This window comes from Pseudoalteromonas sp. AS84 (assembly GCF_038900255.1).
GTDB lineage: Bacteria > Pseudomonadota > Gammaproteobacteria > Enterobacterales > Alteromonadaceae > Pseudoalteromonas.
Genome location: NZ_JBBMQY010000005.1, coordinates 57,672 through 115,342, shown reverse-complemented (window position 1 = coordinate 115,342; position 57,671 = coordinate 57,672). Strand labels below are relative to the sequence as shown.

56 protein-coding genes (1 of these 56 only partly in view) are annotated in these 57,671 nt (G+C 38.5%); 30 read left to right on the top strand and 26 right to left on the bottom strand.

What is annotated here, in order from left to right:
* On the top strand, window positions 1-708 hold the final stretch of the coding sequence (locus WNY79_RS07575; RefSeq protein ID WP_342875542.1) for an alpha-glucosidase family protein. It extends 915 nt beyond the left edge of the window; 708 of the gene's 1,623 nt are visible here — the last part of the coding sequence; its start codon lies off the left edge, out of view; the stop codon is at window positions 706-708.
* 92 nt (window positions 709-800) lie between these two features.
* On the opposite strand, the gene WNY79_RS07570 is transcribed toward WNY79_RS07575, so the two are convergent.
* On the bottom strand, window positions 801-1,346 hold the full coding sequence (locus WNY79_RS07570) for a TIGR00645 family protein (RefSeq protein WP_007582598.1): 546 nt from the start codon (window positions 1,344-1,346) through the stop codon (window positions 801-803).
* 239 nt (window positions 1,347-1,585) lie between these two features.
* Here WNY79_RS07570 and WNY79_RS07565 point away from each other — a divergent pair, with 239 nt between their 5' ends.
* The gene (locus tag WNY79_RS07565) at window positions 1,586-1,828 is read left to right on the top strand and encodes a hypothetical protein (RefSeq protein ID WP_007582596.1); all 243 of its coding nucleotides are present in this window, start codon (window positions 1,586-1,588) and stop codon (window positions 1,826-1,828) included.
* Between the two features lie 317 nt (window positions 1,829-2,145).
* Here the strand turns inward: WNY79_RS07565 and topA are convergent, their stop codons facing one another.
* Both topA and WNY79_RS07555 read right to left on the bottom strand, forming a co-directional pair.
* On the bottom strand, window positions 2,146-4,854 hold the full coding sequence (topA, locus tag WNY79_RS07560; protein ID WP_342875541.1) for a type I DNA topoisomerase: 2,709 nt from the start codon (window positions 4,852-4,854) through the stop codon (window positions 2,146-2,148).
* A gap of 248 nt (window positions 4,855-5,102) precedes the next feature.
* Complete coding sequence (locus tag WNY79_RS07555; RefSeq protein WP_342875540.1) at window positions 5,103-8,426, bottom strand: hypothetical protein; 3,324 nt, start codon at window positions 8,424-8,426, stop codon at window positions 5,103-5,105.
* Window positions 8,427-8,620: 194 nt separating this feature from the next.
* On the opposite strand from WNY79_RS07555, the gene WNY79_RS07550 reads away from it, so the two are divergent.
* Window positions 8,621-9,955, top strand: a complete 1,335-nt coding sequence (locus WNY79_RS07550; RefSeq protein ID WP_342875539.1) for a dicarboxylate/amino acid:cation symporter — start codon at window positions 8,621-8,623, stop codon at window positions 9,953-9,955.
* A 96-nt stretch (window positions 9,956-10,051) separates the two neighbouring features.
* Here the strand turns inward: WNY79_RS07550 and sohB are convergent, their stop codons facing one another.
* Window positions 10,052-11,068 carry a protease SohB gene (sohB, locus tag WNY79_RS07545; RefSeq protein ID WP_342875538.1) on the bottom strand — a complete coding sequence of 339 codons (1,017 nt, stop codon included), beginning with the start codon at window positions 11,066-11,068 and terminating at the stop codon, window positions 10,052-10,054.
* Window positions 11,069-11,168: 100 nt separating this feature from the next.
* Window positions 11,169-13,598 (bottom strand): VolA/Pla-1 family phospholipase, encoded by a 2,430-nt coding sequence (locus WNY79_RS07540; RefSeq protein ID WP_342875537.1) that lies wholly within the window; start codon window positions 13,596-13,598, stop codon window positions 11,169-11,171.
* 206 nt (window positions 13,599-13,804) lie between these two features.
* On the opposite strand from WNY79_RS07540, the gene WNY79_RS07535 reads away from it, so the two are divergent.
* Complete coding sequence (locus tag WNY79_RS07535) at window positions 13,805-14,551, top strand: YciK family oxidoreductase (RefSeq protein WP_170071023.1); 747 nt, start codon at window positions 13,805-13,807, stop codon at window positions 14,549-14,551.
* Window positions 14,552-14,634: 83 nt separating this feature from the next.
* On the opposite strand, the gene rluB is transcribed toward WNY79_RS07535, so the two are convergent.
* The 4 genes from rluB to WNY79_RS07515 all read right to left on the bottom strand — a co-directional run bounded on the left by rluB (window position 14,635) and on the right by WNY79_RS07515 (window position 17,425).
* Window positions 14,635-15,507 (bottom strand): 23S rRNA pseudouridine(2605) synthase RluB, encoded by an 873-nt coding sequence (gene rluB / locus WNY79_RS07530; protein ID WP_007582584.1) that lies wholly within the window; start codon window positions 15,505-15,507, stop codon window positions 14,635-14,637.
* On the bottom strand, window positions 15,504-16,094 hold the full coding sequence (scpB, locus tag WNY79_RS07525) for an SMC-Scp complex subunit ScpB (protein ID WP_024590449.1): 591 nt from the start codon (window positions 16,092-16,094) through the stop codon (window positions 15,504-15,506). Before scpB ends, rluB begins: the two co-directional genes overlap by 4 nt.
* Window positions 16,095-16,245: 151 nt before the next feature.
* Window positions 16,246-16,767 (bottom strand): major outer membrane lipoprotein, encoded by a 522-nt coding sequence (locus WNY79_RS07520; protein WP_076923917.1) that lies wholly within the window; start codon window positions 16,765-16,767, stop codon window positions 16,246-16,248.
* 226 nt (window positions 16,768-16,993) lie between these two features.
* Window positions 16,994-17,425 carry an exonuclease III gene (locus WNY79_RS07515; protein ID WP_342875536.1) on the bottom strand — a complete coding sequence of 144 codons (432 nt, stop codon included), beginning with the start codon at window positions 17,423-17,425 and terminating at the stop codon, window positions 16,994-16,996.
* 240 nt (window positions 17,426-17,665) lie between these two features.
* Between WNY79_RS07515 and xthA the strand changes: the two genes are divergently transcribed.
* From xthA to WNY79_RS07500, 3 genes are read left to right on the top strand one after another with little or no spacing between them, the layout of a single operon-like run.
* The gene (gene xthA, locus WNY79_RS07510) at window positions 17,666-18,472 is read left to right on the top strand and encodes an exodeoxyribonuclease III (RefSeq protein ID WP_342875535.1); all 807 of its coding nucleotides are present in this window, start codon (window positions 17,666-17,668) and stop codon (window positions 18,470-18,472) included.
* 5 nt (window positions 18,473-18,477) lie between these two features.
* Window positions 18,478-19,125 carry an energy-coupling factor ABC transporter permease gene (locus tag WNY79_RS07505; protein WP_342875534.1) on the top strand — a complete coding sequence of 216 codons (648 nt, stop codon included), beginning with the start codon at window positions 18,478-18,480 and terminating at the stop codon, window positions 19,123-19,125.
* On the top strand, window positions 19,122-19,937 hold the full coding sequence (locus WNY79_RS07500) for a putative RNA methyltransferase (protein WP_342875533.1): 816 nt from the start codon (window positions 19,122-19,124) through the stop codon (window positions 19,935-19,937). Before WNY79_RS07505 ends, WNY79_RS07500 begins: the two co-directional genes overlap by 4 nt.
* Here WNY79_RS07500 and yfbV read toward each other — a convergent pair.
* Window positions 19,934-20,380, bottom strand: coding sequence for a terminus macrodomain insulation protein YfbV (gene yfbV / locus WNY79_RS07495; protein ID WP_342875532.1), 447 nt, complete (start codon window positions 20,378-20,380; stop codon window positions 19,934-19,936). The genes WNY79_RS07500 and yfbV overlap by 4 nt on opposite strands.
* A gap of 284 nt (window positions 20,381-20,664) precedes the next feature.
* Here yfbV and WNY79_RS07490 point away from each other — a divergent pair, with 284 nt between their 5' ends.
* The 7 genes from WNY79_RS07490 to WNY79_RS07460 all read left to right on the top strand — a co-directional run bounded on the left by WNY79_RS07490 (window position 20,665) and on the right by WNY79_RS07460 (window position 27,319).
* A complete protein-coding gene (locus WNY79_RS07490) occupies window positions 20,665-21,879 on the top strand; it encodes an acetate kinase (protein WP_342875605.1) in 1,215 nt (404 codons plus the stop codon).
* A 1-nt stretch (window position 21,880) separates the two neighbouring features.
* Window positions 21,881-24,040, top strand: a complete 2,160-nt coding sequence (pta, locus tag WNY79_RS07485; RefSeq protein ID WP_342875531.1) for a phosphate acetyltransferase — start codon at window positions 21,881-21,883, stop codon at window positions 24,038-24,040.
* A gap of 227 nt (window positions 24,041-24,267) precedes the next feature.
* Entirely contained in the window at window positions 24,268-24,654 is a 387-nt protein-coding gene (locus WNY79_RS07480) for an ACT domain-containing protein (protein WP_076923998.1), read from the top strand.
* A gap of 3 nt (window positions 24,655-24,657) precedes the next feature.
* The gene (locus WNY79_RS07475; protein WP_076923911.1) at window positions 24,658-25,155 is read left to right on the top strand and encodes a PTS glucose transporter subunit IIA; all 498 of its coding nucleotides are present in this window, start codon (window positions 24,658-24,660) and stop codon (window positions 25,153-25,155) included.
* Between the two features lie 4 nt (window positions 25,156-25,159).
* Window positions 25,160-25,510 carry an ArsC family reductase gene (locus tag WNY79_RS07470; protein WP_024604853.1) on the top strand — a complete coding sequence of 117 codons (351 nt, stop codon included), beginning with the start codon at window positions 25,160-25,162 and terminating at the stop codon, window positions 25,508-25,510.
* Window positions 25,503-26,633, top strand: a complete 1,131-nt coding sequence (gene dapE / locus WNY79_RS07465) for a succinyl-diaminopimelate desuccinylase (RefSeq protein ID WP_342875530.1) — start codon at window positions 25,503-25,505, stop codon at window positions 26,631-26,633. The genes WNY79_RS07470 and dapE overlap by 8 nt, the downstream gene beginning before the upstream one ends.
* Window positions 26,633-27,319, top strand: coding sequence for a M15 family metallopeptidase (locus tag WNY79_RS07460; RefSeq protein WP_342875529.1), 687 nt, complete (start codon window positions 26,633-26,635; stop codon window positions 27,317-27,319). The genes dapE and WNY79_RS07460 overlap by 1 nt, the downstream gene beginning before the upstream one ends.
* Window positions 27,320-27,341: 22 nt before the next feature.
* Here the strand turns inward: WNY79_RS07460 and WNY79_RS07455 are convergent, their stop codons facing one another.
* Window positions 27,342-28,211, bottom strand: coding sequence for a DMT family transporter (locus tag WNY79_RS07455; RefSeq protein ID WP_342875528.1), 870 nt, complete (start codon window positions 28,209-28,211; stop codon window positions 27,342-27,344).
* Window positions 28,212-28,554: 343 nt separating this feature from the next.
* Between WNY79_RS07455 and WNY79_RS07450 the strand changes: the two genes are divergently transcribed.
* The 4 genes from WNY79_RS07450 to WNY79_RS07435 all read left to right on the top strand — a co-directional run bounded on the left by WNY79_RS07450 (window position 28,555) and on the right by WNY79_RS07435 (window position 31,631).
* A complete protein-coding gene (locus WNY79_RS07450) occupies window positions 28,555-29,919 on the top strand; it encodes an adenine DNA methylase (RefSeq protein WP_342875527.1) in 1,365 nt (454 codons plus the stop codon).
* A gap of 8 nt (window positions 29,920-29,927) precedes the next feature.
* Complete coding sequence (locus WNY79_RS07445) at window positions 29,928-30,353, top strand: YcfL family protein (RefSeq protein WP_342875526.1); 426 nt, start codon at window positions 29,928-29,930, stop codon at window positions 30,351-30,353.
* 11 nt (window positions 30,354-30,364) lie between these two features.
* Complete coding sequence (lpoB, locus tag WNY79_RS07440; RefSeq protein WP_002959677.1) at window positions 30,365-30,985, top strand: penicillin-binding protein activator LpoB; 621 nt, start codon at window positions 30,365-30,367, stop codon at window positions 30,983-30,985.
* Between the two features lie 178 nt (window positions 30,986-31,163).
* Complete coding sequence (locus WNY79_RS07435) at window positions 31,164-31,631, top strand: glycine zipper 2TM domain-containing protein (protein ID WP_008134100.1); 468 nt, start codon at window positions 31,164-31,166, stop codon at window positions 31,629-31,631.
* A 333-nt stretch (window positions 31,632-31,964) separates the two neighbouring features.
* Here WNY79_RS07435 and WNY79_RS07430 read toward each other — a convergent pair whose 3' ends face one another.
* Both WNY79_RS07430 and WNY79_RS07425 read right to left on the bottom strand, forming a co-directional pair.
* Window positions 31,965-33,182, bottom strand: a complete 1,218-nt coding sequence (locus tag WNY79_RS07430; RefSeq protein WP_024590435.1) for a pyridoxal phosphate-dependent aminotransferase — start codon at window positions 33,180-33,182, stop codon at window positions 31,965-31,967.
* A gap of 366 nt (window positions 33,183-33,548) precedes the next feature.
* Window positions 33,549-33,893 (bottom strand): Hpt domain-containing protein, encoded by a 345-nt coding sequence (locus tag WNY79_RS07425; protein WP_197185038.1) that lies wholly within the window; start codon window positions 33,891-33,893, stop codon window positions 33,549-33,551.
* Window positions 33,894-34,030: 137 nt separating this feature from the next.
* Here WNY79_RS07425 and WNY79_RS07420 point away from each other — a divergent pair, with 137 nt between their 5' ends.
* Together WNY79_RS07420 and WNY79_RS07415 are read left to right on the top strand one after the other, a co-directional pair.
* Window positions 34,031-34,627, top strand: a complete 597-nt coding sequence (locus WNY79_RS07420; protein ID WP_294115963.1) for a tRNA-uridine aminocarboxypropyltransferase — start codon at window positions 34,031-34,033, stop codon at window positions 34,625-34,627.
* A 20-nt stretch (window positions 34,628-34,647) separates the two neighbouring features.
* On the top strand, window positions 34,648-35,427 hold the full coding sequence (locus tag WNY79_RS07415; protein ID WP_342875525.1) for a CLCA_X family protein: 780 nt from the start codon (window positions 34,648-34,650) through the stop codon (window positions 35,425-35,427).
* Window positions 35,428-37,513: 2,086 nt separating this feature from the next.
* Here the strand turns inward: WNY79_RS07415 and dcd are convergent.
* Window positions 37,514-38,098 carry a dCTP deaminase gene (gene dcd, locus WNY79_RS07410; RefSeq protein WP_076923901.1) on the bottom strand — a complete coding sequence of 195 codons (585 nt, stop codon included), beginning with the start codon at window positions 38,096-38,098 and terminating at the stop codon, window positions 37,514-37,516.
* A 6-nt stretch (window positions 38,099-38,104) separates the two neighbouring features.
* Window positions 38,105-39,181 (bottom strand): iron-sulfur cluster carrier protein ApbC, encoded by a 1,077-nt coding sequence (apbC, locus tag WNY79_RS07405; protein ID WP_342875524.1) that lies wholly within the window; start codon window positions 39,179-39,181, stop codon window positions 38,105-38,107.
* 187 nt (window positions 39,182-39,368) lie between these two features.
* Between apbC and metG the strand changes: the two genes are divergently transcribed.
* Window positions 39,369-41,390, top strand: coding sequence for a methionine--tRNA ligase (gene metG / locus WNY79_RS07400; RefSeq protein WP_342875523.1), 2,022 nt, complete (start codon window positions 39,369-39,371; stop codon window positions 41,388-41,390).
* Between the two features lie 116 nt (window positions 41,391-41,506).
* A complete protein-coding gene (locus WNY79_RS07395; protein ID WP_294115969.1) occupies window positions 41,507-42,154 on the top strand; it encodes a bifunctional 4-hydroxy-2-oxoglutarate aldolase/2-dehydro-3-deoxy-phosphogluconate aldolase in 648 nt (215 codons plus the stop codon).
* Between the two features lie 36 nt (window positions 42,155-42,190).
* Here the strand turns inward: WNY79_RS07395 and lepB are convergent, their stop codons facing one another.
* Complete coding sequence (gene lepB, locus WNY79_RS07390; RefSeq protein WP_342875522.1) at window positions 42,191-42,841, bottom strand: signal peptidase I; 651 nt, start codon at window positions 42,839-42,841, stop codon at window positions 42,191-42,193.
* 182 nt (window positions 42,842-43,023) lie between these two features.
* On the opposite strand from lepB, the gene WNY79_RS07385 reads away from it, so the two are divergent.
* Window positions 43,024-43,524 carry a fasciclin domain-containing protein gene (locus WNY79_RS07385; protein WP_182736521.1) on the top strand — a complete coding sequence of 167 codons (501 nt, stop codon included), beginning with the start codon at window positions 43,024-43,026 and terminating at the stop codon, window positions 43,522-43,524.
* A 79-nt stretch (window positions 43,525-43,603) separates the two neighbouring features.
* Here WNY79_RS07385 and WNY79_RS07380 read toward each other — a convergent pair whose 3' ends face one another.
* From WNY79_RS07380 to aceK, 3 genes are all read right to left on the bottom strand, one after another.
* On the bottom strand, window positions 43,604-43,855 hold the full coding sequence (locus WNY79_RS07380; RefSeq protein ID WP_007582532.1) for a DUF2999 family protein: 252 nt from the start codon (window positions 43,853-43,855) through the stop codon (window positions 43,604-43,606).
* A 62-nt stretch (window positions 43,856-43,917) separates the two neighbouring features.
* Window positions 43,918-44,880: a zinc-binding dehydrogenase gene (locus WNY79_RS07375; RefSeq protein WP_342875521.1), complete on the bottom strand. Its 963-nt coding sequence runs from the start codon at window positions 44,878-44,880 to the stop codon at window positions 43,918-43,920.
* A gap of 64 nt (window positions 44,881-44,944) precedes the next feature.
* A complete protein-coding gene (gene aceK, locus WNY79_RS07370) occupies window positions 44,945-46,717 on the bottom strand; it encodes a bifunctional isocitrate dehydrogenase kinase/phosphatase (RefSeq protein WP_342875520.1) in 1,773 nt (590 codons plus the stop codon).
* Between the two features lie 117 nt (window positions 46,718-46,834).
* On the opposite strand from aceK, the gene WNY79_RS07365 reads away from it, so the two are divergent.
* From WNY79_RS07365 to WNY79_RS07350, 4 genes are all read left to right on the top strand, one after another.
* Window positions 46,835-47,782: a LysR family transcriptional regulator gene (locus tag WNY79_RS07365; protein WP_342875519.1), complete on the top strand. Its 948-nt coding sequence runs from the start codon at window positions 46,835-46,837 to the stop codon at window positions 47,780-47,782.
* Window positions 47,783-48,092: 310 nt separating this feature from the next.
* Window positions 48,093-48,425 (top strand): hypothetical protein, encoded by a 333-nt coding sequence (locus tag WNY79_RS07360; RefSeq protein ID WP_143475901.1) that lies wholly within the window; start codon window positions 48,093-48,095, stop codon window positions 48,423-48,425.
* A gap of 136 nt (window positions 48,426-48,561) precedes the next feature.
* Window positions 48,562-48,768, top strand: coding sequence for a hypothetical protein (locus WNY79_RS07355; RefSeq protein WP_007582523.1), 207 nt, complete (start codon window positions 48,562-48,564; stop codon window positions 48,766-48,768).
* Between the two features lie 416 nt (window positions 48,769-49,184).
* The gene (locus WNY79_RS07350; protein ID WP_076923892.1) at window positions 49,185-49,616 is read left to right on the top strand and encodes a hypothetical protein; all 432 of its coding nucleotides are present in this window, start codon (window positions 49,185-49,187) and stop codon (window positions 49,614-49,616) included.
* Window positions 49,617-49,628: 12 nt separating this feature from the next.
* On the opposite strand, the gene icd is transcribed toward WNY79_RS07350, so the two are convergent.
* Window positions 49,629-50,897 (bottom strand): NADP-dependent isocitrate dehydrogenase, encoded by a 1,269-nt coding sequence (icd, locus tag WNY79_RS07345; protein WP_342875518.1) that lies wholly within the window; start codon window positions 50,895-50,897, stop codon window positions 49,629-49,631.
* Window positions 50,898-51,085: 188 nt separating this feature from the next.
* On the opposite strand from icd, the gene WNY79_RS07340 reads away from it, so the two are divergent.
* Window positions 51,086-51,889: a hypothetical protein gene (locus tag WNY79_RS07340; protein WP_342875517.1), complete on the top strand. Its 804-nt coding sequence runs from the start codon at window positions 51,086-51,088 to the stop codon at window positions 51,887-51,889.
* Here WNY79_RS07340 and WNY79_RS07335 read toward each other — a convergent pair.
* Entirely contained in the window at window positions 51,886-52,437 is a 552-nt protein-coding gene (locus WNY79_RS07335; protein ID WP_342875516.1) for a hypothetical protein, read from the bottom strand. The genes WNY79_RS07340 and WNY79_RS07335 overlap by 4 nt on opposite strands.
* Before the next feature lie 370 nt (window positions 52,438-52,807).
* On the opposite strand from WNY79_RS07335, the gene WNY79_RS07330 reads away from it, so the two are divergent.
* Complete coding sequence (locus tag WNY79_RS07330; protein WP_002961566.1) at window positions 52,808-52,975, top strand: hypothetical protein; 168 nt, start codon at window positions 52,808-52,810, stop codon at window positions 52,973-52,975.
* Between the two features lie 139 nt (window positions 52,976-53,114).
* A complete protein-coding gene (locus WNY79_RS07325) occupies window positions 53,115-53,957 on the top strand; it encodes a transporter substrate-binding domain-containing protein (RefSeq protein WP_342875515.1) in 843 nt (280 codons plus the stop codon).
* A gap of 85 nt (window positions 53,958-54,042) precedes the next feature.
* Here the strand turns inward: WNY79_RS07325 and WNY79_RS07320 are convergent, their stop codons facing one another.
* The 5 genes from WNY79_RS07320 to WNY79_RS07300 form a co-directional block, all read right to left on the bottom strand.
* Entirely contained in the window at window positions 54,043-54,624 is a 582-nt protein-coding gene (locus WNY79_RS07320) for a YceI family protein (RefSeq protein WP_294121092.1), read from the bottom strand.
* A gap of 1 nt (window position 54,625) precedes the next feature.
* Window positions 54,626-55,177 carry a cytochrome b gene (locus WNY79_RS07315; RefSeq protein ID WP_342875514.1) on the bottom strand — a complete coding sequence of 184 codons (552 nt, stop codon included), beginning with the start codon at window positions 55,175-55,177 and terminating at the stop codon, window positions 54,626-54,628.
* Window positions 55,178-55,322: 145 nt separating this feature from the next.
* Window positions 55,323-56,159 carry a ScpA family protein gene (locus WNY79_RS07310; protein WP_342875513.1) on the bottom strand — a complete coding sequence of 279 codons (837 nt, stop codon included), beginning with the start codon at window positions 56,157-56,159 and terminating at the stop codon, window positions 55,323-55,325.
* 6 nt (window positions 56,160-56,165) lie between these two features.
* Window positions 56,166-56,786 carry an L-threonylcarbamoyladenylate synthase gene (locus WNY79_RS07305; protein WP_024599353.1) on the bottom strand — a complete coding sequence of 207 codons (621 nt, stop codon included), beginning with the start codon at window positions 56,784-56,786 and terminating at the stop codon, window positions 56,166-56,168.
* The gene (locus WNY79_RS07300; protein WP_024599352.1) at window positions 56,783-57,637 is read right to left on the bottom strand and encodes a PHP domain-containing protein; all 855 of its coding nucleotides are present in this window, start codon (window positions 57,635-57,637) and stop codon (window positions 56,783-56,785) included. Before WNY79_RS07300 ends, WNY79_RS07305 begins: the two co-directional genes overlap by 4 nt.
* Window positions 57,638-57,671 lie beyond the last annotated feature (34 nt).

Genomic DNA, 57,671 nt, shown 5'->3' with positions numbered 1-57,671 from the left:
GAATATATTAGAACTACGGTTCAAACTCTTGAACAACGTATGACTGAGGGTTGGCCGTGTTGGGCATTTAGCAACCATGATGTAGAGCGCGTAGCGAGTCGCTGGAGCGAAAATGGCATAATAAACCCTCAGCAATGTAAAATGCTAACCGCCCTACTTGCTTCCCTTCGTGGCAGTGTATGTATGTACCAAGGTGAAGAACTTGGTTTAGGCGAAGCATCTGTTGCCTTTGAAGACTTACAAGACCCATATGGCATTACATTCTGGCCTAATTTTAAAGGGCGTGATGGCTGTCGAACGCCAATGCCTTGGGAGCAAATTGATTCATCTCATGCTGGTTTTAGTGATGTGAAACCTTGGCTACCCGTTGATGATGCACACAAACAACAATCAGTTGCGATGCAAACAAATGATAGTCACTCAATTTTAAACGCCTACCGTGAATTTATGGCGTGGCGAAAAAAGCAAACAGTTTTACTTGAGGGTGATATTGAGTTTATTGAAACGCCTGAGCCTGTGCTTGCTTTTTATAGAACGCTTGGAACGCAAAAGATGCTTTGCCTGTTTAATCTAAGCTCTCAACAAACAAATATTGATATGCCGACATCAATCGTTAAAGAATATAACGAACTTAGCCACCACAGCGCAAAATTAAGCCAAGACACATTAACGCTTGAGCCTTTCGCTTGCTTTTATGCAGAGTGTTAATGACATCAATAATTACACTTAATGTTACAGCTAAGCTCTAAACATAAAAAGCCCAAGTAAATTACTTGGGCTTTTTTGTGCATTTAATTTTTCTAATGGCTTTGGGTTTTACTGTTTAAGTAATCAGTTAAAGCAAATAAAACGCCTGACATTACAAACGTGACATGAATAGTCACTTTCCAAAGGAGCTCATCACTTGGATATGCACCTGAGTTAATAAAAACTTTTAATAACTCAACAGCAGAAATAGCCACTATCGCACTTATTAATTTCATCTTTAGACCTGAAAAACCAACTTTGCCCATCCAAGATGGTCTGTCTTCGTGATTATCAATATTAAGCTTAGAAACAAAGTTCTCGTAACCACTAAATGTAATGATCAGTAATAGCCCCGCTAATAATGCCGTATCAACTAAAGTTAGAATACCGACAAGTAACTCTTGATTGGTTGCTGTAAATGTCGCAATACCCATTAAATAAAGCTGTTTAAAAAACTTTATTAACAACAGTACAACTGCAAATAGTAGACCCACAAAAAATGGGGCTAGTAACCAACGCCCTTTAAAAATAAAAGATTCTAATGCATGCTCTACTTTATTAGCTTGGCGTGGTTTTTTATTAGGGGTGTGTGATGACATTGGTTTGACTTTTAATTAAAAAAGCGACCTTAGCTTATAAACCACTACAACACAATGTTGCGAAATCCTGACAAGTGAATTACTCATCCTCACGATAAAAATATTTCGTTATCTTTTATTTCGTTTTCGTTTAAAAATCAATATACCAACAGAGTTGTTCTGGATTGGGCACTACTGGTTTAAACCTAACCTTAAACTGGGTAAATCAGTCATCACACCATTTTTTTAGGAATAAACGAATGAAAAAAGCATTGCTAGCATTAATCGTAGCTCCATTATTTGCAGTATCTGCGACTTACGCGGTAGCAGACGATGCGCCAACAGCTTCAGCCGAAATGGTAAAAGAATACACAGAAATGTGTGTTAACTGGGCTAAAGATGATGACGTAAGCAATGAAGAGCTAAATGCCTACGTATTAAAATGCGTAAATGATGAGCTTGAATCTGAAGGCTATAAAAAAGTATCTTCTGTTAAGATTTAATAATACCAATTGCATTAAATTAGTGAGCTATTATAGCGCTAAAAAAATAGCTCAATAGCAAGTCGAAAAGCATGACATATAGTTGTTTTATATAAATGTTTTTTAACACAGTGAGTGGGTTCTTTAGTGCAACATAATGACCATGTTTTTAATAAAATTGGTATCTCCAATACGCTTAGTTGAATGTACTGCTAATAAAGCCGTTGCGAAAACATTTAACTAGGCACAAAAAAACCGGAATAGACACAAGCTGTGCGTTCCGGTTTTTTTATAGTTTTTTAAAACCTATAAAAAGTTATGAATAAGCGATAACGTGCTTATTCATCTTCTTTTTTAGCTTTAGCTTTAGGCTTTGCTTTAGCTGGTGCCTTTTTTGCAGCAGCTTTCTTTTTAGGTGCTGCCTTTTTCTTAGCTTCTTCTGTCCATTTACCTGCTTCATAATGAGCAGTCCAGCCAGTAGCTTTACCGTCAACTTCAGTCATAACATACTGAGCTTTATTTTTACGGCTGTAGCGTACAACAGCAAGATTACCATCAGGATCTTTAGCAGGTGCATCTGCTAAGTAATAAAACTTAGGCGAGATACGGTCTCTAAAGCGTTTTAACTCTTCTACCTTAGGTGCACGTGTTTCACGAGACTTAGGAAAAGTATTTGCAGCTAAGAATATACCAGCGGCGCCATCACGTAATACGAAATACGCATCTGACTTTTCACACTCTAACTCAGTAATGTGAACAGGATCTTCTTTTGGTGGAGCAGCTTCGCCACTTTTAAGTAGTTTACGTGTGTTTTTACACTCGTCATTATTACAGCCAAAGTACTTACCAAAACGACCCGATTTAAGTTCCATGTCAGAGCCACATTTATCACATTCGATAATTGGTCCGTCATAGCCTTTAATTTTAAAGGTACCTTCTTCAACTATATGCCCTTTACATGCGGGGTTATTACCACACACATGTAATTTACGGGTTTCGTCGATTAGGTATGAATCCATTGCAGTTTCACAAATAGGACAACGCTTCATTTGCATTAACTTTTCAGTTTCTACATCTTCTACATCAGCTGCAATAGCTTCATCACCCGACACTAAGTTCATTGTCGTAGTACAACGCTCTTTTGGCGGAAGGCTGTAACCAGTACACCCTAAGAAAACACCGGTTGATGCCGTGCGTATACCCATTTTTCGGCTACATGTAGGGCATTCAATATCTGTTTCAACCATCTCGTTAAGACGCATGCCACCATTCTCTGGCTCGTCTTTAGCGACAGTTAATTGCGTTGAAAAATCAGCATAAAACTTATCTAGAACTTGAGTCCATACTCGCTCGCCTTCAGCGATATCATCTAAACGGCCTTCCATTTTAGCTGTAAAATCAAAGTTCATTAAATCAGTGAAATTTTCAACCAAGCGATCGGTAACTATTTCACCCATTTTTTCAGCAAAGAAACGGCGATTTTCTACACGTACATAACCACGATCTTGAATCGTTGATATAATCGACGCATAAGTAGATGGACGACCAATACCGCGTTTTTCGAGCTCTTTTACTAAACTTGCTTCACTAAAGCGCGCTGGTGGTTTCGTAAAATGTTGCTTGGGATCAAGTTCGATTAAAGTAAGGATCTCACCTTCTTTAACAGCCGGTAGTGATTGATCTTCTTCGTTTTTCTTACGTATTGCAGGTTGTACTTTTGTCCAACCATCAAAGCGGAGCACGCGGCCTTTCGCTTTAAGCTGGAAGTCGTTAGCCGCAACAGTTAGTGTTGTTAAATCGTATTCAGCAGGTACCATTTGGCATGCTACAAACTGACGCCAAATTAGCTCGTACAGCTTTTTAGCATCGGCGTCTACACCTTCAACATGACCAGATAACACGGTGACGCTTGAAGGACGTATTGCCTCATGCGCTTCTTGTGCATTGCCTTTGGAGCTGTAGCTAATTGGATCTTTTGGTAAGTATTTAGCACCAAACTCGTTTGTTACATACTCACGACACATTTCAACGGCATCTTTTGAAAGATTAGTTGAATCGGTACGCATATACGTAATATAACCGCCTTCATACAAACGCTGAGCAAGCATCATGGTCTTTTTAACGCCATAACCTAAACGTGTACTTGCCGCTTGCTGCATGGTTGAAGTAATTAATGGCGCACTTGGGCGACTTTTACTTGGTTTTTCTTCAACACTAATTACTTTGTATTCTGCATTCTCAAGGCTTTTAACCGCTGCGCTAGCCTGAGCTTCATTTACAGGCTTAAAAGGCTTTCCTGCTTGTTTGGCTACTTCTAAACGTAACTCAGACTCAGCATTTTTAACGTCAGCGTGAATATCCCAAAATTCTTCAGGAATAAACGCCTTAATTTCACGCTCACGCTCTACTAATAAACGTACCGCAACAGACTGAACTCGTCCTGCAGAAAGTCCGCGGGCCACTTTTGCCCATAATAAAGGTGATACCATAAAGCCAACAACACGGTCTAAAAAGCGACGTGTTTGCTGAGCATAAACCATATCAGTATTAAGCTCGCCAGGTGTTTCAAACGCTTGCTGTATTGCGTTTTTAGTAATTTCGTTAAAAACTACGCGCTTATACTTAGCAGGATCACCACCAATGATTTCTTGAAGGTGCCAAGCAATTGCTTCCCCTTCTCTATCCAAATCCGTTGCGAGATATATTTGGTCTGCATTTTCAGCCAGCTTTTGTAATTCTTGAACAACTTTTTCTTTACCAGGCAGTATTTCGTAATGCGGATCCCAGCCTTGGTTTGGGTCAATACCCATACGCGCGACTAAGTTTGTATAATCTCGTTGCTTTTTATACGCTGCTTTCTCTTCAGGTTCCATTTTACGAACTTCTGCTGGCGTTTTAGTTGCCGGCACTTTAGCTTTGCTCGAACCTGAAGTAGGTAAATCTCGTACATGCCCAATACTGGACTTTACGATGAAGTCATTACCTAAATATTTATTAATTGTTTTAGCCTTAGCAGGAGACTCTACAATTACTAGCGATTTGCCCATAGTTGCCTATTTCTAACCAAATATTAAAAATGTGTTTTGCCGACATAAGCGGCGCGAATATTTATAGGTATATCTACAAACACTAGTTGTTACAAGCTTTTAATACAAACTTTTCAGTATTTACTGAATAAACGAACAATTTTTGTCGTTAAATTAAACAAACAGGTGTTTTTAGATTAATTGATGTGGAATATATAGAACAGAAACAAAAATGCCAACCTAAAGGTTGGCATTTTTAAAATAAAGCCTTATTTACTATCGTAAATTTCAATTCCCTTGGAGACCGTTTTAGTTCCACCAGCCTGAGTAGTAAACTCAAATGTTATTGAAAGTACACCGTCAAATTTATCATTACCATCTGCTTCTCGAGAAATACGAACATCTGAATACATTGGCTTATCCGTATTGGTACTTGGGATAATCGCGTTATTTTCGATAATAGATAAGTCACCATTTGTAGATGATATTGATACTGTTGTACCTGCAGGCAACGGATTACCAAACTCATCCGTGTAGTGAATACGAACAGTAATACCAGCTAAACCTACTTCTAATTGTTCAGGATCAGTTTCATCTGGGTCAGTTTCGTCATACGCAGGGTTATCTGCAAAAACATTTGACAAATCAACTGCTGAGATATCACAACGCTCAGATACATCGGATGGCTCAAGTACTGCAACAACTGAAACAGAGCAATCTGCTGGTACATAAACAGGATATGGTGCATCAAGAATATCCGTTGTTTTCAACACAGAAAAACGAACATATGGGTTATCTCCAGACATAACCAATTCAATTTGTTTACGCACTTCAATTAGCTCTCGAGAACACTCACCTGCAGTTTCAGCAGCTTCACCACATAATAAGCCATTATATTTACCATCAGCAAAGTCATAAATACCATCGTTATCTAGGTCTCTCCATGTTTCATTATGACCACCACGTGAAATTAGCTCAGAACACTCATCTGTAGAGGGGTCATAACTTGAAGCGTCTGCATCACTACAGTTTGCTTTATCAAAGGTCGCATTTTCATTGTGATCTATAAACGCTTCAGGTAAATCGTAACTTGCGTAATACTCACCAATATCAAATAAACCATTGGTACGCTTAACATCATCAGTGGTTTGCTCATCTACAAAGTTTTCTTGCCCTTTAGTGACAGCTAGAATACTTACACGTCCACCCATAACAACGCCATCAGCATTATTTTTAGCGCGTGTAATACCATTTATACAAGGAGCTGCAATACCAAAATATGGGTCACAATTTATAATACCTGTTTTTGGATTTATTCCTTCCGTCGTGGTTGAATCACCATCGATGTCACCAATTCGGTTACCCCATTTATAATCATAAAATGGACGGTCTCCTTGAGAGCGCCAGGTTACAACACAAGTAGCATCGTCAGTTTTACAAGTAACTTCATTGCTAGATGAGCCAATGACCCCTGCTTCAGCTAAAATAGTTGCTTCTACACCGTCACCATTATAATTATTAAATTGGTCACCAAAATATACCGTAATATCATTTAAAACACCGTTATAGTTAAGTGAGTTCGTATTAAGCGTATTTGGGCTTGCATCAAAACTGTTTTGGTCAGTCACGCCCGAAGCTAAAGTTAACTGAGCTGATACAGAGCTTATTTGCTCACTCAACGGAACTAAAGTTAGTGTCCCATCTGGACAAATTTCATTGGTTGGGTCTGCAGAGCACAGCGCAACATCATCAACCCAACATGTTAAGTCATCACCTTCAGGTAAATTATTAACATCTTCTTTAGAAATAAAACACGCTTTTACCACTAATGGACCAGGTACTATGCCAGATTCAACCGTTGTCTGAACAAAGCCTTCATTATTTGTATCACTTGTTCTAAGTGAAAGTTTAGCTGCACCCACTGAATCTGTTAACTTGAAATCAATACGTTGCTGCGTGGAAGCAAGACCATCCGCATCTATTAGCTTAAATCTAACAATCGATTGAGTCGGAGCTCCGCCTTCACCTGGAGGTAATGCAATAAATGTTTCACTGACATCAACAAACTGTATTGATTGTACCGCTGATGTTTCTACAGGAATAATCGTAGTTGCAGTGAAGTTTTTACCACCTGTTTCAACCGTGATATTAATATCATCATCAATACTACAACCTGTAGCTCGGTATGTTGATGTTGCTATACCACTTGATGATTTTACTGATGCATCAATTACTGAGTCGCCGCTAATTACACACGTTGAGCTGAACTCAACATCTGTTGGAGTTAAGTATAAATTACCATCCTCATCTAAAAGTGTTACTTCAATAACTGTACTACCACCTGCTTTTAAAGGGATAACATTTCCTGAAATATCTGTATTAAGCCCGTTATCAACCTCTAGGGTTAAATCAGCAATACCTACAGCAAAATTAGTTGAATTACTTTCACCTACAGACGTTACAGTCACGGTACCAGCTCCACCAGTATTACCAGGTTGCAATTTTAGTAAAGCAATACCAAAGTTATCGGTAAGGGCTGTCCCAGATGAAGGGAGAACAGAACCTAAATTTGTTGAAATATTAACAAGCGAATTTTTACTACCATCACCACTTTGCTCATCAATAACTTCAACAAATAATTCACCTAGTTCTGATGAAGATATTGTGTTGGCTACCGTACAACCCGATGCTGTTTGAGTAGGGTCAAGTTTTACACTAGAACGATTATCATCCCAGCCTGCGTTACAGCCTGTTAAAAGCTTTACTGATATAGAAAATTGTGCCAAATCAACTGGTGCAGAATCACCTGAAGAATAAAATACAGCTGTATTACTCACTTCTGTTGAGTTAGTAGGATTATAAGTTGCGACAACTTGACCTGCACCTTTAAAACTACCACTAGAGAGAGTTACTTTTGCCTCACCCGCTGAGTTAGTAATTGCAGTACCTAAGTCAGGCGTTATTTTGCCTGTGAAGTTTGTAGTAAATGTAACAAGTTGCTCGCTAAGTGCAACTCCATCATTTTTTAAAGTCGCTGTAACCGTCCCTAAATTATCGGTTGTAACCGGATTTGTATCCGAATACTTAGCGCCACTCTCATCGACTATATTTACCGTTAAGGTTGTTGAACCACTAACCCCCGTATCATCACCTTGCCCACCACTTGATTGAAAAGCAAAAGTACTTGTATAAGATTCACCATCGACTGTATAAGTAGCAGTTACTTCACCCGCACCGGCTTCAGTACCGGCGGTAAGTTCAACCGTTGCAATACCATCGTTTTGAGTTAATGCACTTGATGGAGACAATTCACCAATTTCATCTTCTAGTGTAAAAGCAATACGCTTACCCGCGACAATTACCCCGTCTTGAGTAAGAGTTGCACGTAAATCTAAAGAGGAGGTAGCAGTAACAGAATTTGACTCTGTTGCGTCTGTTTGAGAATATCCCTTCAGTGAAACCAAATATGTACTAGTCTCTGTAGTGGAATCACCATCACTAATAGAACCGTCTTTCTCAAGTGACCCACCGCCACCACAGGCTGTGAGTAAAAAACTTAGCAATGAAATGCCGAGCAGTCGCATTAAAGGCATGAACCTCTCCCTAGCGTTGTTATTATAATCAAAATTAATTTACACTTAATATTAACCTATAACTTAGTCTAAAATCACAGTTTTTTATTACTTTTTTGTGCAAAATATTTTTAAATAAATACTAACTTTTTCTGTAGTAAATATTTCCTTGCTGGTAGTCTATGGCAAATTTATAAAAATGTAGATCAGGAAATATGTCAAAAATCCGTTCAATGAGTTTAACCACTCGCATCATGATTGGTATGGCGCTTGGGGTTGCAGTAGGTTTTATATTTCAGGCTATATTAGCTGGTGAAGACGATTATCTAATACCACTTGGGTTATTCTCTTTGCCAATTAAAGCTTTTTTTGTTGATGGTATTTTCCATGTTGGTGGTCAAATATTTATTGCCAGCTTGAAAATGTTAGTTGTGCCTCTTGTTTTTGTATCGCTTGTTTGTGGTACCTGTAGCTTAAGCGACCCTAAAAAACTAGGTCGATTAGGTGGTAAATCTATTGGTTTATATTTATTGACTACAGCTATTGCTATAACAGTAGCAATTACGCTTGCCTTATTATTTAGCCCTGGTGAAGGCATCAGCTTGCCATCTAATGCAACTTATGATGCTAAAGAAGCGCCTACTCTTGCCCGTGTAATTATAGATATGTTTCCTACAAATCCTTTTGAAGCCATGGCCAAAGGCAATATGCTTCAAGTTATTGTGTTTGCACTTTTATTTGGTGTAGCAATGGCATTGAGTGGTAAGGCGGGAAAACGTGTTGCTATCGTATTTGAAGATTTAAACACTGTGATTTTAAAACTAGTTACGCTTTTAATGAATATTGCCCCTTATGGCGTATTCTTTTTAATGGCAAAACTGTTCACAACAATTGAGCTTAACTTAATTGTGAGCTTAGCCAAATACTTTGGCGTTGTAGTGTTAGCACTTTTATTACATGCGCTTGTAAATTACACCGTATTACTAAAAGTACTTACAGGCTTAAACCCACTTATTTTCTTAGCAAAAATGAAGCACACATGCTTATTTGCATTTAGTACTTCAAGCTCAAGCGCAACTATGCCTATTACACTTGAAACAGCAACTAAAAAGCTAGGCGCTAACAACTCCGTTGCCTCATTCACTATCCCTCTAGGCGCGACCATTAACATGGATGGCACCGCTATCATGCAAGGTGTGGCTACCGTGTTTATTGCACAAGTGTTTAGTGTTGATTTAACAATATCTGATTACCTAATGGTTATATTAACAGCAACACTTGCCTCTGTAGGTACAGCAGGTGTACCTGGTGTTGGTTTAATAATGCTGGCAATGGTACTTAACCAAGTTGGCTTACCTGTAGAAGGGATTGCAATTATTATCGGTGTAGATAGATTACTTGATATGACACGTACAGCAGTTAACGTAACCGGTGATTGTATGGTTACCTGTGTTGTTGCCAAGTCTGAAGGGGAGCTAGATGAGAGCATCTTCAACGACCCTAATGCAGCTAAAGATTTAGAGGATTATCATAAATCTATTGATTCATAAGCTACATTTATACAGCTATAAAAAAACCTTGATGGAATCCATCAAGGTTTTTTTTCGAGTAAAAATAATTAAACTGAATCCTGAAAAGATTCTAATCTAAGGATTTAACGACTTAAACTTAGAAAGTAAGTTTATTCCCACTTTATTTACACCACTACTCAAACCAAGAGCTAGTTTATCGCTCAACCCTTTTTTAACTTTGTATTTAATCTTATAAATTTGGCGCTCATATTGCTGCTCTAGCAATGCATCATCACTTGTTTTTATCACGTCTACCAAGCCTTTATCAATCGCTTGAGTTGCAAACCAATGCTCACCTGTCGCAACTAAGTTTATATCTAAGCTTGGACGTTGAGTGCTTACAAACGTTTTAAATAAATCATGTGTTTGTTCAATTTCTTCACGAAATTTTTCACGGGCCTTATCTGTGTTTTCACCAAATAAAGTAAGTGTGCGTTTAAATTCACCTGCTGTTATTTGCTCAAATTCAACATCATTTTTCTTTAATATTTTATTAAAGTTAGGTATTTGAGCTATCACACCAATAGATCCAACTATTGCAAAAGGGGCTGCAAGTATCTCATCCGCGACACACGCCATCATGTAACCACCACTTGCTGCTACTTTATCAATTGCAACACTCAGGGGAATACCCGCACTTTTAATACGCTGTAACTGAGATGCAGCAAGTCCATAGCCATGTACAACTCCACCACCACTTTCTAAACGAATAAGTACTTTGTCTTTACTTGGATCGGCAATAGAGATAATCGCCGTTATTTCTTCTCGTAAACTTTCTACTTCGTGAGCATCCATACTACCCACAAAGTCAATTACATATAAACGAGGTTTGGGCTCATCTTTATCTGCTTTTTTACTTTTTGATTTAAGTTGTTTTTGATGCGCTTTAAGCTCTTTTTTGCCCAACGTATTTTGTAAAAAACTCTCTTTAAGTTCAACTAACTGCTCTGATATATCGTCAATTTGTATTTCACCTTTTTTGGCCTTTGGCTTAACCGCAGCGCCAACTATTAGCATTAAAATAACTGCTATAGCGATAACAAAAGTAACTGTTTTAGCAAAAAACAAACCGTATTCGTATAAAAATTCCAACTGGTTTCTCCATTTATAAATTTCAGCTAATTTAGCATGCTTTAAAGCAAAAAAAAGCCACTTTTCAGTGGCTTTTAAAGGTTAATTATTTTACTGGTTATTAATCAGTCACAACCTCTGGGTTGGAAACTAATAACATCCGTCCTCGTGCAGCTAAGTAAGTCGCTACTTGCAACTGCATTTCTGCATTAGCAGCAGCACTGCCTTCAACAGTTGCAGCCTGTGCAGCATCTTGAGCTGGTGTTAATATAGAACCATGATGCCCTTTGGTAAATTTAACTAAGTAGCTTGCTGGTGTTTCACTCAATGCTTGCGAAGTACTTACTGTTTCAAGACCCATCAAGTTAGCTAATGGAATTGTGCCAGAAATAGGATTATTAGCTGCCATTGGTGGTATCACTTGGTCAGGCTTGTTATCAACACCATCACCCACAACAACATTAGTATAAACAGGAGTACCTAATGCTTTCACAGTGGCTGCGTAGTTAGTTGGATCGCCACTATCTAGCGCTGTTTGCGCCGCAAAAGCAAACTGTGTAAATACACCTTGAATGTTAGTAAGTTTAGTCGTTTCACCCGCAGTGGTAAGTGATGCAATATATTCGTTGTAACCACACGTCAAGTAAGCTTCCATGTCTGGTATTAATGAGCCACAGTTAGACACTGCATCTCCTTGTAAGTATGCAGTAAATTCATCAGCTTCTGTTGTACCCGCTTGTGAAAGTACTGAACCTTGAATAAATGGACCAAACGCAGCAGATTCAAGTAAGAAGCTTGCTATACCGCCACCACCACTTGCAAGAGCTACCGTGTTTACATTAAATAGCGGATCAAGCGTTTCGGCTATTGGCGTATTAGCTTGAGCAATAAATGCTGGAGCAACAATAGAACCTAGCGAATGCCCAATGTAGGTAACGTCTTTACTATTAATAGTTGAATCGTTAATAAAGTTTAAACCTAAACGAAGGCCTAATAAATCAGCTGCTGATTGACGTAAGCTATCACGTGCAACCAGTAATGAACTTAAGTTCATGTAACTAAGCACAGAACCTGTAGTTGCATTGAAGTCGTCAGTTCCATCACCATCAACATCTATTCCACGCTCACCATGTCTTGGATGGTCAATAGCAACTGTTGCAAAGCCTTGAATAGAAAGTTGGGCAGTTAAAGCAAGCATACTTTCTTTTTGTGTTGTAATACCGTGCTGCATAATAACAACTGGCCATCCGCCTTCAGGCATCGCGATAGGATCTAATTGTAACTGTGCACGAACACCATTAATTATCGGTAAAATAGGTTTAGTAACTTGCACTGGCACATTTGCCATGCTTTGTACTTTTGGAATTGAGTTGTATTTTGTTAAATGACGTGTGCTGTCTAGTCCTAAGTCACGTAATTGTCCGTCACTTAATGCAGAACATAAACCATCATTTTCACTAATAGGATCTGTCGGAAATGCATCGCCTGCAACGGCCTTGTAACCAATTATTGCCACCGCGTTATCACACATACCTTGCCAATATGTATCACTTAAATCACTAATATCAGTACCCGTTGGTGTACCTAAATACATCGGTAACATAATGCTACCTTTTTGATATTGCACACCAGAGAATGCAGCAGAGACTTCTACACCCTGAGAAGCAAATACTTGTTGTACATTTACCATAGGTTGTTCAGGAACTTGAAGTGCAGGCGTTGGTAACGCTGGCTCTTGCAAGCTTGCAGCTAGTAACTTTTTAATTGTCCCAAGTACAGGACCTGCTGATTGAATAGTCATCGCACTAGAAAAAATAATATCTTCTTTTGTGATATCGCCTGAGCTAACTACTACATTTTCGTAACTGTTAACAGCCCCCTGCAAACCAAGTTGGGCTTCTGTAATTAATGGCGCTTCTTGTTTAACCAATCCATAAGTAGAAGAAGGCTCAATAGAACGCCCTAATGAATCTTTAAGCCCTGTAGTTAATACATTGATGTATGAGCTACCTGCCGTAAATGGTTTTAAAGGAATAATTGCAACGGCATCACCAGAAGCTTGAGTAACAAAGTCAACACCAAAAGTAAGCTCACCGACCAATTTACAAGCTGTACCGGCAGCTACAACTGAACATTCTGCGTCAGTTAAGCTTGCACCCATTACAACTTCAAAAATTCTTACTGTACCAGGTGTTCCAGCAGACGTTTCATCTAAGCTAACATTTGGTGGGAATGTTAAATCGATTTTATAAGGAACCTGCGAAGACCAACCATCAAGTGCACCTAGTGCAAGCTGAGGGTCTGCATAAGCTGCACGCGAAATAGACACATTATTGTCATCTAATTCACCAGGAATATTAAGTGTCCCGTCTTGAGTTCCACTCATTAATAAATCATTAGGTACCGATAATATACCTGCAGCTGGGTCAAATGTAACTGTTGCTGTTGGAATAACGGGTGCTGTGTCATTTTTGACATCTGTTAACGTTTCTCCACCGCCACAACCTGCTAAAGCAGCTGTAACCGAGAGTGAAAGTAGCATTTTTTTCATATTGTTGGCTCCGCACATATTTTATTTTTATAGTGTGTTTAATCAGTGTATTAAGTTAAAACAATGTAATCAGGTTATTAATGAGACATTAGACCAGTTAAACTTAACGTAAAGTTTCTATTTTCGCCACCTAATTTTACAATAAATTCGATTACTTCACGTTTCGCTATGTTAAAATCAAAAAAATTATATGAATTGGTACTTTTATGCACACATATCAAGCAGCTGAAAACGCACTTAAAGATAAAGTTATTTTAATAACAGGCGCCGGTGATGGTATTGGCCGAGTTGCAGCAATTACGTATGCAAAATACGGCGCTACAGTTATCTTATTAGGAAAAACAACTAATAAACTTGAATGTGTTTACGATGAAATTGTTAATGCTGGCTACCCTAAACCTGCAATAGTCCCTATGGATTTAAAAGGCGCAACGAAGCAAAACTACCGTGATCTTGCTGCAACAATCGAATATCAGTTTGGACGCCTTGATGGATTGCTTAATAATGCAGGTATTTTAGGGTCACTCGGTCCGCTTGAACATTTTTGCTCATCTACGTTCGAAAACATAATGAAAGTAAACGTGACTGCACAAGCAATGATCACTAAAGCACTTTTTCCTGTTCTTCGTAAGTCTGATAATGCATCGATAGTATTTACGTCATCAGGTGTAGGTCGAAAAGGTCGTGAATTTTGGGGCCCTTACGCCATCTCTAAATTTGCAGTAGAAGGTATGATGCAAACATGGGCATGTGAAGTAGGTAAAACGAATATTCGTGTAAACTGTATTAACCCAGGTGCAACGCGTACCTCTATGCGTGCAGCTGCATACCCTGGCGAAGATAGAGAAACGCTTGCTACACCAGAGGATTTAATGCCTACATATTTATATTTAATGAGTGACGATTCTAGTAATGTGAATGGCGAATCGTTAGATGCTCAAGTAAAAAAGTAATTTAGAGTTTAAATAGTTTGAACAACACACATTAAAAAAGCCGCAATTAGCGGCTTTTTTGTGTTCAATAAATAACTAATTAATTATTTACGTTTAGTCGGCTTAACACGCTGATTGTGTTTTTTAACTGCTTTACGGATTTGGTTGATTTTAGCGCGTTTATCTTTGCGTTTTTCAGGCATAACAGAAAGCTTAGTTTGTGTTTCGCGGCCTAATTTAACGGTTTTACGCAAGTAGTTTACTGTTTCTAAATCATACTCCATCCAACCACCTTGTGGCACGCGCTTATCAAGCTCTAGTTTACCGTAACGAATACGAATAAGACGAGATACTTCCGCATCTTGAGACTGCCATAAACGACGAACTTCACGGTTACGTCCTTCATTTAACGTTACGTTAAACCATCGGTTAACGCCTTCACCACCCATAGGGGTTACAGTCGTGAATTTGGCTGGACCATCTTCAAGCTCAACACCGCGTAGTAAGTTTTTAACCGTTTCATTGGTTACTTCACCAAATACACGCGCAGAGTATTCACGCTCTACTTCATAGCTTGGGTGCATTAAACGGTTTGCCAGTTCACCATCGTTTGTAAAGAGCATCAAACCTGATGTATTAACGTCTAGTCGACCAACCGCAATCCAGCGATCGCCATCAATACGCGGAAGTCGGTCAAATACAGTACGACGTCCTTCAGGATCTTTACGTGTGCTTAACTCACCTTCTGGTTTGTTATACATAATCACACGACAGATTCGGTCTGCTTTTTCTTCAATTTTTACACTGTGTCCGTCAACACGAATCAAATCGGTTTCTTCAACACGGTCACCTAACTTTGCCACTTTACCGTTTACACTAACGCGGTTTGCGTCAATGTATTTTTCCATTTCACGGCGTGAGCCTACGCCTGCACGGGCTAAGACTTTTTGTAACTTTTCACCTTGTATAATACTCATTCGGATGGTTCTCTCACAGAAGGATCGCTCAATAACTGGTTAATTTTACTTTGCTGCTCTGTTGGCAACGCAGGTAAATTTTCAAGCCCAGTTAACGAAAAATAATCTAAAAATTGCTTAGTAGTTGCATATAAAGCCGGCTTACCCGGAACCTCTTTATGCCCTACCACTTTAACCCACTCTCTTTCGAGTAAGGTTTTAATAATATTCGAACCCGTAGTAACACCTCTTACTTGCTCAATTTCGCCGCGTGTAATGGGCTGCCTGTATGCTATAAGTGATAATGTTTCCAGTAAAGCACGCGAGTATTTTGGTGCACGTTCTTGCCACAAGTTATTTAACCAAGGGCTTAAACTACTGCATGCCTGAAACCGATACCCACTACCAACCTCAACTAAGCGAATACCACGAGTTTGAAAATGTTCTTGTATTGTATCTATTGCGTCATTTATTCGTGCCATAGAAATAGCTAAATCTATTAATACGATGTCTTTAAGGTGGCGTTTACTAACAGGCTTATCTGCAACAAAAATAGCTGCTTCAATGATCTCAACTAGTTGTTCATCACTAATTCGTCGACCCGCCATACACACTCTTAACAAATAAAAATACACAGCCATCTATTATGACAGAACAACACCAAACTAGGAAAATATATCTATCAAATAACTAAATTTAAAACACAAAAAAGCCAGTGACTAGCACTGGCTTCTTTGTTGCTTATTAAAATGACAACTATTAGCTGTGTTTAATGGCTTCTAATGCATCATCTTCAGCTACTGCGTTACCGTATTTTTTAATGTAACCCATAAACTCGCTTTTACTGATCCGCTTATCTTGGTTTTTATCCATATAACCAAAATGATTTGAAATATCATCATCGTTACCTTCAACTACCGAGATATAGCCATTGCTGTCGTTATCTAGACTTGCAAAGCTGCTTTCAATTTTATCGAATTTAGCAATTTCAGCTTTAAATGCCGACTCACTTACTTCAGAATCAGTAGCTACTTTACCATTGTTTAACTTCATGTAAGTGTTAAATTCTTTGCGGCTAATTTCGTTATCCATATTGGTATCAATATTTGAAAAGTGACCCCAAATGCTATCGTCATCAGCTTCAACTTTTGAGATGTAGCCATCGCTATCATTATCTAAACTTGCAAAGTCACTGTCTATTCTTTCAAGACCTTGATTAGATGAACAAGCCGCTAGGCTTAATGATGCTAAAATAGTGGCTGCTAATGTTAACTTTTTCATAAGACGTATCCTTCGTAATTAATTAAATGTCACTTTAACTAATACAAATCTAATGCCAATAATAGTTAACTTATAATAATCAATAACTTAATCTCATTCGGTATATTTATTGAGCAGTTTCAATAAGTTAAGCTTGCAAGCTTTGCAAACTACCTTGTAATTTTTGCAAAAAAATACCCGGTAAAAACCAGGTATTTCAATTTTACTTATATAGTTAAGCTAACAATTAGATTGCTGCGTTTTGGTAGCGCTTAACAAACTCAGTAACGTTTTGACCATTACATTTTAATGAGTTCAGGTTACCAATTTTTTGACGAACAGGTGCTAAACCTTGTTTTAAAGCCGTCATACATAGTTGAGTTTCTTGTTGAGCGTCTTTTGCAAATACTTCTACTTTCTCAACTGATGCGTTGCTTAATGTCGTTTTTTTAGCAATATCACGAATATCTTCGCCATTACATAAAATGCTTTTAGAAAAACGAGATAGGTAAACACCGTGCTGGGCAGCTTCTTTACGAGCAACGCTAAAGCCTTCGTTTGCACTTAGTACACATAACTTAGACTCAATTTTGTTATCTTGGCTAAAGTAAGTATTGTTTTGTGCTGACGCAGTTGCAGATGCTAGTAAAGCAGTGGCTAAAAGTAGTTGAGTTTTCATGAGAGATCCTATTTGAACGAGCTAAACAAGTGAATTTCGCGCATTATATATTCAATAAAGTTAAGTTCAATTGAATTTTTTATTTATTTAAAAAATTAATACAGCATTTACAATGTTTAAACTTTGCCCATCATTTGATCAACATTTACGCAGCTATTATCTCAATTCAGTCATGTTATGTACGCGTATTTACTGATACAATTTAATCTATTAAATAGAACCAATTTTAAGGTAAATTTTATGAAAGTGATTTCTTTCAATATCAATGGTCTGCGTGCTCGTCTTCACCAATTACAAGCAATTATCGACAAACATCAACCAGACGTTATTGGCTTGCAAGAGATTAAAGTTCACGACGAAGCATTCCCATTAGAAGATGTACAAAAAATGGGATATCACGTCTACTTTCATGGTCAAAAAGCGCATTATGGCGTAGCTATGTTATGCAAAAAAGAGCCTAAATCGGTCTTAAAAGGTTTTGCCACCGATACAGATGAATCGCAAAAACGCATGATAAGCGTCACTGTTGAACAAGAAAACGGTCGCGACCTTACTGTCATGAATGGCTATTTCCCACAAGGTGATAATATTAATCACGAAACTAAATTCCCTTATAAACGTCAATTTTATAAAGATTTAATGACACACCTTGAAACCAACCACACACCCGATCAAGATGTAATTGTCATGGGTGATATCAACATATCACCCACCGATTTAGATATTGGTATTGGCGAAGTAAATGCTAAACGTTGGTTAAAAACAGGTAAATGTTCTTTCCAACCGGTAGAGCGTGAATGGCTTGCAACACTACTTAATTGGGGTTTTAAAGACACCTTTAGAGAGCAAAACCCCGAAATAGACGATCAATACTCGTGGTTTGACTATCGCTCTAAAGGGTTTGTAGATAATCGAGGACTTCGTATAGATGTAGTGCTTGCAACCAATGAACTTGCAGCACGCTGCATAGATACCGGTATTGATTACGAACTTCGCGGTATTGAAAAACCGTCAGACCATGCCCCTATATGGTCAACATTTAAGTAATTATTATGCTCAGCCTAACAATGCAGGGACTGCTTTGGTCCCTTGTAATTATCATTGCTATTTTAAGCTTTGATAAAAAAACATATAAAACATTACTTAATACGCCAGTCCGTCAAACTGGCGTACTTGCGTGTGCGTTAGTGTTTGCAATGCTTTGGCGAATAAAGGCAGGAATTTTAACGGGCCTTGATTTGCACATACTAGGTGTTACGGCCGCTACATTAATTTTAGGCTGGCGATTGACTATTTTAAGTAGTCTACTTGCCACAGCACTGCTCGCTGCCTTTGGTCAAATTGAACTTGAGCTGTTACCAGTACAACTGCTTATTGGTGCGTTTATTCCTATTTTATTGAGCTATCTTGGCTTTATAATTAGTTACCAATATTTACCTCGTCATTTTTTTGTTTATATATTTGTTTGTGCGTTCATAACCGCGGGATTTATAGCCTGTATAAAAATAAGCCTAGGTGCTTTATTTTACTTAGCTATAGGGCAATACAATTGGCAAAAACTTGCAGATAACTACGTTTATTTAAGTGCCATAATCTGGTTTCCTGAAGCAATGCTCAACGGCATGGCTATAACGATTATGATCACCTATCGCCCGCATTGGGTAAAAACTTTTTACGATAAGGACTACCTAGGCTCATGAGTCTACAATATCAATGCCCGCTGTGTACCCTAGCACTTTTAAAAGCTGATTCAACACTTCATTGTGCTAATAACCATAGCTTTGATTTTGCCAAAGAAGGTTATGTTAATTTACTGCCTGTGCAACAAAAAAACTCAAAACAACCGGGTGACTCACTTGAAATGGTACAAGCCAGACGCGCATTTTTAGAGCGTGGTTATTATGGCTTCTTGCAACGAAATCTTAGCGACATAGTTAGTAATATAAGTGCAAATACAGTAATTGACTTAGGATGCGGCGAAGGATTTTATACCCAAGCAATAGCAAGTAAAACAAATGCTATAGTATATGGTGTCGATATTTCAAAATCAGCGGTTAAATATGCAGCAAAGCGCTACCTTAATTGCCATTTTAGTGTGGCATCAATCAGCCAAGCGCCCTTTAAAAGCCAATTTGCCGATGTACTTATTAGCGTATTTGCACCTTTGTTTGAGCAAGAGCTTGAACGCCTTGCAAATCAAAACGCAACATTAGTGGTTGCAAGCCCAGGCCCTTGTCATTTAAAAGAGCTAAAATCGTATATATATTCAGAAGTAAACGAACATACTGAAATATCCACTCCAAAAGGGTTTCAAAAATCGGAACAGATCCTTTTAACAGAGCATGTAGCACTTAGCTTTACTGATATTAAAAACTTAATAATGATGACACCATTTGCATGGAAATTTAGACCCGAGCACTGGACTGCACTCGAAGAAAAAGGTGAACACACTGTCACCTTATCATTTTATATTACTCAGTTTACCAAAATAGATAATGGTATAACTCTCTAAAACTGCTCTTTAGTAAATGCCCTGTCCATTTTTTCAAACATATCTTTAAGTAAATTGGCAAGCTCCATATAACGGGGCTTGTTTTCACTTAACTGCGCTTGATATCCATTAGCTGCCATTTTAGTGTACAGCTCGTTGTACCATTTTTGCATCGCAGGCTCTAAAGGCGTTTGCGCTCGCTTACCTAACCAAAATAGACCTTGTAATGGTAAAGATATAAAAAATAATGCACTCGCAATGGCTTGTGGTAAAAAATCAGCACCTAAGTAATTGAGCTGAAAAAACAATGTTAGCATGGCTAAGATTGGCATTACTGTAATGGCAAGCTCAGTCGCTCTGATCACTCTAAACTCTAAAAACAAAGGCGCAAGCTCTTTGCGCATTGGCCATTTTTTACCATACAAACGGCCTGTTTGTAGTTGTGACATCACACTTTTTTGCATCATGACTCCTCACAGATACTGCTTTTAAATACAATAGAAAAACGAGCTATACCCAAAGTGTAACACAAAATGAAGGAGTTACACTTTCTCAGTAAAAGAGCTTAAATTTACCCTTTAATGGCGAACTATCCTAACTTAAACATCTTAAATAAGGTAAAGTATTTAACATTGCGTTAACTACTTTTCAATTGAACATTCAATTGTTTTAGCTTTATTTAATACCGTAAGTGTAACGATTACATATTAACGTTTACTTACTAAATTTGTTTATGGAAATTGAATCTATGCCAACAACCTCCCCTAAAGCCCAACATGTTTTAGTTTTAAACTGTGGTAGCTCTAGTTTAAAGTTTGCCATTATTGATGCAAACGACGGTCACGAAATTATCTCAGGCCTTGCTGAGCGCTTAGGCGCCAAAGCACCCTCTATTAAATACAAATTTAATGGTGCTAAAACAGTTATCGACTTAGTGGCTAACCAAGCACATGCTGAGGCTATAAATACGCTTGTAAGCTTAATAAAAGATCACAAACTTGATGAGCAACTTATCGCAGTAGGCCATCGTATTGTGCATGGCGGCGAGCACTTTACGCAATCTGTATTGATTGACGAAAAAGTAATTGCAGGCATTACGCAGTCAGCAACGCTTGCACCGCTTCATGGGCACGCTAATTTACTAGGTATATCATCGGCGCAGGCATCGTTTAAAGGTTTGCCACAAGTCGCGGTGTTTGATACTGCATTTCATCAAACTATAAGCGAAGTTGCCTTTCTTTACGCTCTTCCATATAAGTTGTACACCGAGTTTGGTGTTAGGCGTTATGGTTTTCATGGCACAAGTCATTTTTATGTTGCAGAGCAAACAGCAAAGTTACTAGAGCAACCTATCGAGCAAAGCAATTTTATTAGTGCCCACTTAGGCAACGGTTGTTCTGTATGCGCGATTAAAAATGGTAAGAGTGTTGATACCAGCATGGGACTAACGCCTCTAGAGGGGCTGATAATGGGCACACGTAGCGGCGACATTGACCCTGGTTTATTTAACTTTTTAACCACCCAACTTGATTACACAGCCCAGCAAATAGATAACCTACTAAACCAAAAAAGTGGCTTGTTAGGTATTAGCGAGCTTTCTAACGATTGCCGTACTATTGAAGAAGCCGCTTTGGCCGGGAATAAAAAAGCGATACTCGCAATAGAGATGTTTTGCTACCGCCTTTCAAAACAAATTGCAGCGTATATGGTGCCATTACAGCGCCTTGACGCTGTTATTTTTACGGGTGGTATTGGTGAAAACTCCGATATTATTCGTGAAAAAGTAATTACACAACTTGCCTTTTTAGGCATTAATTGTAATCCACAAGCCAACCTTAATGCGCGCTTTGGTCAAGAAGGCCTTATTAGCTGTAAAAATTCACACATCAAAGCAGTTGTAATGCCAACCAATGAAGAATGGGTTATTGCCCTTGATGCCGCAAATATTGTAAAGGAGCTTTAATATGGCACGTCGTATTATGTTAATTCCTGTATCTACCGGTGTTGGTTTAACGTCGGTATCGGTTGGTTTAGTCCGGGCTCTTGAGCAAAAAACAGTTAAAGTTAACTTTTTCAAACCCATCTCTCAGCCTCGTTCAGGCGAAACAGGCCCTGAAAAATCAACACAAATAGTTACTCAAGGCTCACCTATTAACCCACCACTGCCTTTTGCACTTGATTATGCTGAGCAAATGATTGGCGATGGTAAAGGTGATGACCTACTAGAGGAAATTGTTGAACGCTTTGAAAGTAAAATAAACGACGACGAAGTCGCTATTATTGAAGGTATGGTACCTACACGTCGCCAACCTTATGCTGGGCGTGTAAATCGCGAAATTGCGCAAACACTCGGCGCCGAAATTGTATTTGTACTTACCCCTGGTAATTACACCATTACTCAAATAGAAGACCGCCTTGAAATTGCAGCAGGTAACTACGGTGGTATCGATCATCCTCGCGTACTGGGCTGTATTTTTAATAAAGTAAACGCGCCACTTGATGAGGAAGGTCGTGCACGCGCCGATTTGGTAGACTCATACAAACCTGAAGAGCTTGAAAACGAGTTAAATCGTTTAGCCTCTTTACCAATTTTTAAAAAAAATCCGTTTATGTTACTCGGCGCAATCCCGTGGGATTTTGACCTAGTAGCGCCGCGCGTAAAAGACTTAAGTGCATATTTAAAAGCAACGATAATTAACGAAGGCGATATGCTTCATCGTCGCCTGCGACGTATTACTTTTTGTGCTCGTACGGTTTCTAATATTTTAAACTATTTTACGCCAGGCGCTTTATTAGTAACACCGGGCGATCGTTCTGACATACTTGTTGCTGCGTGTTTATCAACTATGAATGGCACCAAACTTGGCGCCATATTGCTTACCGGTGGTTTTGAACCAGAACCGCGTATAATGGCTCTGTGCGAACAAGCCATGCAAACCGGTTTGCCAATACTTGCAACCGATGCCGACACATGGCGTACATCATTATTACTGCATAACTTTAATATGGAAGTACCAAACGATGATGACCAACGTATTGAAAAAGTAAAAGATCACAACGCAGAGCATATCAATTCAAACTGGCTAGATACGCTAGCTAAAAGTGTAGGTAAAACTCGCAAGTTATCACCGCCCGCATTTCGTTACTTACTTACTAATAAAGCGCGTAAAGCAGGTAAAACAGTTGTTCTGCCAGAAGGCAATGAACCTCGTACAATTAAAGCGGCTGCTATTTGTGGTCAACGCGGAATTGCTAAAACTATATTACTGGGCGATCGCGAAGAAATAATGCGTATTGCGCAGCAGCAAGGTATTGAGCTAAACGAACATGTAACTATTATCGAGCCAAAAAGTATTATTAATGATTATATTGCGCCTATGGTCGAAATTCGTAAAAGCAAAGGCCTAACTGCCGTAGTAGCACAAGAGCAACTACAAGATAACGTCGTACTGGGTACAATGATGCTTGAGCAAGGTAAAGTGGACGGTTTAGTATCGGGCGCGGTAAACACTACGGCAAATACAATTCGCCCACCACTGCAATTAATTAAGACAGCGCCAGGGTCATCGCTAGTATCATCTGTATTTTTTATGCTACTACCTGACCAAGTGTTAGTTTACGGTGACTGTGCGATTAACCCAGACCCTAATGCTGAACAGCTTGCAGATATAGCGATTCAATCTGCCGACTCTGCAGCTGCATTTGGTATAGAGCCACGTGTTGCCATGATCAGCTACAGCACGGGCACTTCTGGTACCGGTGCCGATGTTGAAAAAGTACGTGAAGCCACAAAAATTGCAAAACAAAAACGTCCTGATTTAATTATCGACGGTCCACTACAATACGATGCCGCTATAATGGAAAACGTAGCTCTTAAAAAAGCACCTAACAGCCCTGTAGCCGGTAAAGCGACTGTATTTATATTCCCAGATTTAAATACGGGTAATACTACATATAAAGCAGTGCAGAGAAGTGCCGACTTAATAAGTATTGGCCCTATGCTGCAAGGTATGCGCAAACCTGTAAACGATTTAAGCCGTGGTGCATTAGTTGATGATATTGTGTATACAATCGCCTTAACTGCAATTCAGGCAGCACAAGCAGAAGCGCAAATTACTCAATAAACGCAACGTGTATTTTTTATAGCCTAGCTATTATTTATTTAATAATTAACTAGTTAGGCTATTTATACCCTGCAACCCCCATACTTATCCACAGAAATTGTGGGTAAGTTTGTAATCTCTATTAAAACCTACTCCCAAATGCCTATTTTAGTCTCGGTTACACCTTTAACTTGAAGGCAATAATCTATACTATTAAGCTATCAATAATGCTGTATCGCAGGCGTTTAATGTCAAAACAAACATTACAATTACACAGCACAATTTTATCTATACATAGTTTAGATGTAGATGCCGACATACCTGCGGCACTTTTAAAGCAATCTTTATTTTTTATTTCTAAAACCCATGATGAACTTTCAATTGTATGCCCAAGCGATTTTGAAGTAAAAAGCCTGGATACCGAACCAGACTGGCAAGCTTTAGAGGTTGTAGGTCCACTTGGCTTTTCGTTAACCGGAATTATGGCTAATATTTCAGGCGTATTAGCGCGAGCTAAAATTTCTATCTTTTCAATCTCAACCTACGATACTGATTATATTCTCATAAAAAAACACACTGCAGATAATGCTATTTCAGCTTTAAGAAAAGAGGGTTATAACGTGGTGGTAAATTAACTTATGAAAGCTCAAAAAATTGACTATTTAGCTCAAAATAAAACGCCTCTTAACGCAATAAATATTACCAGCCCATTTACAGGTAAAGTAATTGAACTGAAAGAGCACCCAGAACCTTTTTTTCGTTTTGGCACTCTGGGCCCTGGTATTATGGTGCAACTAACAAGTCATAAAATTTTAGCACCGTTTGATGGAACTTTATTACAAGTAAAAAATGCAGGCACTGAGTTTATTCTACAAGCTAATAATGGTCTAAAAGCCTTGATTAACTTAACTATCCCTGATTCGCAATCAATTACGCATACCCATATTGCGCAGCTCAACGGTAGCAAAATATGCAAAGGTCAACGCCTTGCTTATTTTGATTTACGAGAACTTGATACTCCAATGCTTGCTAGTTTAATTTTACTAAACGGCCATAATCTTGGCACATTTCATTACTCACATTCGCATGTAAATGCGGGCGAAGACACCCTATTAACTATTATTAAGAAGAACTAGATTTATGATCACTCTATACGGTATTAGCAACTGCGATACGATAAAAAAAGCAAAAAAATACTTAGCCGACAACAATATAGAATTCACTTTTCATGATTACCGCAAAGATGGCGTAAACGAGCAAATGGTGAGTGATTTTGCAAATAAGCTCGATTGGGAGCAACTTGTTAATAAAAGAGGCACTACTTATCGCGCATTATCTGATGAGCAAAAACAGAGCCTAACTAAAGAAAGTGCTATCCCATTGTTAGTTGAACAACCTGCCATGATCAAACGCCCAGTACTGGTAAACAATGGCACTTACCATTTAGGTTTTAAAGCAGCCCAATACGACGAGATTTTTAATAATGACTAATGATGTAATTAAACTCGCCCAAGCACTAATCCAACGTGAATCAGTAACGCCCGAAGATGCTGGCTGCCAACAAATGATGAACGATCGCCTTGCTGCGATTGGCTTTAATATAGAGTCATTATTTTTTACCGACACACTTAATACTTGGGCTCGAAAAGGCACACAATCGCCACATTTTTGTTTTGCAGGTCACACTGATGTTGTACCAACCGGTCCTGAACAAAATTGGCAACATCCGCCGTTTTCAGGATTAATAAAAGATGGCCTATTACATGGGCGTGGTGCTGCCGATATGAAAGGCTCATTAGCTGCAATGCTTGTGGCAACCGAGCGCTTTGTTACTAAATATCCAGATCATAAAGGTTCAATTTCTTTTTTAATCACCTCAGACGAAGAAGGTCCATTTGTAAACGGGACTACTCGCGTAATTGATACATTAGAAGCACGCGGTGAAAAAATTGATATGTGTCTTGTAGGCGAGCCCTCATCACGCGATGTACTCGGTGATGTGGTTAAAAATGGTCGCAGAGGTTCACTTACCGCTTTTTTAACCGTTAAGGGTATACAAGGTCATGTGGCCTACCCGCATTTAGCACAAAACCCAATTCACTTAGCGACGCCAGCACTTACTGAACTTAGCCAAACGGTGTGGGATAACGGCAACGAATACTTCCCCGCCACCAGCTTTCAAATTTCTAATATTAATGGTGGCACGGGGGCGGGTAATGTTATTCCGGGTGAGCTCGAAGTACAGTTTAACTTTAGATTTAGCACGCAAGTAACGTATGAGCAATTACAGCAACGTGTAAATGACATTCTACAAAAGCATGACTTAAATTATGAATTAAGCTGGATAGTAAATGGCTTACCTTTTATTACCGAGCACGGCCCGCTTGTTGATGCCACAGTTAAAGCGATTAAATCAGTAACCGGCTTAACAACCAATTTAGAAACCACTGGCGGCACATCTGACGGTCGTTTTATTGCTCAAACTGGCGCTAAAGTAATTGAACTTGGTCCACGTAACGCCACTATTCATAAAGTGGATGAATGCGTAAGTACCGATGATTTAATTGCCCTTACCGACATTTACGAGCAAATATTAGAGCAACTTTTAACATAATGAATGTAACTCAACCCACATCAGTACAGTGTATTACAGGTCAAAGTGATACACATTTAACTGATATACAAAATCATCGCTTGCACAGCGCTATTATTAGCGATTTTTTAGCGCTGCAAAGTGCAGCACAAAAAGCAGGATTTGAGCTTACTATTGCCTCAAGTTTTCGCGACTTTAATCGTCAATCAATTATTTGGAATAATAAATTTTTAGGTATTCGACCTGTTTTTAATAAACAACAAGAGATTGTCGATTTAACTAAATTAAATGATGTAGATAAATGCATAGCAATAATGCTCTACTCTGCACTACCTGGGGCAAGCAGGCACCATTTAGGCACCGATTTAGACGTGTTTGATAAAGCTGCAGTAAGTGATGATTATAAACTACAGCTAACACCTGATGAATACCTGCAAGGTGGACCGTTTGCGCCTTTAAGTAATTGGCTTGATACTCACTTGGTTAAATTTGGTTTTTATCGCCCTTACCAACATGATTTAGGCGGCGTAGCACCAGAGCTTTGGCATATAAGCCATATCAAGCAATCACAATTGTTAGTGAATACGCTTAGCGAGCAAGTACTTTTTGAATGCATAAAAAATAGTGAACTAAAGGGTAAGCAGGCAATACTTGATAACTTACCTGCTATTTATAAACGCTTTGTAACAAACGTGAGTCCACCATAAAAGAAGGTTAACTTAAATGATATTAAGCCTTCTTTTTATTTAAAATAAATACTAGCACAGCGCCTAATATTAAGGAGCTTGCAACTATAAACTCCATTGTTACCTGCTCTGATAAAAACAAGACCCCGGCAATGGCTGCAAGTACCGGCACACAAAGCTGCACAACAGCCGCTTGGGTACTTTTAAGCAGTGGCATAGCTACATACCAAACACTGTAACCAATCCCAGAAGCTATCGCACCCGAGGCACACGCAAGCAAAACCCCTCCAATACTCATATTTTTTAAATAACTCATACCAACAAGTAATAAAACAGGGATAGCCACTAAACTTCTTATAAAGTTAAACCCAGTTGTACGCAGTGGCGATACACACACTTTACCGCGAATACTGTAAATACCCCATGCCACACCACTGAGTGCCATAAGTGATGCACCCAATAACGAAGGTACAGCAGCAGATGGCAGCATTAAATATACAAAGCCGCCTAGCGCCACTATAAACGCGCACCACTGAAGCACACTCAACTGCTCTTTTTGATATATACCCCAGCCAATCATAGTGAGTTGCACGGCTGAAAACAAAATAAGTGCACCGGTTCCTGTATCTAGCTCAAGGTATGCAATCGAAAAACAAAGCGCGTAAATAAGAAGACTAATACTGCTTCGCCAGCTTCCTTTATCACTTAAAATAGCGGGGTTAAATGTACCTTTTCGTTTTAAATTATGGGTATAAATAGCCATTATAATGCCCAAACATGCAGCTCCGCTTAGTAAACGAATAACAGTAAAATTCCAAGCATCTATATAGCCTTCGGCTAAAGCCATTCTGCAAAAAAGAGAGTTTGCGGCAAAAGCGATTAAGGCAATAATTGTATACAATGTAGCTTTCAAAAAAATTCCTTAGCAATCAAAAACGAGTCACAGCATTGTTTAAATTAATAATCTAATTAACCCTCTGAGCTTAAAGTGTAACTATAAAAGCCTACAAACGCTTTACTGAGCGACACATTTAAACAGGATTGATACAACTGTGCAAAGGGAGTGTTGTATTTAATAGACCACCTCATCTGTATAAGCATTTCACTTAACAAGAAAAGTTCACGCTTTGTTCACCAATGTCATTTTATATTTCCTTATTGACAGGCAGTTTTACTCTACGATTTTTTACAATATTTCACACATTCAAATAAAAATAATATGTTAATGTATGCAAGTAAATTAAGAGGAGTGCGCAGTGCGCCTAAGTATAATTTTAAGCTTTTGTTGTATTTTAAGTGGGTGTAGCACAATGGGCTTTAATGACCTATTTAATGACTATGCCACGCAAATGACACCAATAAGAAATGCGATCGAGAAAAATAACATCGAAGAAGCACGATCCCTTATTGCCAATAATAGCACCATGCACAGCAGCTACTTACTCAATCAACTTGAGCAAGCTCGTTTAAACGACTTAGCCAATACGCCACAAGAGGCACAAAGTAAATTTGAGAACGTGTACACGCAAATGCAAAAAAAACGCGAAGCCGCCAAAATACAAGTAAGTGCGGGGCTTGAACAAAGCAATGCGTTATTTACTAACGACTCAGCCATTACTTATGTACCACCGGCTTACGAAATGAGTATGCTTCATAGTTATAAAGCACTTAACTACGTGTATAAAAATGATGTAGAAGGCGCTTTGGTTGAAATTCGCCGTGCTAATAAAGTACAAGTTGATGCACTAAGCGAAAATAAAACAGATGGCGACTCAACCGTTAAAGAAGCGCAGCAGCACTACCCGAGCATGGGCAATGTAACCAGAGATGTAAAAAATGGCTTTCAAAATGCCTATACATTTTATTTATCTGCTTTGCTTTACCAAAGTGCTAAGCAGTATGACGATGCTTATATTGATTATAAAAAAGCACTGGCTATACAACCTAACAATATTTATTTACAGCAGGACGTAATGCGCCTAGCTAAAAAACAAGGGTTTGACCAAGATCTAAGTGAATTTAAAAAACGTTTTAGTGATGCACCCACTATTTCTGCAACACAAGGCGAAGTAATTGTTTTATTTGAACAAGGCTTAGTACCAAAACAAGATGAATTTAAACTGCGCTTACCAATTTATTCATCACGCGGCGATGCGCGCTTTTATAGCCTTGCAATGCCAGTATATAAAGATAATGCCTATGTGCGCCGCCTTAATAATATAAACATAGATGCACAAAGCTTGGAGCTGAGCCCATTAGTACACATTGAAGCACTTGCAGCAAAAACATTAGAAGATCAAATACCTGCAAAAGTAGCTCGTCAAGTGCTTAGGTTAGTAGCTAAAGAAAAAGTCCGTGCAGAGCTTGCACGCAGTGCTGGTGACGTAGGTAATATACTTGCCAATATTTATAATTTGGCTTCTGAGCAAGCTGATACACGAAGCTGGCTTACACTTCCAAATCAAATAAGTGTTGCAAGGCAAAGCCTAAACGCAGGTGAGCATTCTCTGCATATAGGCACACAAGCACCTATAAATTTTACCGTTAGTAAGCAAGGGTTAACGTTAATTTACCTAACCTCTGTTAATAACTACTTTAATTATCACGTAGTTCAACTTTAGGAGCCATCATGAAATACATAGCGCCATTATTAGCAGTCTTAATGCTCAGTGCATGTTCCAGCAAACCGGTTACATCGGGTATTTCTATTGAACAAAATAAAAACCAGTTTAATGAGCAATTACGTGTAGATAACCCAGAGCTTGGTAAAAAGCTGGCAATTACTGATGTGAAAACACGTCAAACCAACCAGTTAACCGATGTAGTAGTGACACTCTCGAGCCAGTATAAAAAATCACAGTATTTGCAGTATCAATTTAATTGGTTTGATAAAGACGGGTTTGTTATTAAAGGCAATCATTCACCTTGGCAAGCACTCACCTTATTTGGTTTTGCAAAAACACAATTACCGGGCTTAGCACCTAGCTCTGATGCGGTTACCTTTTCTTTAGCAGTAAGAGAAGTGTCTACCGAATCACAAGAATTTAAAGATTAAAGGAAACAACTATGATCATCAGTAACAAATTTAAAACAGTATCAACTTACGCTCTAGTTGGCTTGAGCGCTTTAGTGTTAAGTGGCTGTGCTAATAAAGCCGTAGTAAGTTATGGCGACGCACAAGCAGTAGAAACGACAGATATTAATTTTGGTTCTACCGACTTACAAAAAGTAGCGAGCCAAATGACCGACTCATTACTCAGCTCACCTGTTGTTGGCACAATGACCGCCAATAAACGCCCTGTAGTATTTGTTGAGCGTATTAAAAATAAAACCAGCGAGCACATTGATACAGAATCAATCACCGATTCAATCTCAACACAAATGCTACGCAGCGGTAAGTTTCGTTTTGTAGATATGACCCGTGTTGAGTCAGTACGTGAGCAATTAACGTTTCAAAACGAAGATGCCCTTGTTAACCCTGCAACAGCCGTTGCATTTGGTAAACAAATTGGCGCGCAATATATGTTATATGGAAACTTATCAAGTATCGTTAAATCAAATGCCGATAAATCAGACGTATACTATAAATTTACAATGCGTTTAATGGATATGGAAAGCGGCCTAGTTGAATGGGCAGATGAAACTGAAATTCGTAAAACTAAAGAAAAATCAACCTTTGGCTGGTAGCTAATACCAATCTGCTTATATATGGGGTCTATTTAACGTTAAGAAAATTACGCTAGTACTAGGCAAAAATTTTTGTATCTAGTTGTTCTAAATAAAAAATTTTTAACGATGTTATAGCGCAATTTAATTCGTTAAATTGATCAAAGATTTATGCAGGTTGGTATAAAAGGAGCAAGTTATGAAAGCAATTACTGTAATTATGTGCGCTTTACTTACAATAAGCGCGCCTACGTTTGCTAAATACGAGCGCAATAAAGCAGTCCCTGTGCAGCAAGTTTTATTTGGTGACGTAAAATCGGTACGCAATATTACCGAGCAAGAAATCATTCAAGACAAAAACAATGGCTGGAAAACCTTCGGCGGCGCATTACTCGGTGGTGTAGTAGGCAACCAGTTTGGTGGCGGTAGCGGCCGCACAGTAGCAACAATATTGGGCTCGGTAATTGGCGGCAGTGTTGCACATAATAGGCAGCAGCAAAGCCATTATCAGCAAAATCACTTTGTAGAGTTATTAATACAAGTTGAAAATGGCGACCAGTTTATGGTTGTTCAAGATCAGGACCAATCTATGCGTTTTAGCAAAGGCGATAACGTAAGATTAGTGTATTTGAACGACAACACAGTGCGTGTAGATAAAGCGTACTAGGACGTGCTGAACTTTGGTGGTTGAATTTGCAGCAGAATGTTTGGTATTTAGACAAGGCAGAGCCTATGAACTGTGGTTGTTCCCTATAAATAGGCGATAACGCAGCATAAATCCCAACCATGCGCTGCCCGAAGGGTTCTGCCTAGCGGCAATTAACTCTTTGTTGCTCGGTTTTTACTTAGCCCACTAGGTTACAAATCTCGCGTCGCGATTTAATCACCCCTAGATTGAACAAATTTCAATCCACAAAGATCAACACGCCCTGTTAATATATTCATGATTAAAGTAAAAAACGAGCCAAATTTGGCTCGTTTTTTATTATTTTTTTAATAACTATACTTGGCGATAGTCTTTAAAAAAGCGCTTCATTTTTAACATCGCATCGGATAAATCATCTTTGCTTGGTAAAAATACCAATCTAAAATGATCCGGCTCAGGCCAATTAAACGCCCTACCATGCACAAGTAATATTTTTTCTGCTTTTAGCAAATCGTACATCATTTTTTCATCATCTTTGACGTTAAAAAGTGCTGTATCTACTTTGGCAAACGCATAGAGCGCGCCTTTAGGTTTTTTACAACTAATGCCTTCAATATCATTTAATCCGCGCCACGCAATATCACGCTGCTCATACAAGCGCCCACCTGGGTTTATTAGACTATCAATTGATTGCACGCCGCCCAACGCCTGTTGAATTGCATATTGTGCAGGTACATTAGCGCACAAACGCATAGATGAAAGTATTTCTAGGCCTTTGCGTAAATCATCCATTACCGAAGTACGACCGCTTAACACCATCCACCCCATTCTGAGCCCCGCTGCACGGTATGTTTTTGCTAAACCATTAAAAGTAATGATTGGTACATCATCACAAAGTGAGCCGATTGAAGTATGCGTTATACCATCGTATAAAATCTTTTCGTAAATTTCATCGCTCAGTAACAGCAGTTTATGTTCACGCGCTATATCAATTAATTGCATTAACAAATCATCACTGTAAACCGCACCAGTGGGATTATTAGGATTAATTAATACCAGCGCTTTAGTTTTAGATGTTATTTTACTTTTTATATCTGCAATGTCCGGAAACCAATCTTGCTCTTCATCACATAAATAATGCACCGGATTACCACCCGATAACGTGACCGAAGCAGTCCAAAGTGGATAATCTGGAGCAGGAATAAGCACTTCATCGCCATTATTTAATAGCGCTTGGGTGATCATCTGAATAAGTTCGCTTACGCCATTACCAATATAAATGTTATCTACATCTAAATTATGTAATCCACGTTGTTGGTAATGCTGATAAATAGCCACGCGGGCTGAATAGAGGCCTTTAGAGTCACAGTAACCTTGGGCTGAATATAAGTTGCGGATAATATCGCGGTGCATGTCTTCTGGCATATCAAAACCAAAGGCGGCCGGATTACCTATATTCAATTTTAATACTTTTTGACCTTCGTCTTCCATTTTTTTAGCTTGCGCTAAAACCGGCCCACGAATGTCATAACATACACCTTCTAATTTGTGACTCTTTTTAATATCAGACATTTTTACCTCTTTAGGGCGTATTGACTTTATGGATTAAATTTGTTCAACCTAGGGGCGATTTAATCGCGGCGCGAGATTTGTAACCTAGTGGGCTAAGTAAAAATTGAGTAACAAAGAGAAAATAGCCCCTAGGAAGAACCCTCTGGGCAATGCGTGTTTGGATTTTATGTGTTGTTATCGCCTATTTATGTGGAAAAACCACACTGCATAGGCTCTGCCTAACCTAAAAACCAGACACTCGTTGCAAATTCAATCCCGAAAGATCAACACGCCCTAGTGAATCTTTAGACTAACCTAGTAAAGGCGTAAAATGCCAGTGTATTTAAGCGCTTAATACTGAAATAAATTCACGTTTAGCTTATATCTTTAACGAGATGCCAACCATTCATTTAGCTTAGTTTGAGAGCCTGTTACTTGAGCCATTAAACTATCAGATGCGTCGATGGCTTCAGCTAAGTTATCTAGGTTTAAATTTTGTTCAATAACGCGAGAAACCTCAGCAAGGCTTGAAGCACCAAACTGCGCAGCGTTAGATTTTAAGCTATGAGAATGACGAATCGCCGCTTCTCTGTCTTTTCCAATGGTTGCTAACACTTCAGAGCCTAAACGCTCAAACTCCGAGCAGCAAAAATCAAGTGTATCAGCAAACTGCTCACCCAATAACGATTCCATACTCTCTAATGCTGATGTATCAATATTTATTTCTGTCATATTTTAAGCCCTTAAAACAATCCATGTAAATTACAGTTTAATAGTACTACTTTATATTGATGCGTAAAAAAAACCAACTTAATTACCTTATAAATGTATAATTATGAGGATCATACTGGCAACAAAAAGTTTATTAAATGGCACGCACACTTTGTAATCATTGTAACTTTGCACTTAACACCTGTATTTGCAGCGCAACTACAAATATAAATAACAAAGTTACGGTTATTATTCTACAACACCCAAGCGAAGAAAAAATAGCAAAAAATACCGCTAAGCTATTGAATTTATGCTTAACTGATTGCCAAATAATCAAAGGTGAAAATAATGATGACTTTGCCATACTAAAAACACTGCCAATCAGCTCAACTGTTTTGCTCTACCCTAACGAAAATGCTATAAATTTAGACGATAGCGTTGAGCAACCAAGTATAAAAAACATCACTCATTTAATAGTGGTTGATGGCACATGGAAAAAAGCCTATAAAATTTTACAGCTCACCACATTGCTAAATCAATTCAAAACGGTCAGTTTTAAACAGTTACCTAAAAATCGTTATGCTATTCGTAAAACACCCCGAGCCGACAGCCTATCCACACTCGAAGCCGTAGCGCATAGTTTATTTTTAATAGAGCAGTTAAATCCCGCACCACTTTATAATGTGCTTGATGAATTAATACAAAAACAAACCCAACATATGCCCGAGCACGTAAAAGCACGTTACTTAGATTAAATACGGTGCCATGAATTTAAATGCGTAGTTACCCAAACAGACTAAAACGTGGCTTTACTCGCCAAGGCCCCGACTATCGCTTTGACGACCAAGTCGACTTTAGCGACATAAGAGACACCTTTGGTTTTAGATCAATGGTGGTAGGTAAATGGGTAGCCAAAGAAGAGCGCTACATTAGCGCTAATTTAATTTACGATGCGCTGGCGGATCTTGCCCAAATACTGCATTTACCGCCCAAAGCTATTGGCCTGCGCGGGAAGCTTAATTTTGCATTTGGCCATGGTGGTCAAAAAGGCGTGCAAGCGCATTATAATGCGGCCTCTCAAACGCTTGCTCTTGCAAAAAATGCAGGCGGAGGCGCACTAGCCCACGAATGGTTTCATGCATTTGATCATCATATAAGCGAGCACTTATTTGCAGCTAAACCGCGATTTGGTTTTGCATCAAAATTATGGCTTTCAAATACACCAAATTTATCGCACCCACTTAATAATGCTTTAAACAATTTTTATAAATATGTATTTTTAGATGAGGATGGTGTGGATGCTAATAGCTTTGTACAAACATGCATAGAACACGATAAAGCACAAAACATGAATTATATGAGCATGCCTGAGGAGTTAGCAGCACGTTGTTTTGAAGCGTGTATTGACCAGCATTCACATATAAAAAATAGCTTTTTGGTGGGAGGCTTACAAAGTAGTAATTTAATATACCCAAATGTTGAGCATATTAATAAAACAAATGAAGCGCTTAATCAGTATTTTGAACTACTGGGTTACGCGCTTCATAAAGTGTAAATTCAACCGATGAAAGACTAAAGTTTATTAGCATTAGTTATATAGTTTTATTATCTATGGTACTTCAAATAACACTTACTATTCCATATGAAGCAGTAAGCCCAAAATTCAAATTTTTAAATCAGGAAAAGTGAAGTTTACTTGTAAAAATGCACGCCGCACACAACGTAAAATACAGTGATAGTCTTTTATATCATTCAATTAAGTCAGGCTGCAGCATGGGTTGTAATCTTTAATCGCCGCCTTTATACTAAACTGGTATACATTTAGCCATCTAAAAAGACCATGTTCATTATGCCAAATACATTTTACCTATCCAAAAGCTTTTTTATCCAGCTCATATTCATTTTTATAATAGTAACATCCATTATGCTTTCTCATGAAGAAAAAGAAAGTATACAAACAGGGTACACTCTTGAAGATACCACTACCGAAATAGTTGTTAACCACGGATGGCCCCTAACTTATAAAGAAACCCGAATAGGGTGGCCTACTAGTATCTATTACCTCAATTTGTCAATTATATTGTTAACTGCTTTTTTGGTCGGGTCATTGATCCCTTTAACGATTCGCCTCAGCACTCTTCATTGCGAAAAAATAAAAAAAGAGAAAATAAAGTAAATCGTGCCATTGATTAGAGGGCATGTAGGATTAGGGGGCGGCTTTAACTATGACTTTATTTGCTTGGCATACTCCTAGATAAATCAGCAGAGATAAAATCTGAAAGTTACTTATCTTTGCCTTCTACTTTCTACCTATCATCTCGTCGATGACACAACGTTTAGTAAGGTGTCTGTTAACGTAGGCTTTGCGCTTACTGCATTAAATGAGAGTTCATTTTAATGCGACCTAACTATCTAATAGCTACGTTGCTTTCAATCAAAATAATAAGCTAACTATTACTCAATAAATAATTACTCATGTAATATTCCACTACGGCACTATGTCATAGTCAATCACGCACCTTGTTACTGAAAATTTATACACGCTAACAAATTGATCACTAACTTTATGCATTTGGTATTATTCGCTTTTTAGAATAATAAGTTAATAACGAATGAAGTAATAACAAACCTACAAGCTCATACATCGCTACTTCAGCAGTAGAGGAAGCATTATAATCATAGAAAATAGAGGATATACTATAAACATTTTGTGATACGAAGTAACCAAGCACATCAGCAAATAACAGTAATAATACCGAGCAGAGCATGATAAATCGTATGATCAAATGCTGATTTTTTAAAACATTTTCTTCCCATGCTCGCACTACGACATACAGATACGGAACAAATACAAATGGGATATACAAAAAAAGATTTAGGCTCTCGTCGCGATTAGTGAGTATTCCGAAAATCAATAGAATACTAATAATTAGAAATAAAAGACTACAAATGACCGACAGTGTTTTAACAAAGAGTTGTTTCATAAGTGCTTATTATTACCTTGGTTGTTAGATAAAGTAGAAATTAATATGTTAAGTTATCCAACCTATCAACGCAATAGTTAAATAAGAGCACCAACGCCCATTATCGCTACGCAAGATATTGATAATTTTAGAAAATTTATATTTTTTACTGTCTTGTGCTCTTCAATTTCTTTAATTTATAAACTATCAGTAAAGAAGGAAGCCTCTAAAGATAATAGCTAACGGGCTTATATGATTTCATACATCTTTCTCTGAGTTTAAACATTTAACTTTATCCCCTCTCGAATACTCTGGGCCAAACTCTTTAGTTATTATATTCTTCAGCTCCTGTTTAGAAATCACTCCATAATATTAACCCATATGTTTTACTTGTAATTTTACCAATGTTTTAACATGTTCTGCCCAGACTGGCTTTTATCTTTCAATTAGGGATGCCCAAAGGAGCAATTGCTTTTGTACGACTTCATCTTCATCGCAAAAGTCATTTTCTATTGTATATGCGTAGCTGTATTTAAGCGTTTGTTCGGGTTGTTCACTTTTTAGGCGCACAACACATGATATGCTCTGTTAATAAAACAAATGAAGCGCTTAACCAGTATTTTGAACTACTAGGTTATGCGCTTCATAAAATAGACGAGTAATGCCTATATTTGGTGATTATTTATCGTCACTAATGCGACTTGCTACCGCACTGCTTTGATCTTTATATTTAGCGTCTTTACGAATGTTGTATGGGTTTTCACACGGACCCGATAGCATTTCAAAGCTCATAGCACCAATTTTCATCAGTGGGCGAAGCGCCAGTGGTAATTTACCTGAGTTGTAAAACTCTAAAACAATATTACCGCTCCAGCCTGGGTCTATTCGGTGCGCTGTTACATGCACCATTAAACCTAAACGCGCAAGCGATGAGCGTCCATCTAACCAGCCTACTATATCTGCTGGCAGAGTTACTTTTTCATGGGTAATAGCTAGTGCAAGTTCACCTGGGTGTAAAAAGAATGCTTCACCTTCATCAAGCACTATTTCTTCACTCATTATTGATTCCATGGCTTTATTTAACTGATCTTTTGGGCCACTTAAATCGACGTATGCGGCATTATGCGCATTAAAAGTTCTAAATTTATTCCCTAAGCGCAAATCGGCAGTCACGCCTGAAATCATCTCGCTCGTTGGCGCAGGCTCAATAACAATGCGACCGTCGCTTAGGTATTCATTAATATGTGTGTCTGAAAGTCTCATTATTTACTAATCTTCTGTAATCACAATTTCAATCGCATTGTGATGCTGTTGATAATAGAGCGTGCTGGCTATAAGCCTCGCTGCTGCGCTGTATGTTTTGCTTATTGCCGCGTCGTTATCGTTGGCAATAAGTTTCCCTTGCTCAGAATACTCGCGTATATCTATTGCAAGAGGAATATGGCTAAGTACGGGTACACCATGTTTGTGTGCAAGCTTTTGTGCACCATCTTTACCAAATACGTGATTTGCCTCACCGCAGTGGCTGCAAATGTAGTGACTCATGTTTTCTATTAGGCCTAGAACCGGTACGTTTACTTTATTAAACATGGCAATGCCTTTTTGCGCATCGGCTAGCGCTAAGTCTTGCGGTGTCGTTACAATAACAGTGCCGCTCGCGGGAACTTTTTGACTCATTGTAAGCTGAATATCACCGGTACCTGGTGGCATATCCACAATTAAGTAATCAAGCTCGCCCCAATCAGTCTCGTTAAGTAACTGGTTAAGTGCGCCTGACGCCATTGGTCCGCGCCATACAGTGGCATCATCGCTTGGTACTAAAAATCCAATAGATTGCGCTTTAATGCCGTTTGCATCAAAAGGCTGTAATTGTTTGTTATCTTTAGTAACGGGCTCTGCGCCCACCAAACCTAAAAGCATTGGAATAGACGGGCCATAAATATCAGCATCTAAAATACCCACCTTTGCTCCTTCGTTTTTAAGGGCGCCCGCCAAGTTAACAGCGGTAGTCGACTTACCTACTCCGCCTTTGCCTGAGGCAATAAGCACAATATGTTTAATCGCTTTAAACTTAGCTGCTTCTTTAATGATAACCTTGGCGCTAATTGTTACTGGCACATTTAAGCTTTCACTTACGTGTTGCTCAACTAAAGGCATTTCTGATTGTCCAGCAAATGGCAGGGTTAATTTTATCTGTAGTGATTTATCGTCATTTTGAGTAATAGTATCAATGAAGCTTTCGTCAACACCGACGGCAAAAGCCGCACTACGATATGCCGCTAAGGCAGTAATAATCGGTTGTTTTTGCACCGATTTAGAAGAGAATAGTTTCGACAGTCCAAACATAGCAATTAAATAGCGTTTCTTTGATGAAAAGTGCCACGGAATTATGTAACATTCAGGGCATTAACACCAGTCAATTAATAAAAATCCATAAGCTGTGCACACTCTAAGCAGATAGCTTGTAGATAAATTAATGATAATTGCCGTTTGTATAATAAAAACGGCGTTTTATCCTCAATTCGGAATGATTATGACGCAGCGAAAGATCCTGATTACCAGCGCATTACCTTATGCAAATGGCCCTACTCACTTAGGTCATTTATTGGAATATATTCAAACTGATATTTGGTCACGTTTTCAAAAACTACAGGGCCACGAAGCTTATTATGTTTGCGCAGACGATGCCCACGGCACGCCAATTATGCTTAATGCGCAAAAGCAAGGGATCACGCCTGAAGAAATGGTAAAACAAGTGAGCATAGAGCGCCAACGCGACTTTGCTGACTTTAATATCAAATTTGATAACTACCACAGCACGCACAGCCAAGAAAACAAAGAATTTAGCGAACTTATCTATAACCGTCTAAACGATGCCGGTCATATTAAAAAGCACACTATTTCGCAATTATTCGATCCGGAAAAAGGTATTTTCTTACCCGATCGTTTTGTAACAGGTACTTGCCCAACGTGTAAGTCTGAAAACCAAAACGGCGATAGCTGTGATTCGTGCGGTGCTACATACAGCCCAACCGAACTCATTAATCCGCGCTCTGTCATGTCGGGCGCTGAGCCAGTGCTTAAAGATTCTGAGCATTACTTTTTTGACCTGCCAGCATTTGAAGGCATGTTAAAAGAATGGCTACACTCGGGCACTATTCAGCAAGAAATGGCTAACAAGCTAGACGAATGGTTTACCGATGGCTTGCAACAGTGGGATATTAGCCGTGATGCGCCTTACTTTGGTTTTGAAATTCCAAATGCACCAGGTAAATACTTCTACGTTTGGCTAGATGCACCTATTGGTTACATGGCAAGCTTTAAAAACCTATGTGACAAAAAAGGCATCAACTTTGATGAGTTTTGGGCTGAAGGTTCAAACGCTGAGCTTTATCACTTTATTGGTAAAGACATCATTTATTTCCACAGCTTATTTTGGCCAGCAATGTTAGAAGGCGCTAATTTTAGAAAGCCAACTAACGTATTCGCTCATGGTTTTGTCACTGTAAATGGCGAAAAAATGTCTAAATCGAAGGGCACGTTTATTAAAGCGCGTACTTATTTAGATAACTTAAACCCAGAGTACTTACGTTACTACTACGCAGCAAAATTAAGCAGCGGTATTGTTGACCTTGATTTAAACCTAGAAGACTTTGCACAGCGCGTAAATTCAGACCTAGTAGGTAAAGTAGTCAACATAGCGAGCCGTTGTGCTGGCTTTATTACTAAAAAGTTTGATGGCAAGCTAAGCAGCACTATTATGCAACCAGAGCTGTTAGCAGAATTTCAAGCGGCTGCACCTAGCATTACAACACACTACGAGAACCGCGATTACAGCCGCGCAATTCGCGAAATAATGGCACTTGCCGACAAGGCAAACCAATTTATTGATGGCGCAGCACCTTGGGTATTAATTAAAGACGAAACTAAGCAACAAGAAGCACACGAAGTGTGTTCTCTTGGTCTTAACTTGTTCCGCGTTTTAATTACTTACTTAAAACCTGTGCTACCAGAAATGGCCGACAACGTACAAGCGTTTTTAAATGACGACCTTTCATGGAACAGCGTTCAAAATGCGCTAGTAAGCCACCCTATCAATAAATTTAAACCGTTAATGCAACGTGTTGAAATGGATAAAGTAAATAAAATGGTTGAAGAATCTAAAGAAAGCTTAGCGCCAAAAATAACTATTGACCCTAACAGCCCACTTGCAAAAGAGCCTATTAGCGACGAAATAGAATTTGATGACTTTGCAAAAGTAGATTTACGCGTAGCTAAAATTGCTAAAGCAGAGCACGTAGAAGGCGCAGATAAACTACTTAAGCTAACACTTGATTTAGGCGGCGAAACTCGCCAAGTGTTTGCAGGTATTAAATCAGCATACGCTCCAGAGGATCTTGAAGGTAAGTTAACCGTTATGGTCGCTAACCTTAAGCCTCGTAAAATGCGCTTTGGTATGTCTGCGGGCATGGTATTAGCAGCAGGTCCTGGCGGAAAAGAAATTTATATTCTTAACCCAGATGATGGCTCAGAGCCTGGTATGCGTGTGATGTAATATTACTCATACAATAAAAACCGCTGATACATCAGCGGTTTTTTTATGGGCAAAAGCAATGTTTAGTCGTATATTCAATACGAGTGCCTCTGTATTAAATAAAGTGAATTGTAATTATGACCCAAATTTTAGATACCAACAGAACAAAAGTAAGTAGCCAAATAAAGCAACACAAGTTAGTCGCCATACTGCGCTTAAAACAACAAACCGATGTAGCACCATTAATTGATTGTTTAGTTAATGCGGGCATAAACTCATTAGAGATCACTTCAAACACACCTGGCTTTGAGCAAGAAATAGCAAAAGCGCGTGCAGCGCATAAAAACGCACTTATTGGTGCAGGTACAATAATAAATACCACCCTTGCCCAGCAAGCTATTGATGCTGGCGCGCAGTTTATCGTAACGCCAAATACCAACAAATTGGTTGTCGAACTCGCCCACCAGCACGGGTTACCCGTACTAATGGGCGCGCTAACACCTACCGATGTAGCAAATGCAATTGAATATAACGCTGATATTATTAAAGTATTTCCTGCTGGCAGTATGGGCGTTGGTTACTTTAAAGCATTAACAGGCCCATTTTCAGAGGCACAACTAATGCCTGTTGGCGGTGTTAATTTAGATAACTTATCACAATGGTTTGAAGCAGGCGCTTGTGGTGCTGCAGTAAGTGGCGATTTTTGTAAGATATTAAATACCGAACAAGAACGTAGTGACCTTACCAAGCTTGTAAAAAACTATATAAGTAAACTGCCTAAATAGGCAGTTATACTTTAACTATAAAATTAATCATCTTTTTTAATTGAGCTTTTTCAATACGCGGTCTTTTCTTGGTAGGTAATAGTTATCGTAATCAAGAGACACTATAACGCGTTCTGCTTTTCCTAATAACTCATTACGCGGAATTAAACCTATGACACGCGAGTCAGCGCTATTGTCGCGGTTATCACCCATTGCTAAATAATAATCATCAGGAATTGTAATTGCATCAAACCCCGATAAACGTGAAGGAATATTTGCCACTCTTATCGAATGCTCTAATCCGTTTAAATCTTCGATTTTATCAAGCGAGTCTATGTTGCTTTGCTTATCTGCATAATTAAGTTTTTTACCATTAATAATGAGCTCATTATTTTCAAGCGCAACGGTGTCTCCTGGCACACCAATTACACGTTTAATTAAACGATTATCGGCAGCTTGTGAGTCAAAAACAATAATATCACCGGTTTGTGGGTCCGCTAGTTTTAGTAATTTTATGTGCGTAAATGGGACGCGAATATCGTAGGCCATTTTATCGGTAAGTATTCTGTCACCTTCTTGAATTGTTGGCTTCATTGAGCCTGTTGGCACTTCGTACCAATCGGCAACAGCGCTTCTAAATACGCCCATCAGTGCAATAAATACGATAAGAGAGCGGTTATTTTTCCAAAACTTATAAACTAATTTCATGCCTATTCCCTTCAATTGAACAAGTCTTTAATTGAGTAACTGTTTATATGACTTTGCTAATTAGATGCAGTTCAATCAATGATGTAACAAAACATGTTTACTCAAAATATAAATGATCGATTAAATTTAGAGCGTCGTAACATTTAACGAAACCAACGGGTATTAACTTAAAGGAAAATAAAATGTTTAAGAAAATTACTACTGCATTATTGTTTACAACTGCAAGCCTTGGATTTACTTCAGCGGCTTATGCTGATCATCACGGTATGAAAAAAGACGTTGTTGAAGTAGCCGTTGAAAATGGTTCGTTTACTACCCTTGTTGCTGCTGTAAAAGCCGCAGGCTTAGTTGAAACGCTACAAGGTAAGGGACCATTTACTATTTTTGCACCAACAGATGCTGCATTTTCTAAATTACCTGAAGGCACTGTAGAAATGCTACTCAAGCCTGAAAACAAAGACAAGCTAACGGCGGTATTAACTTATCACGTAGTGTCTGGAAAAGTGATGGCAGCCGATGTAATGAAGGTAGATAGCGCTAAAACACTACAAGGCCAATCAGTTATGGTTAAAGCCGACAGTATGGGCGTAATGATAAATGACGCTAAAGTTGTAAAAGCTGATGTAAAAGCAAGCAACGGCGTAATTCATGTTATCGACACAGTACTACTTCCAAAAGAGTAGTCATAAAAGAATAAGCCAAATAAAAAAGCATAAGTAAGTACTTATGCTTTTTTATTTATTTTTTTCATCACATAACAAATTATTGATTTAGTTTTTCTTTCGCTTCTTTTACTTTTTCAAAATCTAAACCAAGTTCGTCAGTCGCTTCTTTAATAAGGTGCGGTTGAGTCATTACTACTGCCATTAGTTGCTGTAGTTTTTCTGGCGGAATACCAAGCTCTTGAACAAGCGCCATTGCCATCATTGGGTTTTGAGTAAACGCTTCAAACAATGCTTTTACTTTTTCGTCGCTTACATTGTGCTCTTTAAGTATTGCTAGTATTGGATTCATTATTAAACCTTAAGTGTTTTTTATAGGGCTTAGTATATGGGCTAAACCCTAAAATTAAAGAGTTACTCTACAAGTAAAACAACTTTACCAGCATTTTCATTACGCTCTAAAATAGCATGAGCTTCGTTTGCGTCGCTCCAATTCAATGTTTTATACAGGTTAAAGTCGTACTTTTTAGTGGCAATATCATTGTAAAAACGCGCTACAAAGTCGTCGCGCACCTGGCGTTTAAAATCAATGCTGCGGTTTCTAAGTGTTGATGCATGAAACGAAATACGTTTGCGTAAAAGCGCCGCAAAATCAACTTCTGCAAAACGTCCATCTAAAAATGCAAGCATCACAATTTGGCAATCCATCGCTGCAATAGCGGCATTTTTATTTAAATAACTCCCCGACACCGGATCTACAATTGCATTTGCTGTTAAGTCATTTGCTTTCATATATTCTACAAAGTCGGTGGTTTTGTAGTTAATTGCATGATCGGCACCGAGTTCTTTTGCGTGTTGGCATTTTTCGTCAGTACCTGCGGTAATAACAACGGTAGCACCTGCGCTTTTAGCCATTTGAATTGCTGCACCGCCCACACCACTAGCACCTGCATGAATAAGCGCTGTTTGCCCTTTTTGCAATTTACCAAGCTCAAATAACGCGCCAAATGCTGTTAGGTACACTTCGCTTATTGCAGCGCCTTCAGCCATTGTTACATCATCGGGTAATTCCATAAGCTGCTTTGCATCAACGGCTACATATTCACTGTAAGCGCCGCCTGAGCACAACGTAAAAATACGTTTGTTTAGCCAAGTGTTATCTACATCTTTGCCGAGTTCGGTGATTGTACCCGCACATTCTAAACCTAAAATAGGGCTATCTCCCGCAGGGGCCGGGTACTTACCTTGGCGCTGCATGCTGTCTGCACGGTTTACACCTATTGCTGCAACTTTAACAAGTACTTCATGGCTCTTTAAAACCGGTTTTTCGGTTTCACTAAATGCAAGATTACCATCTTCATGAGAAATATATTTCATTGTTGCTCCAAGTTTAAAAACTGTAATAACATATAGATGGGGATGAACACAGATTCAAACAACCTCAAAAGCGCCAACTTTGTTTGTAAGGATAAACATCGGGTAGATAACCATTATGTACTTGTTGCTGACAACCTTGCCAAAACGTCGCTAAAAACAAGTTACTGTGCTTATTATTAAAATAATTAAACGCAATCTCGTTGGCGCTAAAAAACACCTTAAATTGGCTCGGAAATATATCGTTTTCAGCTATATCAAAATACGAGTTTCTACTTAGCTCTTCAAGTGCATTTTGGGTTTGTGGCACCTCTCTAAAGTTGCAATCGGTTAGTGGGCAAATTTCGTCAAAGTCGTAAAACACAACTCGCCCCCATCGCGTTACGCCAAAGTTTTTCATTAGCATGTCGCCCGGAAATATATTAGCACCCGCTAATTCTTTAATTGCTTTACCGTAGTCATGCATCACTCGTTCTAAGGTTTTGTTATCGCATTGGATAATATATAAATTAAGCGGGGTCATTTTACGCTCAACATAAACGTGCTTTAAAATAAGTGCCTTGCCAGATATAACCATACTGCTGCCAATTTGGCTTTTCATCTGCTCAAGCAGTTCATCGCTAAAACGGCTTAAATCAAACGCTAAATATCTAAATTCGTGTGTGTCGACCAAACGACCAACCCTATCGGCTTGTTTTACAAAGTTATACTTTTCTTTCACCTGTGCTTTGGTGGCTGTTTTTGGCGCACTAAATTTGTCTTTTATTACTTTATAAACGTAATCTAGCCCTTCAATAGTAAATACCAGCATTACCATACCTGGCGTCCCTGGTGCTGTAACATACTTGAAGTTGGCTGGGCTATTTTTAGTCGTATCAACCTTGTGCCGATAAAACTCAGTTTTGGCGTGCTTTATAAAACCAATGGCGTTAAATAATTCAAAGCGTTGTTTGTGTGGCATTAACACACTTAAGTAATCTACATAACGAGCGGGTTTATCGGTATCAACCATAAAATAGGTGCGTGCAAAACCAAATAATAAACTTAATTGATCGGCGCCCATCATTACAGCATCAATCTTTAGTCCCTCATCAGTATTTAAAATAGCGATAGCAAAAGGCATGTTGTCGCCATTTTTAGCAATGCAGCGCCCAATTAAATAACAGGCTTTGTTTCTAAAAAATAATGAGTTGGCGTATTCAATATACCCGTCATTTAAATTTATAAGTTCGTACACCTGTTTGGATTGCTGCTTAGCGCCTTGCATTAACGTACTTTGTAAAGTGGCTACATCGCGTTCTAACTGGCTAAACGGCACTCTAAATACTTGATTAGTGATAAGCGTTTTAACGGCATTATTAAACCCATTATGTAACGACACCCTACTCACTAAGCTTTCATAAGAGCGCGGCTCACTACGATACTTTGCTTTTAATACAAACAAATGCACAGTACGAATTTTTTTATCGTCCCAAATTGCGCCAAACGTTGAGTTAAAAAAGGTATGCGCAATAGGTTTATTTTCGTGATTTTGTACCATATCGCCATAAATATTTTTAGCTAACTGCCACGTTTGCGGGCAAGTAAGTTCAGCGTAAGCAATTACTCTCACGGCTTCACTCACGTTTTTTACTTCGCGTTCGTAAACCTGTAAACGTTCACGCATAGCACTTTGCACACTGTGGTATTGGCGTTGTTCAAAACGGCTTTGTGCACCCAGTGTAATATTTAAAAATTGCGAAAACATCGCCTCAAATCCTGCAAAAACAGATCGTGCAAGCTTCCTGGCTACAACATGTTGTAGCGCATTATTCGATTGATTTGTTAACCTATTTTGCATAAATACAGCACTTATATTGATGCCAGTTATGGCGGTTATTTTTTATTAATGGTTTACACCTTAGCAAGCAGGCTTTAATTTAGGTAATTAATAAAGCATATAAATAAAATTGATCCTATGAATATACGTAATGTCGATCTCAACCTTCTCGTTTATTTAAATGTGTTAATAGATGAGAAAAGTGTTTCAAAGGCTGCCAATAAACTCGCGCTTACACAACCTGCTATGAGTAACGCATTAAAACGTTTACGCGATTTATTTGACGACCCGCTACTTGTGCGTGCCGCAGGCTCTATGACACCAACAGCAAAGGCACTTGCATTAAAGCCTGAAGTGGAGGCGCTCTTAAAAATGGCCGAAGCAATTACGCAGCCTAGTGATCAATTTAACCCTGCAACCGCAGAAGTTACGTTTAGAATAATGGCAAACGACTACATAGAGTCGACCTTAATAGCCCCTTTTATAACCGCGCAGCTTAGTAAAAGTCCTGGTATTAATTTTGACGTATTAAGCCCAAGCGACGTTAACCTGCAAGACATGGAAAAAGGCACTATTGATTTAGCAATAAACCGCTTTAATGGCCTACCACGCTCGTTTCATCAAGCCAGTGTTTGGCGCGATAATTACTGCTGTTTAACCCATCCTAAAAATACATTTTTACAACAATCAGGATTAGAAGACTACTTACAAAAAGAACACATTTGGGTAAACCGTGCCGGCTGGGGGCCAGAGGCAGCGGTTACTAATAAATCGGGAAAGCAAAAATTAGGCTGGGTAGACGAAGCGCTTTGGCAGCTAGAACAAACTCGTAAAATACGTGTTTTTACTCGCCACTACATGGTTGCAAGCCTGCTTTGCCAATCAGAACAACTTATTGCCACACTACCGCGCAGGCAGGCTAAGTTATTAGCTTCTCATACTGATTTAGTGATCAGCCCTGTGCCATTCCAAATAGTCCCTATTGAGGTGAAAATGATATGGAGCCCGCTACTGCACCACGCGCCAGCGCACCAGTGGTTAAGGCGTGAGTTATTAGCATTCGCTAAAACAATTGCAGATAGGTAATTAAGAGTAAGCATTTAATTAGTGCTCAAGAGCCTAACGCGAAAGCCAGTGCTATGTACTGAATCATCAGGTTTTGAGCTGGTAGCTTGGTCAGCATTTTAAATACATTGAGTTAGAAATTACCTAGTGAAAACTAGAATTCCAACTCAAATACAATGTTCGCTAAAGAATTGAATCAAAATAGGTACTGGGTTATTCTTAATTAGTAATATAAAGCCAATAACTTTAGATACTCGTTATCAAGAATCTACGACATATTAAAAAATGGAATTTTATGTACCAATACTTATATTTAAAGTGTTCACTTATAATGAGTAAGGCCACCAAAATTAGCTTTCTTCCTTTCTCTAAAGTTGAAACTGACAATTTAAAAACTCTCTTATTTACTGCACGACTTTTTGTTTATATAGCTCTTGCATACTTTTTGAATGGGTTAGGTACTTTTGTATATGATGTTCATGAAGTTGTTAATTTATACAACTTTAAACAAACTTGGAGCGTAATTTTTACAAATATTCATCAGACTCTACTATTGAAAAAATTATTATGGGAAATGTTATTTAGCGCTGCTATATTAGCGTCTGGAGGTATATTGGCTGCAATAATTTCATTCGAGTTTAAATATGAAAGTAAAAATGACTAACCTCAGGCCTTTGCTGTACTTTAAAACCTTATGCTATTGAAGCTGAAATTATTAAAGCACTTAACTTTCCTCCTTTAACAAATAGCACTAATAATATAAAAATTCAGAAACAGTATTTTTAATAGGTAATTTATAAATGGATAGTGCATCAATAATTGCATGGAGTGTTTTATTTGGTGGCATAGGTATTGGCTACCTTACTTACGGGCGAAGAAAAAAAGCCGTAGTACCACTTTGTATTGGTTTATCGTTATTAGTGTTTCCGTACTTTATGACCAGTGTAAGTATGTTGCTTATTGTAGGCGCTATTTTAGTTGCCATTCCCTACTTTGTTAAAATTTAACATTACTACTGTTATTGCTAAGGCTAAATAAAATACACGCGAAAAATAAAAAAGCGCCATGGTATTCAACTTTGGGAAAATACCATGGCGCTTTTGGGGTAGTAGAAATAGGAATGTACCTACACTGTATGATTTGCAAGCTTAGTACCAACTTCATGAAATAATTAAAGTTCAATAAAAACAATTAATTAATATATCTTTTCGATACCTCTATTGTTTCCCTTGTTCCAGTTTTGTGCACGCTGCCACGAATTTGCACCAAATTAATTGGCATTATTTAAGGTTGTTTCAGCATTCTATTAACCATTAAATCTTATTATTGATAAAATCAATATCAGTTATTGAAAACAACAATTTTATTAATAATACACTTAGCGCTAGAGTGAAGTTAAGCCAACAAACTAAGAGTAATTATTATGACAACAACTTCTTTCACGCGCCAAGATGGATTATTCATCGATGCTAACTTGCATCAGTTCATTGAAGAGCAGTTATGCACTAAAGCTAACACCACTGAAACTTACCAAGCATTAGCTACTTTAGTTGATGAGTTTGGTTGTAAATGCCGCAAAACAAAACATCAACCTAATGATGTATTAGAGGTAGATACATTATTAAACGCATACCAACTTAAAAATCATCCACTTTGCCATGTTGATGCACAAACTACGGAAGCCGTTTTAGACGAATATTGCTGCCAGGTTCCTGCAATTATTGTTGTTGCATTAATGGATACGCTTAGTGGTACTCAGTGCGATGAACCTGAGGCACATGAGATTTACCATCGTGCAGCGCAGTTAACCAACCGCCCTTGTATGCACAGAGTAAAAACTGCTTCAGCAGCTTAATAATGGATGTATTTAAAAGTGCTCGATAACCTTCTTTGCAAAGCCAGTACAAGTTAAGGTTGTCGAGTTATGAATTCGTGAGTTATCGGTGTGTTCTTGCGCTAAATCAAAGGTTACTTCACCGCTTTTAAATGTTTGCTCTAACGCATTTTCTATGAGTAGTGCGGCTTCGTTCCACCCCATAAATTTAAGCATTAATACCGCACTTAAAATACTACTGCTGGGGTTTGCTTTATTTTGCCCTGCTATACGTTCAAACGTGCCATGCGTAGGCTCAAAAAATGCGACATCGTTATTTAAATTTGCAGCGGGCATTATGCCAACACCGCCAACTTGTGCACTGAGCATATCCGCTAAAAAGTCACCATTTTGATTAGTCGTCACCACTACATCAAATTGCTCTGGGTGCATTAAACATTGCTGCAGCATGTTATCGGCTATGACTTCTTTAATAATTAAGGGCGCTTGATGTGCTCGCTCTATTTGCAACCAACGCCCATTTTCATGTGCAGTGGCATTAAATTCGTTTTGTGCAAGTGCAAACCCCCAACGCTTGAATGCCCCATCGGTAAATTTAAGTACATTGCCTTTATGCACTAGCGTTAACGATTCACTATCGTTTTTTATTGCATAGTTAATGGCATAACGCACTAATCTCTCAGAGCCTTCTTTGGATATATTTTTAATACCAATTCCGCACTCTTGTGAAAACCTTAACCGGGTTACACCCATTTCCTCGCATAAAAAATCGAGCATTTTTTCACTTTCTACACTGCCTGCTTGCCACTCAATACCTGAGTACACGTCTTCGCTGCTATCACGAAGTACTGATATGTTTGTTAAAAAAGGATTTTTTAAAGGAGAAGGAAGTGCACTAAAGCCTTTTATAGTGCGCATATTTACAAACAAATCCATTTCTTGCCTGAGTGCAACATTAAGCGATCGAAATCCACCACCCAGTGGTGTGGTTAACGGCCCTTTTATGGCAATTTTACAGGCACGTACTGCGTTAATTGTTTCTTGTGGAAACCAATCACCGTCATACAGCTTTGCGGCCTGCTCGCCATTATAAACTTGCATCCAATGAATTTTCCGTGCGCTTTTATAGCAATGCGCAATTGCACTATCAACAACGTGGCGCATTACCGGCATAACATCTAGGCCCACGCCATCGCCATCAATAAAAGCTATGATAGGTTCTAACGGTATTTGCCAGTCTCCTTGCGCATTAATAGTGATATTTTGGCCGTGCTCAGGAACTTGAATATGCTGATACGTCATGGCTAAAACCTAACTTAAAATAACGATTAATTGATTAAACCATGCTTAGCTAGGAGTGTCTGTATTTGTACTTTTATAGTTACTATCATTTTAAAAAATAAAGAATTAGGCGTGATTATTTATTTATTTAGTTGGTCTTGTATATTAGGATTTTCGTACCAGTTATTAAATTACAGTGGAGCATTTTAATGAAATTCTTTTTTGTACTGCTACTATCAATCAGCTCTTTTAACGCATTAGCTCTTGAAGTAGTCATACATAACCTTAGCTCGCTCTCGAGTAATGCTCAAAACACAGTATCTACATGGGTTAATCAAAGTGTTGAAAAAACACAAAATACACTGGGCCCTTTAAAACAAACCACATTGCCTATTTATTTAAAACCACAATATTTTGCTTTTGAGCCTGTGCCTTGGGCTACAGTTAAACGCAATAACCCCGATGGGCTTGAACTACATATAGATCGCTACGCTAGTCTAAATGCATTCACTAAAGATTGGACGCTATACCATGAACTTTCGCATTTATACTTGCCGCTACTTCCCTACTCCGGTTTTTGGCTAAGTGAGGGTTTTGCCAGTTATATGCAAAACGTAATAATGCGTGACAGCGATATAATTACCCAGCCGCAGTTTGTACAACGTTTAAATGCAGGATTTGATCGTGCCCGCCTGCAAGCCAAAACTAAAACACAGCCACTTAATAAGCTCTCTGCTGATATGTGGAAACAACGTGCCCAACAACGTGTTTATTGGACTGGTGCAGCTTTTTTTGCCCAGGCTGATTTAGAGCTACAAAAACAAGGGTTATCTGTGGCGGGTATAATAAAACAGTATCAAGTATGCTGTAGACCCGCTCGTTCAAATGCTAAAACATTTATAAAAGAGTTAGATAAGCTATCCGGTAGTAGCGTTTTTTCAACGCTATATGCAAAATATAATACTCGTACTGATTTTCCTGATATTAGTAAAGAGCAGCTAAACACGCTTTAAAAGCTGCTCTGTTTTATATAGTTACTATATTCAACAAGCCCTTGCGCGTTAAAGTTGGTTGAGTACTTGTTCATAAAACCATGCAAAAAATTTGTTTTATAACACTTAACATTCGCTTTGGTGCTTAAAGCTTTAATAACTTCATCAACATTAAAGTGACTCTCACTCGCTGGAAATATAAACTCATAGGGTACTTTTGCATCTAACGCTAAATAATTACGAATTTGCGACGGATAAAAGCCAATTAACTTTTTAAGGTGTGTATTGCCTGTTAATAACTGTGCCCGCCATGCTGCACTTGCCCCTGCACTAAAAGCAATACACGTGGTTGGCACTTTTAAGCCTTCAAAGCATTTTTGAAGTTTGTCGGTGTATTTATCATGGCCACACTGCTTCATAAAATTATTGTAACTATCTTGTTCATTTTCAATGACTTGAATCTTGTTATTGAAAGGATCAACAATAGCTACATGTGGACTAATTGCCTGTGATAACCTTCTTAAAGCAGGGGTTAAACCATAAATATCACTCACTATTAGGTAATTCATACTTATCCTTTGGTAACTAAAAATGGCTATTGTAAGCAGTTGATAAGATTTATTATAAATATTTTTACAAAAATAGCTTGCACACAATTTATATATAAGTTACCTTCCCTCTCTGGTTTAAAGAAACCGCCGCGGTTAACCATTTACCCTGATCCAGTAAGCCCCGCAAAACGTATATTTGAAAGCTAAGTTATTGTACGGCGAGAACCCCTTGAATAATACCGAGATGATTTTTTACTATCATCGCAAAAGTGTCATAAAGATCGTCAACACTGTAATGAAGCTAAACACAACATCGTTAATTTATTAACTGCAATTTGCTATAAAAATATAGCGCAGAATAAATAACAAGAATAAAGTGAGTTTTATTATGTCTTATAAATATAATGGGTCTATGATCCAAATCGCACATCCAGTGCAATCAATTTCAGTAAACAAACATCGTGTAATCTTTAGTGATACGCAAGGTTTAAAAAATGCATTGTTTCAAAAAGCGAGTGATGCGCGCCAGTTTGTTAAGTGGCTAAAAGCTAACTAAGCAACACATAACTTTAATTGCCCTTTTATTATTGCAATTATTGATAAGATATTATGCCAGCCTCGTTGCTGGCATTTTACTTTTTAGCTCTTTATTGGTTACAATAGTTTTACAATAATAATTACTGGTAGCTGTTGTAATGCTCCGTATATTTTTAACCTTCTTACTCTTTTTCAGTTTGAGCCCAATAAGTAATGCGAGAACCATAAACTGGCTAGCGCATGACTTTGCACCCTACTATATTTTAAATGGCCAATATCAACACCAAGGCCGCGACGAAAGCATAATTTCATTACTTGAAAAACAACTGCCTAATATTACCTTTAATCGAATGCTTATTCCCTCAGGTAAAGTAATTCAAGAACTGTCTAATAATTCACACAATGCGTGCGCACTATCGCTTTATAAAAACGATTACAGAAAAAAGCATATTTACTTTACTGACGAGAGCTCAACAACGGGTCTTTCACCTTCAATTGCCATGCACAAAAGACTCGCCAAAGCGCTAAATATAGCGGACTCAAATGAAGTCTCGTTATTGGATTTAATACAAAATAAAAAACTAACTCTTGGAGTCTCTATGAGCCGCTCTTATGGCCAAGAGATAGATACATTAATAAACAGTACGCCCAACATAGATTTAGTAATTAGACCCACTCGCGATAGCCTAGCGAGCCTTACATATATGCTTAACCTAAAACGAATTGATATTTTGCTGGGTTACCCAAGCGAGCATTACTATTTAGCCAAATCAATGCACTTTGCAGAAAATTTAACACAGCGTCCATTAACCGAATCACCCGCGTTAAGTTATGGTTTTATTGGCTGTACTAAAAACGAGCAAGGCGCAGAAGACATTGCCATTCTTAATGAGCAGCTCAAAGTCATTAAAAAAACGCAGGCTTATAACGATTTGCTCATGCGCTGGTTACCTGAGCATTTAAGGCCACTATTACAGTCACGTATAAATAGCGCAAAATAAGCAAATTCGAAGTCGCTTAATTTGAGTTTCTGTTAAGCAAAAAAAAACGCCACAGTAAGTGGCGTTTTTATATTTAATAATGGTATTACTGACGAACGCCTTCTATTGATAAAATAATATCAACATGAGTAGATGCAGGTCCTAAGTTGTAATCAATACCGTAATCGGTAAGTTTAAGGCTGGTTTCGCCCTCAAAACCTACGCGATAGCCGCCCCACGGATCTTTACCTTCGCCCACTTTATCTATTTCAAAGGTAATAGTGTTAGTTACGCCGTGCAGCGTAAATTCGCCGGTTACGTCGGCCTCTTCACCATCTTCATCAAATTTAATGCTCGTGCTTTTGAAAGTCGCTTTTGGGTATTTATCCACATTTAAAAAATCTTTACCATGTAAGTGCTTATCACGCTCTGCATGGTTAGAATCAAGGCTAGTGGTATCAATATTTACCATAATCTTTGATGCATCAGGGTTTTTAGCATCATAATTAAATGTGCCGTCAAAAGTATTAAAACGTCCATATAACCAGCTGTAACCTAGGTGTTTAATTTTAAAGTTAACAGACGCGTGCCCGCCTTTTGTATCAATTACATAATCAGCTGCATTAGCGCCTGTTGCCGATAACATCATTGCAGCCGAAACGGCTGTGCTTACTAATAGTTTTTTCATTTTAATCATCCTTTAATGGTTTGATCATTCTGATTAAGGTTTTATCTTTGTCGATAAAGTGATGTTTTAACGCCCCTAGTGCATGAAGTACTGCAAACCCTATTAATGTGCATGCACCATAATAATGTACTTTTCCTGCAATATCGGCTTGGTCATCAAAAGCAAAATCAAGGGCTGATACGTTAAATAAGGTAAACACTTCTATTGGACGTCCGTCTGCGGTTGATATCAAATACCCTGCAACAACAATAACGGCCAAAATAATATACATAACAATATGCGCCGTATGCGCTAAGTGGTTCATGCCTTTACTTTCACCTAATGGTTTAGGTTGTGTAGATAAAGCACGCCATAAAATTCTAAATAAAAATACGGCCACCAGCGTAATACCTATGCTCTTATGTAAATCGAGCGAGCCTTTATACCAGCTATCGTAATAAGTAAGCTCAACCATATATAAACCCAAACCAAACAAGCCAAAAATAGTCAGCGCCATGAGCCAATGTAAAATAATGGCGACAAGTCCGTAAGATGAAGGTGTATTTTTAAACATGTGTGATTTCCTATAATGCTATGACGCTACAATATAGTGCACAGCCGTAAATGAAAATAACATTTACAAACACTTTACGTGCGTATACGCACAGAACTTTGATATTCAAAGTCAGTTTTAAAAGGAGAGGATTAAACAGATAAGTTTATAGGGTGGATTGCTCGCTTAAGCTGACATAAATTAAGCTCTCAGGGCTTACTTGCAAACAGGTAACAAGTCCTTCTTTAATGAGCTCTAGCATAGCAATAAAACTAACGACTACACCACTTCGCCCTTCATTTGGCGTAAAAAGCGCATTAAAAACCACCGCCGAATTTGCTTGCGATAATTGCTGTAATATTTGACTCATTCTCTCTCGCGTTGAGAGTACTTCAGCAGTAATTTGGTGATGCTCAAACGTTTTTGCGCGCGCCATTACATCACTCAACGCCAGCATTAAGTCTTTAAGTTCAAGTTCGGGGAGGTTTTGAGTTGTGTCTTCACGTATTGGCATAGCGGCATGCGCTATAAAAATATCACGACCAACACGAGGAATGTCATCGAGATTTTCAGCGGCTTTTTTAAATAGCTCATATTCTTGTAAACGCTTAATAAGCTCAGCGCGAGGATCTTCTTCCTCTTCTAGCTCTTCGTGTACAGGTAATAATAAGCGCGACTTAATTTGTGCAAGTAACGCAGCCATTACTAAATATTCACCAGCAAGTTCGAGTTGAAACTCGGTCATCATTTCAACGTAACTTAAGTACTGCTCTGTAATACTAAAAATAGAAAGTTCGAGCACATCAAGCTTATGCTTTTTAATTAAGTACAGCAGTAAATCGAGCGGACCTTCAAAAGTTTCTAATATTATTTCGAGCGCATCGGGCGGAATGTATAAATCTTCGGGTTTATCTACAACCGCTTTACCATGCAAAAAAGCCAGTGGCAGCTTTTGCTGCACTGGCTTTTCGATATATTTAATATCAGCAGTACTTTCGCTCACGCTTTATTACTCAAACGGGCTTGTATCACCACAGCCAACACGCAATATTTTAACGTCATCTTCCGACAGATCGATTACTGTTGTTGCTTGCTCTGGCAAATAACCACCGTGAATAATTAAATCAACATGCTTATCTAATCGCTCTAAAATTTCATCAGGATCTGACTCTGTAAACTGCTCACCTGGTAAAATTAAAGAACACGACATTAACGGCTCGCCAAGTTCGGCAAGTAACGCACAGGCTATTGGATGCTCAATTACACGCATGCCAATGGTTTTTTTCTTGTCGTTTAATAAACGCTTAGGAACTTCTTTTGTTCCTTTAAAAATAAAGGTATAAGGCCCTGGCGTATTATTTTTAATAAGTCTAAATAATTGGTTATCTACACGTGCGTAAGTAGATAACTCCGATAAATCACGGCAAACTAGCGTAAAGTTATCGTTTTTTTCAATACCACGAATACGCTCTATGCGCTCTTTGGCTTGCTTGTTACCAATATTACAACCGATGGCGTAGCCCGAATCAGTTGGATAAACAACAACGCCGCCTTGTTTAATAATATCAACGGCTTGACTAATCAATCTCGGTTGCGGGTTATCAGGATGAATATGAAATAATTGACTCATGTTAATGCCCCTTCTTCTCCTTCCCAAGCTTGCCAAACACCTTGGCAGTCTTTAGGTAGGTATAAATTTTTGCCAAGCTCTAAATAGCTTGTCGGAAAATGAAAATCAGACCCTTGTGAGCAAAGTAATTCGTACTCACGACTGAGTTCACCTAAAAATTGACGTTCGCTTGGCGCCTGTTGAGGTTGTGCAACTTCCATTGCGTCCCCTCCTACACTTTTAAATTCTACTAATAACTTACGTAGCCACTTATTTGACATTTGATAGCTACTTGGGTGCGCAAGTACCGCAACACCACCAGCGGCATGAATAGCCTCAATGGCAGTTTGCATAGTGCACCAGCAGCTCGGTACGTAGCCTGTTTTGCCACGCCCTAAGTATTTTTTAAAAACACCCGGAAAATTTTTGGCAACGCCGCGCTCTATTAATGCGCGTGCAAAATGGGCACGTGTAATTTGCGCGTCTTTTGCCAGCTCTTTAGCTTGCTCGTATATGCCATCAAAGCCATTTTTTGCAAGGCGAACACCAATCTCTAGCGCTCTATCTTCTCGCTTTTGCTGCTGAGCTGATAATAAAGAGGTAAGGTCAATATTATTAATATCAATATTTAAACCCACAATATGAATTTCAAAACTTTCCCATTTGGTAGATACTTCTGTACCCGTAATTAATGAAAGCGGTAATTTTTCGGCTTCAATAAATTGCTGCGCAGGCTTAATAGCCGCAACAGTGTCATGATCGGTAATAGCAAACACATCAATATTTTTATCAACAGCGCGATGCAATAATTCTTCAACCGTTAAACGCCCGTCTGAATGTGTGGTATGGCTATGTAAATCATATTTTATCAAAAGAAAACTGCTTAAAATTAAGGGTTAATGGTGT

Excerpts from the sequence above, each read along its gene's own strand:
- WNY79_RS07385 (WP_182736521.1), top strand. The coding sequence starts at position 43,024 with ATGTTTAAGAAAATTACTACTGCATTATTGTTTACAACTGCAAGCCTT.
- WNY79_RS07565 (WP_007582596.1), top strand. The coding sequence starts at position 1,586 with ATGAAAAAAGCATTGCTAGCATTAATCGTAGCTCCATTATTTGCAGTA.
- WNY79_RS07470 (WP_024604853.1), top strand. The coding sequence starts at position 25,160 with ATGATCACTCTATACGGTATTAGCAACTGCGATACGATAAAAAAAGCA.
- WNY79_RS07315 (WP_342875514.1), bottom strand. The coding sequence starts at position 55,177 with ATGTTTAAAAATACACCTTCATCTTACGGACTTGTCGCCATTATTTTA.
- WNY79_RS07305 (WP_024599353.1), bottom strand. The coding sequence starts at position 56,786 with ATGAGTCAATTATTTCATATTCATCCTGATAACCCGCAACCGAGATTG.
- metG (WP_342875523.1), top strand. The coding sequence starts at position 39,369 with ATGACGCAGCGAAAGATCCTGATTACCAGCGCATTACCTTATGCAAAT.
- WNY79_RS07340 (WP_342875517.1), top strand. The coding sequence starts at position 51,086 with ATGAAATTCTTTTTTGTACTGCTACTATCAATCAGCTCTTTTAACGCA.
- WNY79_RS07480 (WP_076923998.1), top strand. The coding sequence starts at position 24,268 with ATGTCAAAACAAACATTACAATTACACAGCACAATTTTATCTATACAT.
- WNY79_RS07460 (WP_342875529.1), top strand. The coding sequence starts at position 26,633 with ATGAATGTAACTCAACCCACATCAGTACAGTGTATTACAGGTCAAAGT.
- WNY79_RS07435 (WP_008134100.1), top strand. The coding sequence starts at position 31,164 with ATGAAAGCAATTACTGTAATTATGTGCGCTTTACTTACAATAAGCGCG.
- WNY79_RS07380 (WP_007582532.1), bottom strand. The coding sequence starts at position 43,855 with ATGAATCCAATACTAGCAATACTTAAAGAGCACAATGTAAGCGACGAA.
- aceK (WP_342875520.1), bottom strand. The coding sequence starts at position 46,717 with ATGCAAAATAGGTTAACAAATCAATCGAATAATGCGCTACAACATGTT.
- dcd (WP_076923901.1), bottom strand. The coding sequence starts at position 38,098 with ATGAGACTTTCAGACACACATATTAATGAATACCTAAGCGACGGTCGC.
- WNY79_RS07490 (WP_342875605.1), top strand. The coding sequence starts at position 20,665 with ATGCCAACAACCTCCCCTAAAGCCCAACATGTTTTAGTTTTAAACTGT.
- yfbV (WP_342875532.1), bottom strand. The coding sequence starts at position 20,380 with ATGCAAAAAAGTGTGATGTCACAACTACAAACAGGCCGTTTGTATGGT.
- WNY79_RS07375 (WP_342875521.1), bottom strand. The coding sequence starts at position 44,880 with ATGAAATATATTTCTCATGAAGATGGTAATCTTGCATTTAGTGAAACC.
- WNY79_RS07395 (WP_294115969.1), top strand. The coding sequence starts at position 41,507 with ATGACCCAAATTTTAGATACCAACAGAACAAAAGTAAGTAGCCAAATA.
- WNY79_RS07555 (WP_342875540.1), bottom strand. The coding sequence starts at position 8,426 with ATGCCTTTAATGCGACTGCTCGGCATTTCATTGCTAAGTTTTTTACTC.
- WNY79_RS07550 (WP_342875539.1), top strand. The coding sequence starts at position 8,621 with ATGTCAAAAATCCGTTCAATGAGTTTAACCACTCGCATCATGATTGGT.
- scpB (WP_024590449.1), bottom strand. The coding sequence starts at position 16,094 with ATGGCGGGTCGACGAATTAGTGATGAACAACTAGTTGAGATCATTGAA.
- dapE (WP_342875530.1), top strand. The coding sequence starts at position 25,503 with ATGACTAATGATGTAATTAAACTCGCCCAAGCACTAATCCAACGTGAA.
- WNY79_RS07520 (WP_076923917.1), bottom strand. The coding sequence starts at position 16,767 with ATGAAAAAGTTAACATTAGCAGCCACTATTTTAGCATCATTAAGCCTA.
- lpoB (WP_002959677.1), top strand. The coding sequence starts at position 30,365 with ATGATCATCAGTAACAAATTTAAAACAGTATCAACTTACGCTCTAGTT.
- icd (WP_342875518.1), bottom strand. The coding sequence starts at position 50,897 with ATGACGTATCAGCATATTCAAGTTCCTGAGCACGGCCAAAATATCACT.
- WNY79_RS07535 (WP_170071023.1), top strand. The coding sequence starts at position 13,805 with ATGCACACATATCAAGCAGCTGAAAACGCACTTAAAGATAAAGTTATT.
- WNY79_RS07445 (WP_342875526.1), top strand. The coding sequence starts at position 29,928 with ATGAAATACATAGCGCCATTATTAGCAGTCTTAATGCTCAGTGCATGT.
- WNY79_RS07415 (WP_342875525.1), top strand. The coding sequence starts at position 34,648 with ATGCGTAGTTACCCAAACAGACTAAAACGTGGCTTTACTCGCCAAGGC.
- WNY79_RS07320 (WP_294121092.1), bottom strand. The coding sequence starts at position 54,624 with ATGAAAAAACTATTAGTAAGCACAGCCGTTTCGGCTGCAATGATGTTA.
- topA (WP_342875541.1), bottom strand. The coding sequence starts at position 4,854 with ATGGGCAAATCGCTAGTAATTGTAGAGTCTCCTGCTAAGGCTAAAACA.
- WNY79_RS07420 (WP_294115963.1), top strand. The coding sequence starts at position 34,031 with ATGGCACGCACACTTTGTAATCATTGTAACTTTGCACTTAACACCTGT.
- lepB (WP_342875522.1), bottom strand. The coding sequence starts at position 42,841 with ATGAAATTAGTTTATAAGTTTTGGAAAAATAACCGCTCTCTTATCGTA.
- WNY79_RS07430 (WP_024590435.1), bottom strand. The coding sequence starts at position 33,182 with ATGTCTGATATTAAAAAGAGTCACAAATTAGAAGGTGTATGTTATGAC.
- WNY79_RS07335 (WP_342875516.1), bottom strand. The coding sequence starts at position 52,437 with ATGAATTACCTAATAGTGAGTGATATTTATGGTTTAACCCCTGCTTTA.
- WNY79_RS07500 (WP_342875533.1), top strand. The coding sequence starts at position 19,122 with ATGAGTCTACAATATCAATGCCCGCTGTGTACCCTAGCACTTTTAAAA.
- apbC (WP_342875524.1), bottom strand. The coding sequence starts at position 39,181 with ATGTTTGGACTGTCGAAACTATTCTCTTCTAAATCGGTGCAAAAACAA.
- WNY79_RS07325 (WP_342875515.1), top strand. The coding sequence starts at position 53,115 with ATGCTCCGTATATTTTTAACCTTCTTACTCTTTTTCAGTTTGAGCCCA.
- xthA (WP_342875535.1), top strand. The coding sequence starts at position 17,666 with ATGAAAGTGATTTCTTTCAATATCAATGGTCTGCGTGCTCGTCTTCAC.
- WNY79_RS07350 (WP_076923892.1), top strand. The coding sequence starts at position 49,185 with ATGACAACAACTTCTTTCACGCGCCAAGATGGATTATTCATCGATGCT.
- WNY79_RS07505 (WP_342875534.1), top strand. The coding sequence starts at position 18,478 with ATGCTCAGCCTAACAATGCAGGGACTGCTTTGGTCCCTTGTAATTATC.
- rluB (WP_007582584.1), bottom strand. The coding sequence starts at position 15,507 with ATGAGTATTATACAAGGTGAAAAGTTACAAAAAGTCTTAGCCCGTGCA.
- WNY79_RS07425 (WP_197185038.1), bottom strand. The coding sequence starts at position 33,893 with ATGACAGAAATAAATATTGATACATCAGCATTAGAGAGTATGGAATCG.
- pta (WP_342875531.1), top strand. The coding sequence starts at position 21,881 with ATGGCACGTCGTATTATGTTAATTCCTGTATCTACCGGTGTTGGTTTA.
- WNY79_RS07365 (WP_342875519.1), top strand. The coding sequence starts at position 46,835 with ATGAATATACGTAATGTCGATCTCAACCTTCTCGTTTATTTAAATGTG.
- WNY79_RS07330 (WP_002961566.1), top strand. The coding sequence starts at position 52,808 with ATGTCTTATAAATATAATGGGTCTATGATCCAAATCGCACATCCAGTG.
- WNY79_RS07355 (WP_007582523.1), top strand. The coding sequence starts at position 48,562 with ATGGATAGTGCATCAATAATTGCATGGAGTGTTTTATTTGGTGGCATA.
- WNY79_RS07360 (WP_143475901.1), top strand. The coding sequence starts at position 48,093 with ATGAGTAAGGCCACCAAAATTAGCTTTCTTCCTTTCTCTAAAGTTGAA.
- WNY79_RS07570 (WP_007582598.1), bottom strand. The coding sequence starts at position 1,346 with ATGTCATCACACACCCCTAATAAAAAACCACGCCAAGCTAATAAAGTA.
- WNY79_RS07540 (WP_342875537.1), bottom strand. The coding sequence starts at position 13,598 with ATGAAAAAAATGCTACTTTCACTCTCGGTTACAGCTGCTTTAGCAGGT.
- WNY79_RS07475 (WP_076923911.1), top strand. The coding sequence starts at position 24,658 with ATGAAAGCTCAAAAAATTGACTATTTAGCTCAAAATAAAACGCCTCTT.
- WNY79_RS07515 (WP_342875536.1), bottom strand. The coding sequence starts at position 17,425 with ATGAAAACTCAACTACTTTTAGCCACTGCTTTACTAGCATCTGCAACT.